Raw genomic sequence first — 55,138 nt, forward strand, 5'->3', positions numbered from 1 at the left:
TCCCACCGCCGATCCATCGCCGCGTTTTCTTGCATAACAAATGTTTAGAGCGGCACCGCCCGCGCCCGTCCGGCATATGGGCTAGGTTCAATGCAAGGTTCTACCAAGGGGAAACCATATGCTTCGCTGGGCTATCATCTTTCTGATTATTGCGCTGGTCGCCGCCGTTCTGGGCTTCGGGGGAATCGCGGGCGTATCGTCCAACATCGCCTGGATCCTGTTCGTCGTGTTCCTGGTGCTGGCGGTGATTGCGTTCCTGCGTAGGAACGTCTGACCCTGCCTTAATGCAAGACCAGCGGCGCGATCAGTCAGGCTGATCGCGCCGTTTGTCTTTCTGGACCAGCGATTGCGCATCGCGCTCGCTTTCCGGGTAATCCTCCGGCTTCGCGGAGCTCTGGTTCATCAGCGCGCGATGTTCGCGCGTGATTTCGCTGTCGTTCTTGCCATCGGGCTTGTCGCCGCGCGGCGGCGTGCTGCTCTTGTCCTGTTTGCTCATGCACTACCAACGGGCGAGAGGCCCGCAGGTTTCAGATGTGCAGCGCGCGCCCGTAGCTGGCCAGCACGCTCTCGTGCATCGACTCAGAGATCGTCGGGTGCGGGAAGACCGTCTGCATCAGTTCGGCTTCCGTGGTCTCCAGCGTCTTGCCGACCACGAAGCCCTGAATCATCTCGGTCACTTCCGCGCCGACCATGTGCGCGCCCAGCAGTTCGCCGGTCTTGGCGTCGAACACGGTCTTGGTAAAGCCTTCCGCCTCGCCCAGCGCGATCGCCTTGCCGTTGCCGATGAAGGGGAAAGTGCCCGCCTTCACGTCGTAGCCCGCTTCCTTCGCCTTGTCCTCGGTCAGGCCGACCGACGCGATCTGCGGGTGGCAATAGGTGCAGCCCGGAATGTTGCGACGGTCGAGCGGGTGCGGATGGACATCCTTGTTGCCCAGTTCCTGCGCGATCGCCTCTGCCGCGGTCACGCCCTCGTGACTCGCCTTGTGCGCCAGCCACGGGCCGGGTGTGCAGTCGCCGATGGCCCACAGGCCCTTGCTCTTGGTGCGGCCATAGGGGTCGATCTGGATGAAGCCCTTCTCCATCTCGGCCAGCTTTTCCAGGCCGATATTCTCGGTATTGGGGACGATCCCGATGGCGGTGATGCAGTGCGAGAATTCGCTCTCGCTCACCTTGCCGTCCTTGTCCTTGATCTTGGCCTTCACGCCCTTGCCGTCCGCCTTGATGTCTTCGACACCCGCGCCGGTCATGATCGTGATGCCCTGCTTGGTCAGGCTCTTGTGGAGGAAGGCGGAGACGTCCTTGTCTTCCACCGGCACGATCCGGTCGAGCATTTCGACCACGGTCACATCCACGCCCATGTCGTTGTAGAAGCTGGCGAATTCGATGCCGATCGCGCCCGAGCCGATGACCAGCAGTTTCTTCGGCATTTCCTTGGGCGTCATCGCGTGGCGATAGGTCCAGATCCGCTCTCCATCCGCCTTGGCGAAGGGCAAGTCGCGCGCGCGGGCGCCGGTCGCGACGATGACGTGCTTGGCTTCGAGCTTTTCCTCGCCCTTCTCGCCCTTCACGGTCAGGCTGGTGGGGCCGGTCAGCTTACCCTCGCCCATATGCACCGCGATCTTGTTCTTCTTCATCAGCCCGGTGACGCCCTTGTTGAGCTGGGCCGCAACGCCGCGGCTGCGCTTCACCACCGCGTCCAGATCGGCTTCGATCTCGCCCCCGATCCTCAGCCCGTAATCCTTGGCGTTCTGCGCGTAGTGCAGGATCTCTGCCGAGCGCAGCAGCGCCTTGGTGGGGATGCAGCCCCAGTTGAGGCAGATGCCGCCCAGCAGCTCACGTTCCACGATGGCGACCTTCAGCCCCAGCTGCGCGCCCCGGATCGCCGCGACATAGCCGCCCGGCCCGCTGCCCAGCACGATAAGGTCGTATTTCTCAGCCATCGAATCCTCTTTTCAGTTCACTGCCCTGACACACCTGACACACAGTCCAGGGACCAGAAAATCAGGGGCCGCACGGGCGGCCACGATCAGGCGCTTAAGGGAGAAGGTCATGGCGGTCACGCTCCCACCATGGCCAGTTGCACAGGTGTAGGACAGGCCCTCACCCATCATTGTCCGACGCATGACCTGGCGCGCGCTGCGCGGCTGCGCCCTGCATCCGCACCGGGCGCGGTTTGCCGTCGTCGTCCGCCAGCACGAAGACGAAGGTGCCCTTGCACACCAGCTTGGTCTCCTCGCCGTGGCGCGCGCGGGCAATGCCCTCTGCGGCGATGGTGATCGAGGTGTTTCCCTCTTTCAAAATCTCGCAATAGACATTGAGCTCGTCGCCCAGCGCCATCGCGCCGGGAAAGGCGAAGTCGGTGGCCGAGACTACCACAGCTTTGCCCTGCCCCTCGCGACTGGCGAGCGAGCCTGCGCCGAGCGCCATCTGGCTCATCAGCCACCCGCCGAACACGCCGCCATAGGGGTTCATGTCGGTCGGCATCGCGGTGACGCGGATCTGGGGTTGGCGGTCCATCAAAGTGCTGCTTCTCGTGTTCTTCCCACGCGTTGGTGCGCGCGGGCATGTTCCTCTCCCGCGAGGGGAGAGGAGAATTGGGCGCTGCCTGCTGTCACCCTGCGGTGACGTTCACGTACTTGGCTTCGACCCAGCCCTGCGCGCAGGGGCCGGTGTAGTTGCGCGGGGTGTCGAGCGTTTCGTCGACCTGGCAATCCTTGCCTTCGTCACCCTTGTCGTAGACCACGCCGAACCAGTCGCCATCTTCGGAGCAGATGTGCACGCCCTGGCCGGGATCGAGCCGGTCGCGTTCCTTGACCTGCGTGCTGGGCGCGTCGCGAACGGAGAGGTAGGTTTCGCCCCCGGACTCCAGATCGTAGACCTCGCCATAGCTCGCGCAGGAATCCAAGTTCGGGCCGCTCAGCCCCACGCGGATCGGCTTCGGGATAGGCCCGTCATAGGGCGCAGCCTCGGCTGGCGTCACGACTTCAGTGTTCGCTTCCGGAGCGGGCTCTTCCGCGCTTCCGTCGGCAGGCGCCCGCTCGCACGCGGCGAGCGAGAGACCCAGCGTGGCAATCGTGACGAGCGCAATCCTCATAGCATCATTCCCATCGGTTGTTCGCACATCTGCTTGAACGCTTCCATCAGCTGCGCGCCTTCCGCGCCGTCGATCGCGCGATGATCGAAGCTGCCGCTGGCGGTCATGATGGTGGCGGGCGCGATCTGGCCGTCGATCACCCACGGGCGCTGCTCGCCCGCGCCGACCGCCATGATCATGCCCTGCGGCGGGTTGATGACCGCGTCGAACTGCTTGATCCCGAACATGCCGAGGTTGGAGATGCTGGCGGTGCCGCCCTGATATTCGTGCGGCTGCAGCTTGCCCTCGCGCGCCTTGCCCGCGAGTTCCTTCATCTCGGTCGCGATTTCGGCGAGGCTCTTGCGATCCGCGCCGCGAATTATCGGCGTGATCAGCCCCTTGGGCGAGGCAACCGCGACGCTGATGTCGGCGCGGCTGTAGCGGTGCAGCGTGTCGCCCTGGAAGCTGACATGCGCCTGCGGGGTGCGCATCAGCGCCTTGGCCAGCGCCTTGATCAGCAGATCGTTGACCGAGAGCTTCACGCCCTCTGCCTCGAGCATCTTGTTGAGATCGGCACGCGCGGCGAGCAGCGCGTCGAGGCGGATGTCCACGCTGAGGTAGTAGTGCGGCACTTCCTGCTTGGCAGCGGTAAGCCGCTTGGCGACGACCTTGCGCACGCCGGAGACCTTCTCCTCCTCGAACGGCGCATCGCCATCCATCGAGGTATTGGCAGAGCCTGCAACCGCGCCGGGCTTCGCTTCGTTCGCTGGGCGACCGCCCTCGACACCTTCGACGTCCGCCTTCACGATCCGGCCGTGCGGGCCGCTGCCCTTGACGTCGCTGAGGTCGAGACCCTTCTGGTCGGCGATGCGGCGCGCGAGCGGCGAAGCGAAGATGCGTTCGCCGTCCTTCTCGGGCGCGGCGAGGTCTCTTGAGGGGGCCTTCTGCGGCTCGGCGCTCTCGCGCGGCTGTGCCTTGGCCGGTTCGGGCGGGGCCTCGCTCTTCTTCTTGTCGGAATCGTCGGCCTTGGTTTCTTCGGCCTTCTTCGCCTCGGGCTTATCGCCCGGCGCAGCCTTCGCCGCGTCTTCCACGCTTTCGCCATCGGCGGCGAGCATCGCGATCACGGTGCCGACGGCTACGCCTTCGGTCCCCTCGTCGATCTCGATCGAGGCGATGGTGCCTTCGTCGACCGCTTCGAACTCCATCGTCGCCTTGTCGGTCTCGATCTCGGCGAGCAGGTCGCCGGCGGCCACGCTGTCACCCACCTTGACCAGCCAGCGGGCAAGCGTGCCCTCCTCCATGGTCGGCGAAAGCGCGGGCATCTTGATCGGAGTGGGCATAAATGGCGTGTCCTGCGGTTGCGTCAGCTTTGCGTCGTGCGGGAGATTGGCCCCCGCCGTAGCGGCACGGTGTGCGTCTTGCGCCGCTTTGGCCAATTTGATTGGCGGGGGCAAGCACCTTGCCCTACCACACGATCTGTGCCCAATGCTGGCCTCAGGGAGATATCCGAATGGGCAAATATCTGGTCATTATCGACGAAACCGAAGAGGCGCGAAAAGCGCTGCGTTTCGCGATGCACTGGGCGCAGTCGAGCGGGGGATCGGTGCAGATCCTCGCGATCGTGCAGCCGCAGAACTTCAACGCCTTCGGCGGCGTGCAGGCGACCATCGAGGAAGAAGCGCGCGACCGGGCCGAAGCGATCGCGACCAGTGCGGCGGGCAATGTCTTTTCCGAAAGCGGGAAGATGCCCGCGATTGCGGTGAAGGTGGGCGAGGCGAGCCGGATCGTACGCGACTATCTGGCCGACCACCCGGACGTGCTCGCGCTGGTGCTGGGCGCAGGGGGCGACGGTGCGCCGGGGCCGCTGGTGACGCACTTCTCCGCCCATTCTGGCGGCCTGCCCTGCCCGCTGGTGATCCTGCCCGGCGCGATGCCGATGGAGGATATCGAGCGGATCGCGAGCGCGTAAGGGAGTGGCCAATGCCATCGCTGCCTAGCTCGCGGTGCCGCGCACCGGATAATCGTTCTCCAGCACGAACTGAATCGCGCTGATCATCTCGTCGAGCGGCGGGCGCGCGAAGGGCGCGCTCTGCACCTCTTCGAAATAGAGCGTGCCGTCGGGCTTGATCAGGAACAGGCCGGGTTCGGAAAACCGCTCCGGCTCGTCGCTTCCCTCGCGCTTTTCGGAGATGAACAGTCCCCACTCGCGCGCCTGCTCTTCCGGCAGGCCCAGCGCCAGCGGCAGATCGTGGGTGTTCCACTCCTCGTGCGTGACCATTGCGCGCTCACGGCTGTCCATCGAGATCGCGAAGGGCGAGACACCGAGCTTGGTGAACTTGTCCAGCTTGCCGCCCAGCTCCTCGAGATAGCGCTTGCAGATCGGGCAGTGCTTGCCGCGATAGAACACCAGCATGGTGAAGTTCTCGGGGGTCTGCTTCGATAACTGGAAGCGCGCGTCTATCGTCAGCTCCAGATCGAGGTCGGGCACGCTCTGGCCGGGGGTCAGCATGGGCAATCTACTCCTTTGCCCATGCGAACGGAGCGCGCGGCGGCGCGTTCCGCCTGAAGCTACTTCTTGCCGCGCCCCTGGTGGCGAATATTGCCCGGCCTGCCGCGCTTGCCGACCTGGTGCTTGCCCGCCTTGTCCTTCCGCACGCCGTTCTTGCGGGGGCCGCCCTTCTGCGGACCATCCTTGCGGGGCCCCTTCGGCCCGCTGCGCAGCGGACGCCCTTCGCGCGCCTTGGAGGCATCGCCGCCGGGCACTTCGAAGCGCAGCGCGCCGGTCAGCGCATTGGCCTCGACCAGCTTCATCTTGAGCCGCTGCCCGGTCTCGTAGCGCGTGCCGCTATCCGCGCCGATCAGTGCCTTGGCCGCTTCGTCATAGTGGAAATACTCGTCGCCGATGGTGGAGATCGGCACCAGCCCGTCGCCCCCCAGCCCCACGATGGTGGCGAAGAAGCCGAAGTTCTGCACGCCGGTGATGCGCGTCTCGAACGTTTCGCCCACCCGGCCGGAAAGCCACGCGGCGACGTAGCGGTCGATCGTGTCGCGCTCCGCTTCCATCGCGCGGCGCTCGGTCCGGCTGATCGCCTCGCTGATCTTGCCCAGATCGTCGCGATCGACATCGCTGAGCCCGCTGCTCTCGGGCAGCTTCGACGCCATCTTTCCTTGGGGCTTGGGCTGCTCCAGCTTGAACGCATCGACCAGCGCGCGGTGCACCAGCAGGTCCGAATAGCGGCGGATCGGCGAGGTGAAATGCGCGTAGCTGCCGAGCGAGAGGCCGAAATGCCCCTGATTGTCCGGCCCGTAATAGGCCTGGGTCTGCGTGCGCAGCACCGCCTCCATCAGCAGCGCCTTTTCCTGTTCGTCTGACACATCCTTGAGGAAGCGGTTGAACAAAGTCGGCGTGATCACCTGCCCCATCGCCAGCTTCTTGTCCTGGGTGGAGAGATATTCCTTGAGCGCGAGCAGCTTCTCCCGGCTCGGCTGTTCGTGGACGCGGTAGACGACGGGTGAGTTCTTGCTCTCCAGCGCCTTGGCCGCCGCGACATTGGCCGAGATCATGAACTCCTCGACCACGCGGTGCGCATCGAGCCGTTCGCGCACGACGATTTCGTCGATCCCGCCCTTGTCGTCCAGCACCACCTGCCGTTCGGGCAGATCGAGGTCCAGCGGGTCGCGCGCCTCGCGCGCTTTCCACAGCGCTCCCCAGGCTTTCCACAGGTTGTCCAGCCGTTCGTCCCCAGCCTTGTCATCGATCCGGCGCTGGGCTTCCTCGTAGGCCATGACCTCGGCGATCCGCACCACCGCGCGGGTGAAGCGCCACTTCAGCAGCTCGCCATCCGCCGAGATTGTCATGTGACACACCATCGCCGCGCGATCCTCGCCCGACTTGAGCGAGCAGACATCGGCGGAGAGGACTTCGGGCAGCATCGGGATGACGCGGTCGGGGAAATAGACCGAGTTGCCGCGCTTCCTTGCCTCGCGGTCGAGCGCGCTGCCGGGGCGCACGTAATGCGAGACATCGGCAATCGCGACGATCGCACGGAAGCCGCCCGCGTTGTCCTCGCTCTCGTCGGGCGCGGCCCAGATCGCATCATCGTGGTCGCGCGCGTCGGCGGGGTCGATCGCGACGATCGGCACATCCCGCAAATCCTCGCGCTTGTCCGTGGTCACCGGCAGCTTGGCCGCCAGCTGCGCCTCGTTCAGCACGGCCTCGGGGAAGACATGCGGGATTCCATGCTTGGCGATCGCGATCATGGAGAAGCTGTTGGGGGCCAGCGGATCGCCCAGAACTTCGGTCACGCGAACGCCCGAACGCGTGCCGCGCCCGACCGGTTCGGCGGAGACCAGCTGGCCTTCCTCTGCCGTGCCGACATCGGAAATGGGCGAGGAGTTGCGGACCTTCTTGTCCACCGGCGCGAGCCAGAACTTGCCGCGACCGTCCTTCTCGACCACGCCGATCAGGCCTTCGGTCTGCTGGGCGAGCTTCTTCATCGGATGCGCGCGCCAGCCGCGCGGCGTCTCTTCCGTCCGTGCAAGTACCCGGTCGCCGACCTTGAGCGCGGGCATGCCCCTGGAGCCTTTCCCGCGCGATTTCTCGATGATCGTCAGGCGTGGCGGCTTGGCGCCGTCGTCGGGCTCCCACTTCTCGGGCACCGCGATCGGGTCGCCATCGTCCAGCTCGACCACGCGCAGCACGGTCACCTTGGGCAGTCCGCCCATCCGGTGGAAGGCGGTCTTCTTTCCGTCGATCAGGCCTTCCTCGGCCATGTCCTTCAGCAGTTTCTTGAGCGCGATCTTCTCCTGCCCCTTGAGGCCGAAGGCGCGCGCGATCTCTCGCTTGCCGACCGTGCTGTCAGACGTTTCGATGAATTCGAGGACCTGCTTCTGGGTGGGCAGTCCTTTGGGGAGGTTTTTTGCGCGTTTGGCCATATCATGGCTCTAAACGCATGGGAGGGGCGGTGCTATCCCGCACGCGCCCCCTGCCCCCCGATCTGTGAGCCGCGCTATGCGGCTTCAGTTGACATTGCGGCTTGGGATCAGGCCGCACACGATCACCACCAGATAGCCGATATAGGCGACCAGTCCGAGGCCGGAGCTGGCAGCGGCAGTATCGCTCATCGTCTGCATGTTGTCGCTCATCATCGCGGCGCGGATATCGTCGACCGCCGCCACGCTGACATAGGACGCGAACAGCGTCGTCAGCACGGGGATGATCGCGATTCCCACCGGCAGGCGCGCATCGCGCAGCCGGCGCACGAAAGACGCGATCAGCAGCGCCAGCCCGATGAGCGAGATTGCCACCCCGATCCATGCCTGCGTTTCCACGCTGCCAGCCATGTTGCGCATCATCTCCATCTGGAGCTGATCCTGATCGACACCCGACATCGCGCCCTGAAACGCAGTGCCCATCGCCCCGGCGGTAAAGACGATGCCCGAGATGAAGCTGAGACCGAAGGTGATGACCACGATCAGCAGCACCCACCACCAGAACAGCGTGCGGCTGTCGCGGCCCGCAAAGTTCGTCAGGTTCGCAAATCCGTGCCTGATCGCATTGCCCATGAAATTCTCCCCCAAAAAAATCAGTATGCGCGTGCGACGTAAATCCGCTCTACCGCCGGTTCTCCGGTGAAGATGCAGGTGCCGTCGGCAGGCGCCGTGTCGCGCGGTACGTTGCGCACGGTCAGCTTCTGATCCTTCAGCTTCTCGACCACCTGCTCCAGCGCATCGCCGGTCGGCTTGGCCCACTGTACCTCGACCCAGCCGGGATACTTGCCGTTATTGGCGAAGAACTCGACAACGCCGTCCCAGCTGTCGATGCCGGTCGCGATATTCGCGTCGCGGCGTTCGGCGGCTTCGGTAAACAGCGCCTGCTGGATGTCGCCCAGCAGGCCCGGAATCGTCTCACCCGCACTCTCACGGGTCGGGGCCTGCGAGTTGAGCTTGCCCGTTTCCATGTCCCACAGATTGTCGCGCCGGATCAGCGTGACGACGCCGTTCTCCATGTCGCGCCCGCCGACCTCGACGATCACGGGCGCGCCCTTGCGCACCCAGTCCCACCGCTTCTGCGCGGGCTTGCCGGGCTTGGTGTCGAGCAGCACGCGGACCGGTTCGCCCAGCGCCTGCTGCCCGGCGAGCGTGGCGCGCAGGCCTTCGCAATATTCGATCAGCGCAGCGTCGTCGTCGTTACCGCGCAGCATCGGCAGGATCACGACTTGCCACGGCGCGAGCTTGGGCGGCACGCGCAGGCCGTCGTCGTCGCCGTGGGTCATGATGATGCCGCCGATCAGGCGGGTCGAGACGCCCCAGCTGGTGGTGTGCGCGAACTGCTCGCCGCCTTCCTGCGCCTGGTACTTGATGCCAGAGGCCTTGGCGAAATTGGTGCCGAGATAGTGGCTCGTGCCCGCCTGCAGCGCCTTGCCGTCCTGCATCATCGCTTCGATCGACCACGTCTCGACCGCGCCGGGAAAACGCTCATGCTCGGGCTTCTCGCCCGCGATCACCGGCAGCGCGAGATCGTCCTCGGCCATCGCGCGATAGACTTCGAGCATGGTCAGCGTGTGGTCCTTCGCCTCCTCGCGCGTGGCGTGGGCGGTGTGCCCTTCCTGCCAGAGGAATTCGCTGGTGCGCAGGAACATGCGGGTGCGCATTTCCCAGCGCACGACGTTGGCCCACTGGTTCAGCTTGAGCGGCAGGTCGCGCCAGCTCTGCACCCAGCGCGCCATCGCATCGCCGATGATCGTTTCCGACGTGGGCCGCACCACCAGCGGCTCTTCCAGCTTGGCCTCGGGATCGGGTATCAGCCCGCCCTTCCCGTCCGCGATCAGGCGGTGGTGGGTGACGACCGCCATTTCCTTGGCAAAGCCTTCGACATGGTCCGCTTCACGCTCGAAATTGGAGAGCGGGATGAACAGCGGGAAATAGGCGTTGTCGTGCCCCGTCGCCTTGATCCGGTCGTCGAGCAGGCGCTGGATCCGTTCCCAGATGCCATAGCCCCACGGCTTGATGACCATGCACCCGCGGACCCCCGATTCCTCGGCCATTTGCCCGTCGGCAATGGCGGCCTGATACCAGGCGGCGAAATCGTCTTCGCGTTTGACGGAAAGGGCGTGACGGATTGCGGGCACGGTGATGGCGTCCTGTTGGCTGGGTGATCGGTAGGGCAGGCTCGATAGGCGAGGCATCGGCCCGCGCCAAGCCTTCGACCGGCGTTATTCGGCGGCCGGGCAGTGGAGGAAGCCGGTCATGACTTCCTTGAAGGTGGCCTGCGGGTCGAAACCCTCCGGCGCGCTTCCCTCGTTGCCCGTGAATGCGCCGAGCCCATGGCGCGACATGTAGCGCGGCTGATAGGTCGGCGGGCCGAGCGCGGCGATCGCGCTGCACAGCGCGCCCAGTTCCTCCGGATCGTCGGCAATGCGGCCGACCGTTTCGGACAGCTTCGCCTGCTGCGCCTCTTCGAGATCGCCGAACGCGCTCATCTGCGCGACCAGCACTGCCTGATGTGCAGTCCGGTCGGACACGCGGCGCATGTCGTAGCGGCCATAGACCCCGCCCAGCGCAAACAGGCTGGCCGCGTCGTCCCATTCCTCGCGCGCGATACAGGCGGCGGCGCCACGGTAGAGATCGACTGGATTATAGGCGGGCCTTGCCTGATCGATCGGGATGCAGCCGATATCGTTCGGGCTCTCGAGGTCGCCCTCCATCTGGTAGTTGCGGATCACCGGCCCGTCGTTCTGCGCGCCGACTGGCCCGGCAGGCATTGCCACGATGAGCAGCGCGCCCATCGCCATCGATATTCCTCGCATCACGGATCCCTTCCCGTCCTGAGCGGGCAGGTGTCGCGCTACTTGCCCAGCTCGTCGAGCTTTTTCTGCATCGCGGCCATCTGGTCGCGCATCGAGGCGAGTTCCTGCGCGGTCTCGTCAGACGGGCTTTCGGCGCGCGGTGCTTTCTTGCCTGCGCCGGCCTGCCCGGTGAAGGCGTCGGTCGCGGCGCGCATCATCGCTAGGTTGGTCTCGGCCATCTTGGCGAAGGGGTTGCCGGCCATGCCGCTCTGCCACGCCTCGGCGATCTTCGCCTGGTTGGCGCGGAAATTGGCCATGCTCGCTTCGAGATAGCTGGGCATCATCGACTGCATCGAATTGCCGTACATCGAGATCAGATCGCGCAGGAAGCTGACCGGCAGGATATGCTCTCCGTTGGCCTCTTCCTCGACGATGATCTGGGTGAGGATGGAATGGGTGATGTCATCCCCGCTCTTCGCGTCGACCACAGTGAATTCCAGCCCCTCGCGCGTCATCTTCGCCAGGTCTTCGAGCGTGATGTAGCTTGAGGAATGGGTGTTGTAGAGTCGCCGGTTGGCGTATTTCTTGATGACGATCGTGTCGCCCTCGGTGTATTTCTTGTTAGGCATGAAGAGTGCCGGGCTCCAGTACTGAATGCTGCGCAGCATCAGGCCTTAGCATTTGCAGCATCGCTTGGGCAATGCGCCTTGACGCTACGTTCGAACCGGTGACCGAGCGTGGTCAGCAATTCATACTGCGACAGGCCGGAATGCTGCGCAGCATCGGGCAGGTGGTACGGCACGTCGAGCCAGTCGCCGACATCCAGTTCGGGTGTCGGCGCGAGGTCCACCACCACCATATCCATCGAGACCTTGCCCAGCAGCGGGAGCGTGCGGCCCTGGTGGCTCAGGAAGCCCTTCGCGCCCCAGCTTCGCAGGAACCCGTCGGCATAGCCGAGCGAGACGGTCCCTACGCGCATCGGGCCGCTGGCGGTGAATTCGCGGTTGTAGCCGACCGCATCGCCCGCTTCGAGACGGCGGACATTGATGATCGCGGCCTGCGGGAAGGCGACCTGGCGGATGTGATCGGCAAGATCGGGCGTCGGCACCCCGCCATAGAGCGCAAGGCCCGGGCGGGTGAGGTCGCAGCTATAATCGCGGCCCAGCGCAATCCCTGCGCTGTTGGCGATGCTCGTCTCGCGGTGCGGCAACAGCGCCTGTGCTGCGCGGAACGCGGCCAGCTGGTGGCCATTCGCCGCCGAGTGCTCTTCCGCTGAGGACAGGTGCGACATCAGCACCTGCACATCGAGCCGGGCGAGCAGCGGGTCGCTCAGCTCCGTGGGGGCGAGGCCCAGCCGGTTGATCCCGGTATCGACCATCAGGTTGCACGTGCCCCCTCCGGCATCGAGCCACACCTTCGCCTGATGGAGCGAGTTGATCACCGGGCGCACCCCGGTCGCGATGGCGTAGCGCGCTTCCTCGCCGGTCATCACGCCGTGCAGCACCGCCACCTGCTGCGGTGCGACATGGTCCAGCACGGGTGCGACCTCGCTCCAGTGCGCGACGAAGAAATCGCGCGCGCCGGCCTCGACCAGCGCAGGCACGCAATTCTGCGTACCCAGCCCGTAACAGTCCGCCTTGACCGCCGCGCCCGCCCGCGCACTGTCCGACAGCTTGTCGAGCGCGCGCCAGTTATGCGCCAGTGCGGCGGTGTCGATCGCGAGGCGGAGCGTCGGGGGCGGCGGAGTTTGCGGGTGCGTATTCACGCATCCCCGAAATCACGTGGCGGCCCGCTCGGCAAGCCCCACCATGCGACAAGCAGGCCGAAAGCGACCACGATCCACGTATACCACAGGCCTGCGTAGATATCCCCGCTGCGCGCGACGATGATCCCCGCGATCAGCGGCAGGAACCCGCCAAGGTATCCAGCGCCGATGTGATAGGGGATCGACATCGACGAATAGCGGATCTGCGGCGGAAACATCTCGGTCAGCAGCGCTGCGACGGAGCCATAGGTCAGCGCGGAGAGCATCCCCATCACCAGCAGCAGGCCGACAATGCCGAGTATATTCGCGACCGGCGGCACCTGCGTGCTGAAATCGAAGCCCTTGGCGCTCAAGGCGTCGCGCACGCCGTCGCGCAGCGCTGGCCCTTGCGCGAACAGCGCGGGATCGAGCGGCTGCGCCTCTCCGCCCACGGACAGCCCGAGCGCCCCGCCCTCACGCAACTCGTAGCGCACGCCGCTGGAGGTCAGCGCGTCGAGCAGCTTGCCGCAATCGGTCTGTTCGCGGCCGAACAGTTCGGCGAAGGGGTCGGGTGTGCAGTTCTGGCCCGTCACCACCACCGGCGTACGCTCGGCGGCGGCGGACAGGCCCGGATTTGCGAGATGGCCCATCCCCCAGAAGACCGGGAACAGCAGCGCCAGCGACAGCCCGGCGCCCAGAATGATCGGCAGCTTGCGCCCGATCCTGTCCGACCAGCGGCCGATGACGAGATAGAAGCTCATCGAAATCAGCCCGCCTGCCAGCAGCATCCATTCGACCACGCTCTCGTCCACCCGCATCGGCCCGCGCAGGAACGACAGGCTGCTGAAGAAGGCGGTGTACCAGATCGTGGTCAGCACGCCGGTGATGCCGAACAGCGCGACGAAGATACGCTTCTTGTTGCCGGGGTAGGTAAAGCTTTCGATGAAGGGATTGCCGCTGGTCTCGCCCGCCTCCTTCATCGCCTTGAACACCGGGCTTTCAGAGAGTTTGAGGCGCATCCACAGCGAAATGCCAAGCAGGATGATCGACAACAGGAAGGGAAGGCGCCAGCCCCAGGCGGCGAATTCCTCCGCCGGGATCAGCCAGCGGCAGGTCAGCACCACGATGATCGACAGCACGAAGCCGCCGACCACGCTCGCCTGAATGAAGCTGGTGTAGAACCCGCGCTTCTCGGGCGGGGCGTGTTCCGCGACATAGATCGCCGCGCCGCCATATTCGCCGCCCAGCGCGAGGCCCTGCAGGATGCGGAAGCCGATCACGATGATCGGTGCGGCAATCCCGATGGTCGCCGCGTCGGGGATCAGGCCGACCCCGGCGGTGGCGATGCCCATCAACGTGACGGTGACGAGGAAGGTGTATTTGCGTCCCAGTTTGTCGCCCAGAAAGCCGAACAGGATCGCACCCAGCGGTCGGAAGCCGAAGCCGACCGCAAAGCCTGCCCACACCAGCAGGATCTGCAGGGTCTCGTTACCACTGGGGAAGAATGCCGCGCCGATCAGCCCGGCGAGCGTGCCGTAGATGAAGAAATCGTACCATTCGAAGATCGTCCCCGCCGAACTGGCGGCGATGACGAGCCGGATTTCCTTGTCGGTCGGCTCACGGTTGGCCGATGCTGCGGCGGACGCGCTCATATTCCGATTTTCCCCCTCCGTTTTATGGAGTTGGTCTAACGCGGCTGCGCGGCCTTGCAAAGCGCGTCTGTCGCGGCCCTCCAGGGGAGCAGGATCGCGCCTTGCCGTCCGGGGAAGGCGCGTGCGGGTTCCAGCACGGCGAAGCCCGGCCAGTCTGGGAGCTGTGCGTTCTCATCCGCCAGCCATGCCTCGATTTCCTTGAGGCTGGCGCGCACCTTTTCCGCCGTGCGGCCCTGCGCCGCTTGCGCGAACACCGCCGCCGCCGCCTGCCCGATCGCGCAGGCGGATACGGCAAGGCCCAGCGCCTCCACGCGATCTTCGGCGTTAAGCACGAGGTCGAGCGTCAGCGTGCCGCCGCAGGTGCGCGAGCGTGCCTCTGCGCTGGCATCGGGCGCGGACAGGCGCGGATAATCGGCCAGCGAGACCGCGAGCGAGAGGATTTCGGGCGTATAGAGCTTGGTCACTGGCTGGCTGTGTCGCCGGTTACGGGGCCACCATCCTCCGACCGCGCCCGGCGCACTTCGGCACGGCGATCGTGGATATAGCCGACCAGCGCTTCGCTGCCCGCGTTGATCGAGGGGTACGTCCGCGCGGTGACGATCCAGTTCGGGCGGCCCTCTTCGCCCCACACCGTATCATAGCCGAGCACCAGCAGCGCGAAGCCGATCACCACGATGATCGCGCCCTTCACCGCGCCGAAACCGAAGCCGAGCACCCGGTCGAGCGGGCCGAGCAGCGAATCGCGCGCTCTGGTGCCGACCATCGATGCGATCAGCTTGACCGCGCTGAAGGGGATCAGCAGCAGCAGCGCGAAGGCGACGATCGCGGCGGTGGTCGCCGAGCCAACCTGCGGTTCGAGCAGCGCCTGCACCTGCGTGTGGAACTGCCGGATCGCGAGCAGCGCGAGAATCCACGCGGCGAGCGAGAGCATTTCCTGAACGAAGCCGCGCATGAAGCCGCCCGCAGCGGCCACCGCGACGATCAGCAGCACGATGATGTCGAACCCGGTCATAGAATTTCAGCCTAGCACGCCATTGCTATCGCATCACGCGATCCACCAGTTGCGATAGCTGCCTTATTCCGTCGAATTGAATGCCGCGTGAAGCCTTTTCTTCCATGAAAGGGCCCTGCGCGCTCGAAAAACCGAGCTTGGCCGCTTCGCGCAGCCGCAAGCCGCCATGGGCGACGGGGCGGATTTCGCCGGCGAGCGAGACTTCGCCGAACCAGACAGAGCGATCCTTCAGGGGCCGGTCGGCAAGCGCGGAGACCAGTGCTGCGGCCACCGCCAGATCCGCCGCAGGGTCCGCCAGCCGGTATCCGCCCGCGACGTTGAGATAGACCTCCGCCGCGCTGAAATTGAGGCCGCAGCGCGATTCGAGCACCGCCAGCAGCATCGCGAGGCGGCCATTATCCCACCCCACCACCGCGCGGCGCGGGGTCGCGCCCGATTGCAGCCGCACGATCAGCGCCTGAATCTCTACCAGCACTGGCCGCGTACCCTCCATCGCGGGGAATACCGCGCTGCCCGCCAGCGGCGCGTCGCGTCCGGAGAGGAACAGCATGGAGGGGTTCTCGACCTCTTCAAGCCCCTCGGTCGCCATCGCGAACACGCCGATCTCGTCGACCGCGCCGAAGCGGTTCTTGAGTGCGCGCAGGATGCGGTATTGGTGGCTGCGTTCGCCTTCGAAGCTCATCACCACATCGACCATGTGCTCCAGCACGCGGGGCCCCGCGATATTGCCGTCCTTGGTCACATGGCCCACCAGCACCAGCGCGGTGCCGCGTTCCTTGGCGTAGCGGATCAGTTCGAACGCGCAGCCGCGCACCTGGCTGACCGTGCCCGGCGCGCCCTCGATCGTGTCCGAATACATCGTCTGGATCGAATCGACGACGAGCAGGTCGGGCGCTTTGTCCTGCGCGCCCAGCGTGGTCAGGATGTCGCGCACATTGGTGCTGGAGGCGAGCCGGACCGGCGCATCGGCCAGCCCCAATCGCTCAGCCCGCAGGCGCACCTGCGCGGAGGCTTCCTCGCCGCTGACATAGACGACATCGCCGCCCTTGCGCGCGATTGCGCCTGCGGTTTGCAGCAGCAGGGTCGACTTGCCGATCCCCGGATCGCCGCCGATCAGGATCGCGGCGCCGGGCACCAGCCCGCCACCCAGCGCGCGGTCGAATTCCTTGAGGCCGGTGGTCGCCCGCTCGGGCGGCTTCACCGCATCGCTCAGCGAGACGAATTGCAGGCGTCGCCCGCCGCCGGAAAGATCGTGCTTGGCAGAAAACACCGTCGCGGGTGCATCCTCCACCAGCGTGTTCCATTCCGCGCAGTCCGGGCATTGTCCCTGCCAGCGCGGCGAGACACCGCCGCAGGCCTGACAGACATAGCGTTTCTTCGGCTTGGCCATGCCACCTCCTTAAGGCGGGGAGTTAGGTGGAACATTAGCGGAACGCAAGTTGCCATTCATACCCCTCCCCCTCTAGAATATGACCATGCGGCAAAAGGAATTGAGGATCGGTCTTGTCTGCTACGGCGGGGTCAGCCTCGCCGTTTACATGCATGGCGTGACCAAGGAGGTGTGGAACCTGGCGCGCGCCAGCCGCGACTTCCATACACCCGGCCATTCCAGCCACGGGGTCGCGGGCGAATACCGCCGCCTGCTCGACCTGCTTGCCGACCGCCACGATCTGCGCCTGCGCGTGCTGCCCGACATTTTCAGCGGCGCGAGCGCGGGCGGGATCAACGCGGTGTTTCTGGCGCAGGCGATCTTCTCCGGCCGGTCGCTGGAGCCGCTGACCAACCTGTGGCTCGACAATGCCGATATCGACCGACTGACCGCGGAGGACGCGCGGCCTGGCTGGCGCTTTGCCAAGGTGTGGGCGCAGCCGCTCGCCACCTTCGTGCTCAGGCGGCCGGGCAATCTGGTGTCCGAAAGTGTCGCGCCCGAGACACGCTCCGAAGTGCGCGAGAAAGTCTCCAAGCTGGTGCGTGGGCGCTGGTTCCAGCCGCCGTTCTCCGGCGAGACGATGTCGCGCATGCTGCTCGAAGCGCTGGAGGCGATGGATGGCTCACCCGCCGACGGGCCGCTGCTGCCGCCGGGCCACCCGGTCGATCTCTACGTGCCGACCACGGACTTCCACGGCTACCTCGCCCGGCTGCGGCTCAACAGTCCGCCGGTGGTGCTGGAGAGCGAGCATCGCATGCCGATCTCCTTCACCGGGCGCACGCCGGAGCTTGCCGGGGGCTGGCTTGCCGATCCGCTCGAACTGACCTTCGCCGCGCGCGCGACCGCCAGTTTCCCGGGCGCCTTCCCGCCGCTGCAGGTGGGCGAGATCGATACGATCGCGGCGGAGAAGAACCTGTCGTGGCATTCGCGCGACCGGTTCCTTCGCCGAGTCATGCCGGTGCATTGCGACGACGGGTCCGCGGAAGGCGTCTCGCTGATCGACGGGTCGGTGCTGGTCAATCGCCCGTTCGAAGGCGCGATCGACGCGCTGCGCGGGCGGCCTGCGGTGCGCGAGGTGGAGCGGCGCTTTGCCTATGTCGATCCGCGGCCCGAGCGATACATGCGCGACAGGGAGAAGATGCGCGCGCCGGTCGGCTTTTTCGAGAACATCTTCGGCTCGCTCTCCACCCTCCCCCGCGAACAGCCGATCCGCGACAACCTGGAGGTGATCGGCGAGCAATCGCGCCATGCCGCGCGGCTTCAGGCGATGATCGCCGAACTGCGCCCGCAGGTGGAGGGCGCGGTCGAAAAGCTGTTCGACCGCACGGTGTTCTTCGACCGGCCCACGCCGAAGCGGCTGTCCAACTGGCGCAGGAAGGCGCAGCAGGCGGCGGCGGAACAGGCGGGTTATACCTTCGCAGGCTATGCCGAGCTGAAATATGTCGGGATCGTCGAGCGGATCGCGGAGCTGGCGCGCAAGGCCGCGCCCAGGGATGCCGAGCCCGATCCGCAGGTGCTCGCGGTGGTGCTGCGCGCCTGTCTGCGCGAGCGGGGGCTGGAAACGCTCGGCGGGGCGACCGGCGGGGCGAGCCCGGGGGCGATCGACTTCTTCCGCACCTATGATCTGGCGTTCCGTATCCGCCGTCTGCGCCTGCTCGCCCGCCGCACCGCGCGCGACTGGGAGGCGGACCCGGAGATCCCCAACGAGGCGCTCGATAGCGCGCGCGAGGCGATCTACACGATCCTGTCCGCCTATTTCGAGCGGGATGGGCTGAGCCCAATGGGCCCGGAGTTCCGCGATCTGGCGCGCAATGCGGTGTCCGATCCGGGCGCGCTGCTCGATCATATTGCGCAGCGGCGCGGGCTGAAGGATCTGGATACGCAGGCCGAAGAGGCGCTGTCGCTCGCGCTGAGCGATATGCCCCGCAGCCTGCGCCGGCGCATGATGTATGCCTATCTCGGCTTCCCGTTCTACGATGTCGCCACGCTGCCGATCCTCGGCACGCAGGGGATGAACGAGTTCGAGCCGGTCAAGGTCGACCGGATCAGCCCCGAGGACGCCCAGGCGATCCGCGAAGGCGGTGCGGCGGAGACGCTGCGGGGAATCGAATTCTACGACTTCGGCGCCTTCTTCAGCCGCGCCTATCGCGAGAACGATTATCTGTGGGGCCGCCTGCATGGCTGCGAGCGGATGATCGACATCGTGCTGTCGACCAGCGACGAGGCGATTCCCTTCGAGGAACGCCGCGCGATCCTGCGCAGCGCCTTCCTCGCCATCATCGAGGAAGAGCGCGAGGCGAAGCGCTGCGCGGACGGAACGCTGAAGGCCTTGCGCGACGAGATCGAGGCGCGGCTAGGATAGCGCGGGGCTTCAGGCCCCGAACGCATCCTTGATCCGGTCGAAGAAGCCGCGGCTTTCGGGGCATTCCTCACCCGTCTCCGTCTCGCTGAATTCTTCGAGGATCTCGCGCTGGCGTTTGGTCAGCTTGGTCGGCGTTTCCACCGTGATCTCCGCGACCAGATCGCCCCGCCCGCGCCCTTGCAGCACGGGCATGCCCGCGCCGCGACGGCGCAGCTGCTTGCCCGACTGGATGCCGGCGGGAATCTCGATCGTGTTGGTCGACCCGTCGAGGTCGGGAATTTCGACCTTTCCACCCAGCGCGGCGGTGGTGAAGCTGATCGGGACGCGCGCAATCAGGTTCGATCCGTCGCGTGCGAACACGCTGTGCGCGCGGATGTGGATGAAGATGTAGAGATCGCCCGGAGGCGCGCCGCGCGGACCAGCCTCTCCCTTGCCGGACAGGCGGATGCGGGTGCCGGTATCGACGCCCGGCGGAATATCGACCGAGAGCGACTGCGGCGCATCGACGCGACCGTCCCCTCGACAATTGCGGCAGGGGGTCTCGATCACCTCGCCGCGACCGTGGCAATTGGGGCATGGCCGCTCGACCACGAACAGGCCCTGCTGCGCACGCACCTTGCCGTAGCCCGCGCACATGTTGCACGCCCGCGTGCCGGTGCCCGGCTCCGCGCCGGAGCCGGTACACACCTCGCATTGCTGCGAGACTTCGATCTCGATGGTGGTCGACTTGCCGTGGAAGGCTTCTTCCAGGGTGATTTCGAGGTCGTAGCGCAGGTCCGCCCCGCGCCGTGCGCCCTGGCGCATTCCGCCAAAGGCGCTGCCGAAGATCGTTTCGAAGATATCGCCGATATCGCCGAAGTCGGCCTGATGGCCGCCACGGCCGCCACCCCCGCCCTGCTGGAAGGCGGCATGGCCATACTGGTCGTAGGCGGCGCGTTTCTGAGGGTCTTTCAACACCTCATAGGCAGCGCCGATCGCCTTGAAGCGCGCCTCAGCCTCGGCATCGCCGGGGTTGCGATCGGGGTGATACTGCATCGCCATCTTGCGATAGGCAGCCTTGATCGCCGCCGCATCCGCATCGCGCGAGACGCCAAGCAATTCGTAAAGATCGGGTTCGGAAGCCATTATTCAGAGCACCGGTGCAACAAACATAGGCGGGCCCGCGCAGGCCGGGTGGTCTGCGCGGAGCCCGTTTCTCATGACCGTCCGGCTCAGGACCGGTCGGCGTTGTCGCTGTCGCCAGCGCTGTCGTCTACTTCGGAGAACTCAGCGTCGACGACGTCTTCGTCCTGCGAGGACGATGCGCCTGCATCGCCGGCCTGCCCGGCATCTGCGCCGCCGCTGGCCTGTTCCTTCTCGTAGATCTGCTGGCCCATCTTCATGGCCACTTCGGTCAGCGCCTGAGCCTTGGCATTGATCGCGTCGACATCGTCGCCTTCGAGCACGGTCTTCGTCTCGGCAATCGCTGCCTCGACATCGGCCTTGAGCGAAGCGTCGATCTTGTCGCCGTTTTCCTGAACCTGCTTCTCGGTCGCGTGGACCAGGTTATCGGCCTGGTTGCGCGCCTCGGCAGCTTCGCGACGCTTCTTGTCCTCTTCGGCGAAGCGTTCGGCGTCCTTGACCATCGATTCGATGTCGTTGTCGCTGAGACCGCCCGAGGCCTGGATGCGGATCTGCTGTTCCTTGCCCGTGCCCTTGTCCTTGGCGGACACGTTCACGATGCCGTTGGCGTCGATGTCGAAGGTGACTTCCACCTGCGGCACGCCGCGCGGTGCGGGCGGGATGCCGACCAGATCGAACTGGCCGAGCAGCTTGTTGTCGCCCGCCATCTCGCGCTCGCCCTGGAACACGCGGATCGTCACCGCCTGCTGGTTATCCTCGGCAGTCGAATAGACCTGCGTCTTCTTGGTCGGGATCGTCGTGTTGCGGTCGATCATCTTGGTCATGATCCCGCCCAGCGTCTCGATACCCAGCGACAGCGGCGTCACGTCGAGCAGCAGCACGTCCTTGACGTCGCCCTGCAGGACGCCGGCCTGAATCGCTGCACCCATGGCGACGACTTCGTCCGGGTTCACGCCGGTGTGCGGCTTCTTGCCGAAGAATTCTTCCACGACTTCGCGAACCTTGGGCATGCGGGTCATCCCGCCGACCAGGATCACTTCATCGACTTCACCGGTCTTCATGCCGGCATCTTCGAGCGCCTTCTTGCACGGTTCGAGCGTGCGCTTGACCAGATCGCCCACCAGCTGTTCCAGCTTCGAGCGGGTCAGGGTTTCGACGAGGTGCAGCGGCGTGGAGCTACCGCCTTCCATGCGCGCGGTGATGAAGGGCAGGTTCACTTCGGTCTGCTGCGCGCTCGAAAGCTCGATCTTCGCCTTTTCGGCGGCTTCCTTGAGGCGCTGCAGGGCCAGTTTGTCCTGCTTCAGATCCATGTTTTCCTTGGATTTGAACTGCTCGGCCAGATATTCGACGATCGCGCTGTCGAAGTCTTCACCGCCCAGGAACGTGTCGCCGTTGGTCGACTTCACCTCGAACACGCCGTCGCCGACTTCGAGGATCGAGATGTCGAACGTACCGCCGCCAAGGTCGTAGACCGCGATGGTCTTGTTCTCGTCCTTGTCGAGGCCGTAGGCGAGCGCGGCCGCAGTCGGCTCGTTGATGATGCGCAGGACTTCGAGGCCTGCGATCTGGCCGGCGTCCTTGGTCGCCTGGCGCTGCGCGTCGTTGAAGTAGGCAGGCACGGTGATGACCGCCTGGGTCACGTTCTCGCCGAGATAGCTCTCGGCGGTTTCCTTCATCTTCTGCAGGATGAAGGCGGAAATCTGGCTGGGCGAATACTTGTCGCCGCCCGCTTCGACCCATGCATCGCCATTGTTGCCCTTGACGATGTTGTAGGGGACCAGTTCCATGTCCTTCTTGGTCATGGGGTCTTCGAACCGGCGGCCGATCAGGCGCTTCACCGCGAAGACGGTGTTGTCCGGGTTGGTGACGGCCTGGCGCTTGGCCGGCTGGCCGATCAGGCGCTCGCCATCCTTGGTGAAGGCCACGATCGAGGGCGTGGTGCGTGCACCTTCCGCATTCTCGATGACCTTGGGTTTGCCCCCATCCATGACCGCGACACACGAGTTCGTCGTACCGAGGTCGATACCAATTACTTTTGCCATGATACCCCGCATCCGTTTGGCTATGTTGGACACTGCCCTTCGCGACACCCCCGTCAGTGGGCGATGCCGCTCGGCAGCTCTGGTTGAGCCGCGGATATAGGTGCGCTTGTTCTTGGCACAAGAGATGCCAGCGCCTAGTCGTCAGGCGGGACACAACCTTGGGAGGAGCCTGACATGAAATCGATTTACCTCGCCTGCGCACTTGGCCTTGGTGCCGTGACACTGGCCGGATGCGATCAGAAACCCGCCGAGGAAGAGGTTGCAGCCGCACCGCTGACCGCGAGCGAAGGCAAGCTGTTCCTGCCCGCCGTCTCAGGCAATCCGGGCGCGGTCTATTTCAAGCTGGAGAACCCGGGCGACAGGGCGATTTCGGTCCGCAAGGCCGACGTGGAAGGCGCGGGAAGCGCGGAATTGCACGACTATATGGAATATGACGATACCGAGATGGGATCGATCGGCGTGGTCACCGTGCAGCCGGGCGAAACGGTCTCCTTCGAACCGGGCGGCAAGCACGTGATGGCGTTCGACCTCTCGCCCGAGCTCAAGCCCGAAAGCGTCACCTCGGTCACCCTGACCATGGCCGGGGGCAAGACGATGTCGTTCGATGTCGACGTGCTGCCCGCCGACGCGGAACGCTGAAGCGCGGCCAATCGACGAGCGTCATGGATCACCCGATAGATGCCGAGACGCATGAAACCCGCGTCGCTCCCTGCCCTGCGGGTGGGGAGCGGCGGCTGACGCCGGGCGAGGTGGCGCTGGCGCAATCGGTGTTCGGCACCGCGATCGATTATCGCAAGGTCACCATCCGGCGGCGCAAGTGGGCGTTCTTCCAGCCCAAGAACACCACCATGGCCCCGCGCGGCCACCTGCATTTCCACCCGGATGCGGCAGGATATTGCGACGATTTTTCCGCCGGAAATCACCATTCGCAGGGCCATTTCATACATGAGATGACGCATGTGTGGCAGACCCAGACCAGGGGCGAGTGGTACCTGCCGCTCCACCGCCATCCCTGGTGCCGCTACGACTACAGCATCAAACCGGGCTGGGGCCTCGAAAAATACGGGATCGAGCAGCAGGCGGAGATCGTGAAGCACGCCTTCTGGCTGAGGAACGGCGTGCGCGTGGCAGGCATCGCCAGCCGCGAGACCTATGATCTGCTGGTGCGCTTTCCCGGGGCAAAGCCTTGACCGATTACGAGTTTATCTTCGCGCTCTACGCGCTGCTCCTCGGCCTCTCGCTGGTCGAGATTCTCTCCGGCCTCGGGCGCACGCTGGAATTGCGTTTCGCGAGCGATGCCGGGGGGGAGCGGTTCTCGATCGGCTGGCTGACGCCGCTGCTCGCCGTGTTCGTCATCCTCGACCTGCTGTCGTTCTGGATGTTCTCGTGGACGGTGCGCGATGTGATGGCGGTCAATCCCGCCACTCTGCTCGCCGTGGTCGGCTTCGCGAGCGCCTATTACCTCGCGGCAAGGCTCGTGTTCCCCGGCGACCCGGAGCGTTTCCGCGATCTCGACACGCATTATTTCCGCGTATGCCGCACGGTGATCGCGATGCTGATCTCGCTAGTTTTCGTGCAGTGGGCCTTTCTGCTCAGTCTGCCGCAGCTACGAGAGCATCTGCTAACCGCGACGAGCATCGGGATTACCGCGTTGTTCGTCGGATTGATGGGCGCCCTGCTGTTCGTTCGGAACCGCCGGATCCACGCGGTGCTGCTGGTCGCGCTGATCATCCGCTATCTGGTGATCTATCTGCGATGACGTAGCGTCATGGCTTGAGCGGCCCCGCGCCGCTTGTTAGTCGATGCGCCGTCCGGGCGGCCCAACCCGCGCCCGGCGAATGGTCCCAACAATGGAGCTGAGCAATTACGGCATGTCGCGGGAACGCGGCTACCTTTCGCATTACGAAATCGACACGATCACCCTCCCCACCCAGTTCGCCCCGATCGTGGAAGCGGCAGGCAATCTTTCCGCCCTGCTGACCACCGGCCGAGTACGCCACTGGCTGGACGCGCTGCCCGATCCGCAGATCGGCGAATGGGCGAAGGACGCGCCCGAGGAAGAAGTCCGCACCGCGATGGTGCACTATTCCTTCCTCGTGCAGGCCTATGTGTGGGGCGAGGACGATCCCCCCGCGCACCTTCCCGCCAATCTCGCCCGCCCGATGGTCGCGCTGGCCGACCGGCTCGGCCAGGCGCCGCTGCTGCCCTATTCGGGCTACGTGCTCGACAACTGGTACCGGCTCGACAAGTCCGGCCCGGTCACACTCGATAACATCGCGATGCACCAGAACTTCCTCGGCGGTGCGGACGAGAACTGGTTCGTGCTGGTCCATGTGGCGATCGAGGCGGAGGCAGGCGTCCTGCTCGACAATGCGGCGAAGCTGGTCACCGTGTGCCGCGATGGCGACGAAGATACCGCGCTCACCCTGCTGCGGGAGATGGATGAAGCGTGGGAGCGTATCTACGCCCACTTCGCGCGGATGCCCGAGCGGTGCGATCCGTACGTCTATTTCCACCGCGTGCGGCCCTACATCCACGGCTGGGCCAACAACCCCGCGCTGGATGGTGGGCTGGTGTACGAAGGGATCGAGAAGTTCGGCGGCAAGCCGCAGGCGTTTCGCGGGCAGACCGGGTCGCAGTCCTCCATCGTTCCGGCAATGGATGCGCTGTTTCAGGTCGGTCACAGCGACGACCCGCTCAAGAGCTTCCTCGACGAACTGCACGCCTACCGTCCGGTCGAGCATCGGCGCTTCATCGAAGACCTCGCCGCGCAATCGACGCTGCGCAGCTTCGTCGCCGACAGTCGCAATGCGGCGCTGAAGGAAGCGTTCAACGCCTGCCTCGAACAGGCGGCGCGGTTCCGCACGCGGCATCTCGAATATGCGGCGAGCTACATCAACAAGCAGGCGGGCAGCATCGCGGGGAACGACCCCGATGTCGGCACCGGCGGCACGCCGTTCATGAAGTATCTGAAGAAGCACCGCGACGAGAACCGCGCGCAGGTGGTCGACTGATACGAAAAGGGCCGCCCTTCGCGGGGCGGCCCTTCATTCAACGCATTGCGCGATCAGCGACGCGGATCGGCCGGGTAGCCACGCGTGCCGAAGCAATCCTCGTCCAGATAACCGTCGCGGTCGTAACCGTCGCAGCGGTCGTTCTTGTCGACGAAATAGCCTGCCAGCGCACCCGCGGCAGCACCGGCGAGTGCGTAGCGGGCAATATCGCCACCCGTCACCGCCGCGAGGCCGGCACCGGCTGCGGCGCCCGCAAGGCCGCCTTCAGCCGAGTAGTTTTCCGCACACGCGCTGAGCGAGAGGGCGGAAATCATCGCCACGGGGATGAGGGCGAAACGGGTCTTGCTTTTGTTGGCAATCATCGGGGGTCTCTCCTTGCACCTTGTGCTGGGTGAAAGCCCCGATAACGCTGTTTTGTTCCGCAGCTTTACGCTCAGTCCGGCTTCTTCGCGACACCGACCAGCGCAGGGCGCAGCAGACGATCGCGGATCAGATAGCCGGCCTGCATCTCTTGGACGACGGTGCCCGGCTCGGCCTCGTCGTTGGGGATTTCCATCATCGCCTGATGCACGTTGGGGTCGAGCGGCAGGCCCATCGCGGCAACCCGCGTCACGCCATGCTGGCCGAACACGCGGTCCAGCTCGCGCTGGGTCGCCTCGATCCCGGCGACCAGCCCCTTGAACTTGCCGTCTTCGCGCAGCTCTTCGGGGATGGAATCGATCGCGCGCGACAGGTTGTCCGAAACCGACAGGATGTCGCGGGCAAAGCCGGTCGCCGAATAGGCGCGCGTGTCGGCAATGTCCTTCTCCATCCGGCGGCGCACGTTCTGCGTCTCGGCGCGGGCATAGAGCACTTCCTGCCGCGCGGTCTCCAGCTCTTCGTTGAGCTTCGCGACCGTTTCGGCAAGCTTGGCTACGCCCTGCTCGCTCTCGTCGTCGCCATCGTCGCCCTGGTCGCGCAGGTGTTCGGGAACGCCTGCCAGTTCACGTTCGGCTTCCGCATCGAGCTTGCTGTCGTCGCGGACAGGCTCGTCCTTGGGATCATGTTCTTCTTGCATAGTCTTTACGTGAATTCTGCCCTGTTAGCCGGTCAATCGGCCCAGTGATTGTGCGGTGAAATCCACCATGGGAACGATGCGCGCGTAGTTCAAGCGCGTGGGGCCGATAACCCCCAGCACCCCCACGATGTTCCCCTCCCGATCGCGGAAGGGGGAGGCGATAACAGACGACCCGCTGAGCGCGAAGAGGCGATTTTCGCTGCCTATGTAGATCCGCGTAGCCTGCGCCGTGCGCGCGCGCTCCAGCACCTCGGCCACCGCCTGCTTGTTCTCCAGTTCGTCGAGCAGTTGCCGCACCCGCTCGACATCGCCGACCGCCTCGTCGTCGAGCAGCTTGGCCTGCCCGCGCACGATCAGCACCGGGTTGCGGTCTGGCGCCTCGCTCCACATCGCGATCCCGCGCCGCACCAGGTTGCTGCTTGCCGCGTCCAGCGCGCTGCGCCCGCCGTCGATCTCGTGCTCGATTTCCTTCAGCGCTTCGCCAAGGCTGCGATTGGCGAGGCGGGCGGAAAGATAGTTGGACGCCCTGTCCAGCGTGGCGCTGTCGACCCCCTCTAGTTCGATCAGCCGGTTCTCGATCTGCCCGTTCGCATCGACCAGCACCGCGAGCGCGCGCGCGGCGTCCAGCGGGACGAAACTCATCTGCGCCAGCCGCCGCTCCGCCGTGGGCACGAACACCATGCCCGCCGCGCCCGACAGGTCGGACAGCATAGCACTGGCCGCCTCCAGCCGCGCTTCCAGCGGGCCGGGATCGCCCAGCTTGGCCTCGATCGCGCGGCGCTCGTCCTCGCTCGGCTGGGTGATCTGCATCATCCCGTCGACGAACAGGCGTAGGCCCGTCTCGGTCGGCTTGCGCCCGGCGGACACATGCGGCGCGGCCAGCAGGCCCAGCTTTTCGAGATCTGCCAGCACGCTGCGGATAGAAGCGGGCGAGAGGTCGACCGCCCCACCCTCGGCCAGCGTCTTCGATCCGACCGGCTGCCCCGTCGCCAGATACTGCTCCACCACCACGCGAAAGATGTCGCGCGTCCGGGCGGTCAGTTCGGTTAGCGGCGGGGTGCTCATGCTCGGTGGTTCAGCCTTGTTCGCAGCTCATCTGTTCTGGTCGTAAATCTGGCGGTTCTCGGCGGTGCCGACAAGGTCGTCCACGGGCAGTTCCTGCCAGGCCTGGTAGAGCGCGTCGCGGTTCTCGGCGAGGCCGGGCTGGCGGCAGCCCATGTACCAGTTCAGCGTAACCGGCTGTTTGCCCGCTTCGTGCCAGGTGATTTTTACCGACGGGGAGTCGGTCGCCACGGGGCCGTCGCAATTCTCGTACCCGTACTCGACAGAACTTTCCGGGCGGAACGGGGTGATCCGCCGGGCGAAGGCCTCGACCTCATCCGGGCTGGCGGTGAAGGATGCTGCGCCCTTTTGCTGCACGAAACGCTCGCCGTGATAGGTCCCGGTGCCATCCTGCGACACGGACAGCGTGAAGGACGGGCAGAAGCCGAAGCACGGGGTCACGGCGTAGTCGATTTTCTCGACCGGCGCCGTGCTGCCGGGCCCGGCTGCGGGCGTGACGCAGCCTGCGATGGCGAGGGGCAGCGCGCAAATCGATAAAGTGCGGATCATCCGGGATGCCTTTCGTAACGGGGCGCTGGTGATGCAGCATGTCCACTGGCCACCCGATGAATAGGTCGCTAGGGCGCTCGCGACCATACAGACCAGAGGATTTCCCCCATGCGACCTTCAGGCCGCGCGCCCGACCAAATGCGCGCCATCTCCATCGAAACCGGTTTCACCAAGCACGCCGAAGGCAGCTGCCTGATCAGCTTCGGCGATACGCGCGTGCTGTGCACCGCCAGCGTCGAAAACTCCGTGCCGCCGTGGATGCGCGGCAAGGGCGCGGGCTGGGTCACCGGCGAATACTCGATGCTCCCGCGCGCGACGCACACCCGTGGCAGCCGCGAGGCTGCGCGCGGCAAGCAGTCGGGTCGGACGCAGGAAATTCAGCGGCTTATCGGGCGTTCCTTGCGCGCTGTCGTAGACATGAAGAAGCTTGGTGAGCGTCAGATCACGCTCGATTGCGATGTCATCCAGGCCGATGGCGGCACGCGCACGGCGGCGATTTCCGGCGCATGGGTCGCGCTGCGTCTGGCGATCGATGGGCTCAAGAAGTCGGGGGCGATTCTGGAAGACCCGATCACCGGCAAGATCGCCGCAATCTCCTGCGGCGTATACAAGGGCACCCCGGTTCTCGACCTCGATTACGACGAAGACAGCTCGGCCGATGCCGATGCCAACTTCGTGCTGATCGAAGGCGGCAAGATCGCCGAAGTGCAGGCCACCGCCGAAGGCGCGGCCTATGACGAAGAAGCGCTGCTGCGCCTCCTGCGCCTCGCCCAAATGGGCTGCGGCGAGATCTTCAAGGCACAGGATGCGGCGGTGAAATGACTCGCCGTATCGGCTCGGGCAAGCTCGTCATCGCGACGCATAATGCGGGCAAGCTGAAAGAGATTTCGGCGCTGCTCGCACCTTATGGGGTCGAGTGCATCTCCGCCGGTGCGCTCGGCCTGCCCGAGCCGGAGGAAACGGGCACCACCTTCGTCGAGAACGCGCTGCTAAAGGCCCGCGCTGCGGCGCAGGGGTCGGGCATCGTGTCGTTGGCCGATGACAGCGGGCTGTCGGTCGCCGCGCTCGATGGCCGGCCGGGCGTCTACACCGCCGACTGGGCCGAGCGGCAGTGGTTCGAAGGCGAGCCCGGGCGCGATTGGTACATGGCGATGGGCAAGGTCGAGGGCCTGCTCGCGCAGCAGGGGCCGGACGTGGATCGCAGCGCGGCGTTCCACTGCACGCTGGCGCTCGCCTGGCCCGATGGCGAATATGCGGTTTACGAAGGGATCGCGCCCGGATCGCTCACGTGGCCGCCGCGCGGGAAGCTCGGCTTCGGCTACGATCCGATGTTCGTGCCGAATGGGCGCGAGCAGACATTCGCCGAGATAGAGCCTGAGGAAAAGCACACGATCAGCCACCGCGCGGATGCCTTTGCAAAGCTGGTCGCCGAGCAGTTCGGCTAACTCGCTGGCCATCGCGGCCCGCGCCTCCTAGATTCGCTCCATGCCCGCCGCAGACGATCTTGCGCTTTATATCCACTGGCCCTTCTGCCTGAAGAAGTGCCCCTATTGCGACTTCAACAGTCATGTTCGCGATGATGTGGATGCCGACGCGTGGCAGGCCGCGCTGCTGGCCGACCTGGCGCACGAGCACGCGCTGACGGAAGGCCGCCGCGTAGGCTCGATCTTCTTCGGCGGGGGCACGCCTTCGCTGATGCCGCCCGCGCTGGCGGGTGCGCTGATCGGGCAGGCACAGCGCCTGTGGGGCCTCGCGCCCGATGCCGAGATCACGCTCGAAGCCAATCCCACCTCTTACGAGGCGGGCAAGTTTGCGGATTTCCGCGCCGCCGGGGTCAACCGCGTCTCGCTTGGCGTGCAGTCGCTGCATAACGAGGCGCTCGCCTTCCTCGGGCGCGAGCATAGCGCTGCCGAGGCGATGGCAGCGGTCGAGAGCGCGCAGGGGCTGTTCGGGCGCGTGACCTTCGATCTGATCTATGCCCTCCCCGGGCAGAGCGCCGCGGCTTGGGAAGCGCAACTGGCGCGGGCGCTGGCCTTCGGGACCGAGCACCTCTCGCTCTACCAGCTCACCATCGAGCCGGGCACGGGGTTCGCCGGAGCGGTGGCGCGCGGCCGTTTCGAGCCGATGGATGCGGACGAAGCCGCCGATCTCTTCGTGCAGACGCAGGCGCAGACGGCGGCTGCGGGGCTGCCCGCCTACGAGATCAGCAACCATGCGCACAAAGGCGCGCAAAGCCATCACAACCTCACCTACTGGCGGTACCGCGACTATGTCGGCATCGGTCCGGGTGCACACGGGAGGCGCGGCGGGATCGCGACGGTCCGCCACAAGAAGCCCGAGGCGTTTCTGCGCCGCGTCGGCGAGAACGGGCACGGCATTTCGGAAGAGCGTGCGCTCGCGCGTGACGAACAGTTGAGCGAGGCGCTGCTGATGGGCCTGCGGCTGGCCGAGGGGCTCGATCTGGCGGTGCTTGCCACTCGGTTCGGGACGACGCCTGATGCGCTTGTCGATGCAGACCGCGCCGCGTTCTACGCCGATCTCGGCTTCGTCGAGCGCGAGGGCGACCGGCTGACGATCACCCCGCAGGGCATGCCGCTGCTCGATGCGCTGCTGGCCGAGCTGGTCCCGGCGCATCTCGTCGCCGCATGAGCGGTCTGCTCGCCCGCTGGGAGAGCCACCTTGCGAGCGAGCGCCGCCTGTCGCCGCATACGGTCCGCGCTTACGTCCGCGCCGCCGACCGGCTGCTCGAGGAGACCGATGCGACCGACTGGCAGGCGGTTGCGAAGCTTGAAGCCCCTGCCCTGCGCGCCCAGCTCGCCCGCCGCCGCGCCGATGGCCTGTCCAACCGCTCCGCCGCGCGCGAGCTGTCTGCCCTTCGTGCCTTCCTTGCCTTCGCACGCGCCGAGGCAGGCTTCGACGACGCGCAGGCCCCGCGCCTTCGCGGGCCTCGGATCAAGCGCACCCTGCCCCGCCCGGTGACACCCGACGAGGCGGTCCATCTCGCCGAGAGGATCGGCGAGGAGCGGCGCGAGGAGTGGACCGGCCTGCGCGACCGCGCGGTCCTCCTGCTGCTCTACGGTGCGGGAATGCGGCTTGGCGAGGCTCTGTCGCTGACCGGCGAACACGCGCAGATCGCCGAAACGATCCGCGTCACCGGCAAGGGCGGCAAGACCCGCGTGGTCCCGATCCTGCCCGCGATCCGCGTCGCCATCGCCGCCTATGTCGCCGCGTGCCCGCATGATCTCGCACCCGACAAACCCCTGTTCCGGGGCCAACGCGGTGGCCCGCTCTCTCCCGGCCTCGTGCAGAAGGCGATGGCGCAGGTGCGCGGCGAAATCGGCCTGCCCGCCAATGCCACGCCGCACGCGCTGCGCCATTCCTTCGCCACGCACCTGCTCGGCGCAGGCGCAGACCTCAGGAGCCTGCAGGAACTGCTCGGCCATGCGAGCCTGGGCTCGACGCAGATCTATACCGAGGTGGATGCGGCAAGCCTGCTCGACACCTATCGCAACGCGCATCCCAGAGAGAAGACGGTGCCCGAACGGGGCGACTAACGCTCGGCGCGCGGCTTCCATGTGTAGAGCCGCCATCCGTACCCTGCCACCGCGAGCAGCAGCGAGCCGATTACGATCCACCCGACCAGATCCTGGATCTGCGAGAAGGTGCCGACCAGCCAGCGCGTGCCGTAGATCAGGATCGCATTCCAGATCGCCGCGCCCGCGGTGGTGAAGACCAGGAATTTCCAGAGCTTCATGTGAGCGAGACCCGCCGGGAGCGAGATCATCGTACGCATCACCGGGAAGAACCGGAGGAAGAACACCGCCCATTCGCCGCGCTGCTTGAAGAAGCGCGATGTGCGCTCGATGTCTTCCCATTCCAGCGTCAGCCACCGGCCCCAGCGCTCGATAAACGGCCCCAGCTTTTCGTAGCCGACCCGGTCGCCGAACCAGAACCAGCCGTAATTGCCTGCCACGGTCCCGATGGTCGCGAAGATCAGCAGCGGCCAGAAGCTCATGCTGCCATTCTCGATCGCGAGCGCGCCCGCGCCCATGATCGCTTCCGACGGGAGCGGCGGGAAGATGTTTTCGAGGGCCATGAGAACGGCGATGCCGAAATAGCCGAGCCGCTCGACGATGGAGACTATGATCTCGTCCATGGGGCACCAATGCACGGGACGGCGGAAAGTTACGGCGCGGCTTGGGAGATTTTTCGCTAGTGCGCTCAAACGGTTCGCCGATGAATTGGCACGTTTCATCGCCCATTCATCTCGTTTCATCGATATGATTGCACGGTTTATCGCAGGGCAAGCCAGCCAATCGGGGCTTCGCCGCTGCGAACCTGTCGAGGAGAATGAGGTATGGCCGTGTTTATCGAGGACAATCGTTTCGTGGTGCTGGGTTCGGTTGCGATCGTGATGGTCGGGCTGATGGGCAGCGGCTTCCTGCTCGGCGATGGATTGCGCCGCGCGAAAGAGGCCGACCGCGAAGTGACCGTGAAGGGCGTGTCCGAACGCGACGTAACCGCCGATATCGCCACCTGGTCGATCCGCTTCTCCGACACCGGCAATGATCTGGCGAGCGTGCAGGGTTCGGTCGACCGGCAGGCGCAGGCGGTGCGCAGGTTCTTCACCGAAGCGGGCTTCAAGCCGAGCGATTTCACCGACAGCGACATCTCGCTGATGCGCGATCAGCAGCGCGATGCCTATGGCAACCCGCTCCCCGAAAGCCTCACCGTCTCACGCACGATCCAGCTGCGTACCAATGACGTCATGAAGGCGCGGGCGGCCTACGCGAAACAGGCCGACCTGCTGCGTGCCGGGGTCGAGATGGGTGGCGGGTCGGTCAACTACACCTTCACCGGCCTCAACGAGTTGAAGCCCGACATGATCGCCGAGGCCAACCGCAGCGCGCGCGAAAGTGCGCAGCAATTCGCCAATGACAGCGGCGCGTCGGTCGGCAAGATCAAGACCGCCAGCCAGGGCTATTTCTCGATCAGCGCGCGCGACGGGGTCGACTGCGAATATTGCGACTCGAGCGGCGCGAACACGCCGTTCCAGAAGGTGCGGGTGGTGACGACCGTGGCGTATGAGTTGAACTAAACGCGCCGGGACGCGACTTCCAACCAACCTACCAGCGCAATCCGTTCGTACTGAGCTTGTCGAAGTGCGGACGGATTGCTCAGCGCCCCTTCTCTCGCCCTTCGACAGGCTCAGGACGAACGGCGGTCCATCTCACATCTCGCGATGCCGCCGCTCGGTCGCGTCCCACAGCGCGCCTGCGGTATCGGTGCCGTTGAAGCGATCGATCGCGACGATGCCGGTGGGCGAGGTCACATTGATCTCGGTCAGCCATTCGCCGCCGATCACGTCGATCCCCACGAACACGAGGCCGCGTTTCTTCAGCTCCGGCCCCATTGCGGCGCAGATTTCCTCCTCGCGCGCGGTCAGTCCTGCCGCTTCGGCCGAGCCGCCCTGCGCGAGGTTGGACCGGAACTCGCCCTCGCCCGGCTTGCGGTTGATCGCGCCTGCAACCTCGCCGTCGACCAGCACGATCCGCTTGTCGCCCTCGCTCACCGTGGGGAGGAAGGCCTGCACCATGTGCGCCTCGGGCCACTGGTTGTCGAAGACTTCGGACAATGCGGAAAGGTTCGTTCCGCTCTCGTCGATTTTGAAGATCGCCTTGCCGCCATTGCCGTGCAGGGGCTTCACCACCACCGCGCCGTGCTTCTTCTGGAACGTCTGAATGTCCGCCAGCCTGCGCGCGATCAGCGTCGGCGGCATGAAGCGCGCGTAATCGAGCACGAACATCTTTTCGGGCGCGTTCACGACCTCGCGCGGGTCGTTGACCACCAGCGTGGTGCCCTTCAGCCGGTCGAGTAGGAAGGCGGCTGTGATGTAGCCCAGATCGAAGGGCGGGTCCTGCCGCAGCCAGACGACGTCGATGTCCTTCGCGAGGTCGATCACGCGCCGCTCGCCCAGCCATTCGTAGTGATCACCCTCGACGCGCTTCACGCGCACAGGGCGCGCGAAGGCGGTGATCTTTCCGGCGGGCGAGCCGTCGCTTTCCCACGCGAGGCTCTTCACGTCGTAGTGCCATACCTCATGCCCGCGCTCCTGCGCCGAGAGCATAAGCGCGAAGCTGGAATCGCCCGCGATCTTGACGTTCTCGATCGGGTCCATCTGGAAGGCGGTTTTGAGTGGCATATTCGGCTTTCTCCGTTCGTCCTGAGCCTGTCGAAGGGCGAACAGGCCTCGCGCTGGAAGTTCGCGGTTCGACAGGCTCACCACGAACGGTGATGTTTCACGGCATCCAGGCGTTCGCGATGTGGCGAGGGTGCGCGCCGGGTGCAAGCAGGATCACGTCGATCCGTATGTCCTCTCCATCGCTCGCATATTCATGAGCCACCGCGCCCACCGCCGCCGCGACCCGCGCCAGCCGCCGCTCGTCGATCGCAAGGTCGAGGTCGGGCACGCTGCGCCGCCATTTCACCTCGACGAAGGCGATCAGGTTTTCGCGCCGCGCAACGAGGTCGATTTCACCGAGCTTCGTCTTGCGGCGGCGGGCGAGAATCTCCCACCCCTCGCCCTCGAGCCAGCGGGCAGCCTCTTCCTCTCCGCCGCGACCAGCCTTTTCGGCACGTTCGCGCTTGGCGGTCATCCGCGCAGTTCCATCGCGCGGGCATAGAGCGCCTTCCTATCCGCGCCGGTCGCCTTTGCGACCTTGGCCGCGGCCTGCGAAGCCTTTTCGGTCTTCAGAGCCTCGCGCAGCAAGGCATCGACATCCTCCGCGCTCGCCTCGGTCTCTTGCGGCGGCTCGACCAGCAGCACGATCTCACCCCTGGGCGGCTTGGCTTGGTAATGCGCGGTAAGGTTAGCCGGAGTATCCACCCGGCATTCCTCGTGCAGCTTGGTCAGCTCGCGCGCCACACCCACCCGGCGGCCGGGCAGCGCGGTGTCGATCGCGGCGAGCGATTTCGCCAGCCGCCCGGCGCTTTCGTAGAACAGCAGCGTCGCATCGATCCCGCCCAGTTCGGTCAGCATGTCGCCGCGCGCCTTGTCCTTCACCGGCAGGAAGCCTGCGAACAGGAAGCGGTCGCTCGGCAATCCCGCCAGCGTGATCGCGGCGATCGCGGCGCAGGGGCCGGGGATCGTCTGCACCTCGACCCCCGCCTCGCGCGCGGCGTTGACCAGGCGGTATCCGGGATCGGAGATCAGCGGTGTGCCCGCATCGCTGACCAGCGCCACCGCGCGGGTCTGCATGCTCTCGATCAGCCGCGCCCGGTCGCGCTCCTCGGCATGATCGTTGTATCGCCACAGCGGTTTGGACAGGCCGAGGTGCTTCATCAGCTTGCCGGTCACGCGCGTATCCTCGCACGCAACACCGTCGCACCGCGAAAGCACGTCGACTGCCCGCAAGGTTATGTCGCTCAGATTGCCAATCGGGGTCGCGACGATATACAGGCCCGGCGCAAGCGCGGCGTTCGGATGGGCGTCGCTGGTATCGTTCACGAATCCAGCCATGGACCAACGCAGGGGATATTCGCAAGCATGATGGGCTCCACCAAGACCGGCTTGATCCACTGCCGCCGCCTGATCCTTACCCTCGGCATGGGCCTGCTGCTCGCCGGGTGCCAGATCATCCCGCAGGTCGATCCGCCCTATTCCCCGCCGCCGCCCTCGCAGCCGACAGGCCAGCAGGGCACGACCGACGACCGGCGGACCCCGCCCCCGATCGACCGCAGCAGCCCCACCCCTCTGCCGCAGGAACCGGGCGACAGCACCCGCCACCGGGTCGCGCTGCTGGTGCCGACCACGGGGGATAACGGGCGCGTCGGCCAGTCGATCGCCAATGCGACGACGATGGCCCTGCTCGACACCAATGCCGACAGCCTGCGGATCACCACCTACGACACCGCCGACAATGCCCGCGAGGCCGCGCGCCGCGCGGTGGCGGACGGCAACCAGCTGATCCTGGGCCCGCTGCTGGGCAGCAACGTCGCCGACGTGCTGGCGGAGGCGCGCCCGCGCAATATTCCGCTGATCGCTTTCTCCAACGATGTCAGCGTGGCTTCGCCCGATGTCTACCTGATGGGCCTGTCGCCCTCGCAGTCGGTCGCGCGTACGGTCCGCTTCGCGCAGAGCCAGGGCGCGCGCACTTATGGCGCGCTGGTGCCCGAGGGCGAGTATGGCCGCCAGGCCGAGCTCGCACTGCTCGAAGCGCTGCGCGGCGTCGGCGGTAGCCTGGTCGCGACCGAACGCTATGCGCGCAACGACGGGTCCGCCGCGAGCGCCGCGCGCCGCCTGCGTGCACGTGGCGGGTTCGACACGGTGATGATCGCCGACAGCCCCCGGCTCGCAATCATCGCTGCGGCCGAGCTGCGCGACGAGACCGGCGCCGGCCCGCGCCTGCTCGGCACCGAATTGTGGAGCGGCGAAAGCGCCATTCCCGCCGCCGGAGTGATGCAGGGCGCGTTGTTCTCAGCCCTGTCCGATGCGCGCTATCGCCGCTTTTCGGAAAGCTACCGCAGCCGCTTCGGCGATTCCCCCTACCGGATCGCGACGCTGGGCTATGACGGCGTGCTGCTCGCGCTGCGGGTGGCGGGCAATGGCTGGCAGCCGGGGCGCCCCTTCCCCACCGGTCAGCTGACCGATGCGGGCGGCTTCCTCGGCCTCGACGGCGCGTTCCGCTTCAGCAGCGACGGCACTGCCCAGCGCGCGCTCGAAGTGCGCGAGGTGCGTGACGGGCAGGTCGTGGTGGTCTCCCCCGCGCCCGAGAGCTTCTAGCACGCGGAAATTGCGGACATCGCGCCCCTCCCGGCTTGTTATAGTCGGGTGGGGCGCTCACATTCACGACCATGTCCGATGATCTGTTCGAAGGTACGCCGACCTCCAGCGGCGATTACGATTCCTCCTCGATCGAGGTGCTCGAAGGGCTGGAGCCCGTGCGCCGCCGCCCCGGCATGTATATCGGCGGGACGGACGACCGCGCGCTGCACCACCTCGCCGCCGAAGTGCTCGACAACTCGATGGACGAGGCGGTGGCGGGCCACGCGAGCCGGATCGAGGTCAAGCTGGAGGAAGGCAACCGCCTGACCATCGCCGATAACGGGCGCGGCATGCCGATCGACGAGCATCCCAAGTTCCCCGGCAAGTCCACGCTGGAGGTGATCCTCTCCACTCTCCACTCGGGCGGCAAGTTCTCAGGGAAAGCCTATGCGACTTCGGGCGGCCTGCACGGCGTCGGCGTCAGCGTGGTCAACGCGCTGTCCGAACACACCCGGGTCGAGGTCGCGCGCGACAAGACGCTTTATGCGCAGGAATTCTCCAAGGGGCAGACGCTGGGCCCGATCGAGACGGTCGGCGCGGCGCCCAACCGACGTGGCACCACGGTCAGCTTCACCCCCGACCCGGAAATCTTCGGCCCGCGCCAGTTCAGCGCCAAGCGGCTGTTCAAGCTCGCGCGCTCGAAAGCCTACCTTTTCGCCGGTGTCGAGATCCGGTGGAAATGCGCCCCCAGCCTCGCGACCGACGATGTGCCCGAGGAGGAAACTTTCAAGTTCCCCGGCGGGCTTGCCGACCACCTGACCCAGCGGGTCGCCGGGCGTGAATGCGTCACCGCGCAGCCCTTCGCCGGCAGCCAGGATTTCCCGAGCGTCGATGGCGTGTCCAACGGGCGGGTCGAATGGGCGATCGCCTGGCCGCTGTTCTCCGATGCCGCGACCAGCTGGTACTGCAACACCGTGCCCACGCCCGATGGCGGGACGCATGAACAGGGGCTACGCAACGCGCTGACCAAGGGCTTGCGCGCATTCGGCGAACTGGTCGGCCAGAAGAAGGCGAAGGACATTTCCGCCGACGACGTGATGGCGGGCGCCGAGGTGCTGCTGAGCGTCTTCATCCGCGATCCCCAGTTCCAGAGTCAGACCAAGGACCGGCTGACCAGCCCGGAAGCGACCAAGCTGGTCGAGAACGCGGTGCGCGACCATTTCGACCACTTCCTCGCCGACAATATGGAGCGCGGCAAGGCGCTGCTGGGCGAGGTGATGGAGCGGATGGACGAACGCCTGCGCCGCCGCGCCGAGCGTGAGGTCAAGCGCAAGACGGCCACGAATGCCAAGAAGCTGCGCCTGCCGGGCAAGCTGACCGACTGTTCGGGCGAAGGCGACAAGGAAACCGAGCTCTTCATCGTCGAGGGCGATTCCGCGGGCGGCAGCGCCAAGCAGGCGCGCGACCGCAAGACGCAGGCGATCCTGCCGATCCGCGGCAAGATCCTCAACGTCGCCAGCGCCTCCGCCGACAAGATCCGCGCCAACAGCGAAATCGCGGACCTCATCCTCGCGCTCGGCTGCGGGGTGCGCAAGGACTGCGATGCCGATCAGCTGCGCTACGACCGCGTGGTCATCATGACCGATGCCGATGTCGACGGCGCGCATATTGCGACGCTGCTGATGACGTTCTTCTTCCAGGAAATGCCCGACCTGGTGCGCAAGGGGCACCTGTTCCTCGCCCAGCCGCCGCTCTACCGCCTGACCGCGGGCAAGGAGAGCCGCTATGCCCGCGACGAGGAGCACCGGCGCGAGCTGGAAGAGACGGTGTTCAAGGGCAAGAAGATCGAGATCAGCCGCTTCAAGGGCCTCGGCGAAATGAACCCCGCGCAATTGCGCGAGACCACCATGCACCCTGACAGCCGCAGCCTGATCCGCATCACCCTGCCCCCTGAGTTCGAGGACCGCGCGGCGGTGAAAGAGCTCGTCGGGCAGCTGATGGGCCGCAATCCGGAGCACCGCTTCCAGTTCATCCAGAACAAGGCGGGCGATCTGGATCGGGAGTTGATCGATGCTTGAGGGTTGTTGCCCCTCATCCAGGCGTCGCTAGTCACTTGCGTGACAAGCTCTGCCATCCTTCTCCCAACGGGAGAAGGATGGCAGGTGTGGCGCGAAGCGCTTAGCCGGAGTTGGATGAGGGGCCTACCTGCCGCTCCAGTTCCGCCAGCACGCCCTCAGTATTGTCCATCACCTCGTGGTTCCAGAATCGCACGACGCGGTAGCCCTCGCTTTCCAGCCATTGCGTGCGGGGCCGGTCGCTCTCTTCAGAATGCTGCCCGCCGTCGAGTTCGATGACGAGCAGCAATTCGTGGCAGTAGAAGTCGACGATGTAGCGCCCCAGCGGCACTTGCCTGCGAAACTTGAGGTTGCAGAAGCGTCGGTTGCGAAGGTGCGACCAGAGCAGTGCTTCGGCGTCGGTTAAAGCTTTGCGTAATTCCCGGGCGCGCTTGATCTCTCTCATTTGCTTACCCCCTCATCCAACTCCGACTAGGCTCCTTCGTCGCCAAGTCTTCATATCCTTCTCCCCTGGGAGAAGGATAGCTGAGCTTGTCGCGACAGCGACTAGCGATGCTTGGATGAGGGGGCTTGCCGACAAAAAAATCCCTTGCCCCCTGTAAGAAATCCGCTCCTTGGCCGACTAAAGGCGCATGACCGGGCAACAGGCCACTCTTTACCACCAGGCGGGCGAGCAGTTCGCGCCGGCCATCGCGCGGCTTGCCCGGGCGATGGAGCGCGATGCGGACAAGGCGCGCGATCTGGAGCAGGATATCCATCTGGAGCTGTGGCGCAGCTTCGAACGCTTCGATGGCAAGTGCGCGCTCAAGACCTGGGTGTTTCGCGTCGCCCACAACGTTGCGGCGGACCATGTCGGGCGCGATGCGCGTAAGCCTGCCACCGTCGATATCGATGAGCTCGACAGCCTGACCGCGACCGGTGAAGGCGAGGTTGCGCGGGCCGAGACCCACGCGCTCCAGCGCCTCCACGCCATAATCCGCACCCTCCCCCTGCTCGACGCGCAGGTGATCCTGCTGTGGCTCGAAGGCCATTCGGGCGCGGAGATCGCGGAGGTGACGGGCCTGTCCAGCGGCGCGGTCGCCACCCGCCTCTCGCGGTTGAGGGAGAAACTCGCCGCGCAATTCGAACTTCCGGAGATCGACCATGACCGATGATCTCAAGCAGATCTGGCAGGCCGAGGGCGCTGCCGAAACCTTCACCAAGCCGGAGAATCTCATGGACCGCAGCAGTACATTCGAACGCAAGATCCGTCGGCGCAATATCCTGGAATATGCGGCGGGCGTGCTCGTCCTGCTCGCCAGCGTGCCGACATGCCTGATGTTCGCAGGGATGGGCGAATGGTTGCTGGCCGGATCGATGGGGCTGATGGTCCCGGCGACGCTGTTCGTCCTGTGGAACCTGCACCGCCGCGCATCGAACCTCGCGCGTCGTCCGGAAGAGGACTGCCGCAGCCATCTGAGCGCGCAGTACCGGCGGCAGGCGGAGGCGCTGCGCAAGGTTCCGCTGTGGTACGTCGCGCCGTTCGTGCCCAGTGTTCTGGGCGTCTACGGCACGGTCGCGATCAAGGCGATGGGGGTACGCCCGGCAGCCGAGATCATCGAGAGGATCGGCTTACCGATGGGCGCGACCCTCGCCTTCTTCGGCTTCGTCATCTGGCTCAACCTGCGTGCCGCGAAGGCGCTGCAGCGGCAGGCCGAGGAGTTGGAGCAGGCGTGACCAGCTTGCCTGCCCTATTCGCTCCGCGTGGTATGGATGTGCAGGGTGCCTTCGAGCGTACGATGGACCGGGCACTTGTCCGCGATCTCGATCAGCCGGTCGCGCTGCTCGGCGGTCAGATCGTCGCCCAGCAGCGTGATCTCGCGGTGGAGCGCCTGGACCTTCGCCTCGTCCTCCTCGCAATGGTCGCAGTCGCGCCCGTGATCCCGCTCGTGCGTCACCGCCACCCGCGCGCCCTCGAAGGGCAGCCCCTTGCGATCCGCGTACATCTTCATCGTCATCGCGGTACAGGTGCCCAGCGCTGCGTTCAGCAGGTCGTAGGGCGTGGGTCCGGTATCGTCGCCGCCATGGCCGCGCGGCTCGTCGGAGACGAAGCGGTGCGAGGGGGTGTGAACCTCGGTGCCGAACTTGCCGTGGCCGGTGCACACGACAACGCCGGTCTCCGGATGCGGCCAGTCGGCCTTCATCGGCAGGTAGCGTGCGCCCCACGCGGCGATGATGTCCGCGATGAAATGCGCGTCGTCCGCCTTGGTCAGCAGATGATCCGCCTCGCCAAGACTGATGAAGCTCTTCGGGTGACGCGCTGCCTCGTAGAGCGCAGAGGCATTCTCGATCCCCACGATCTGGTCGGTCGGCGAATGCGCGATCAGGATCGGCAGGCGCAGGCGGCCGACCAACTCGGGCAGGTCGATCGCGCGCGTCTTGTCGAGGAATTCGCGGCTGAGGTGGAAGGCGCGCCCGCCGATGGTCACCTCACCCTGCCCGTCCCGCTCGATCGCGGCGAGATCACCGTTGATATTGCCGAGCACGTGGGGAACGTCGGACGGCACGCCGATCGTGGCCACGCCCGCGATCCGGTCGTGTCCGATCATATCCGCCGCGGCGAGCACCGCCGCCCCGCCCAGGCTGTGCCCGATCATCAGGATCGGCCCGCCGAACCGGGTGCACAAATGGTCGGCCGAGGCGACCAGATCCTCGATATCGCTGGCAAAGCCCGCGCGGCCGAAATCGCCGCCGCTGCCGCCCAGCCCGGTGAAGTCGAACCGCAGCGTCGCGATCCCCTGCCGGGCGAGCGCGCGCGTCACCTCGACCGCCGCCTTGCTCTGCTTCGTGCAGGTAAAGCAATGCGCGAACACCGCCGCCCCGCGCACCAGCCCGGTCGGCATTTCGAGCGCACCCGCCAGTTCGTAGCCGCGCGTGGTCGCGATGGTGATCTGTTCGGTGGGCATATCGGGAATCCTGAGAAATCTGAGCGATGGCGTGTAGCCATTTCGCCCAGTCGTGCAAATTTTGTCACGCAAATCGTTAGGCAACCGCAAGGGGAGAACCAGCATGCAAATGCAGACACTTCGCGCAATGATGCTCGGCACCGCGCTGGCCGTGGCCAGCGTCGCCACAACCGCCAGCCCGGCCTATGCCCAGGCAGGCACCGAGGCGAGCGAGGAGGCTGCGCTGCAGGCCCGCCTCGAAGCGCGCGCGGACGATGTGATCGCGGTCATCAATGGCGAGAAGCCGGCCGACGAGGTGTTCGCCCCGGCGTTCCTCGCGCAGGTTTCGCCAGAACAGTTCACGCAGATCAGCCAGCAGATGACCTCGCAGTTCGGTGCGGCGATGGGCGTCGAAACGGTCGAGCCGGTCAATGCCAGCACGGCCAAAATCACGCTGCGCTTCGAAAAGGCGCTGGCGAGCGGGCCGCTGGGCCTGCAGGCGCAGGCGCCCTTCCTGATCGAGACGCTGTTGCTGCAGGATTTCCAGCAGCTGGATGACGGGCCGGACAAGATCGACGCGGACATCGCGGCGCTTTCGGGCAGCACGGCGGCGTGGTTCGGTCCGCTCGATGGTGAGGCGATCTACAGCTATGGCGATCCGGCAAAGCCCTACGCACTGGGCTCCGCGTTCAAGCTTTACGTCCTCGCCGCGCTGTCGCGCGCGGTGAGCGAGGGGCGGCTCGCGTGGGACGATGTCGTGCCACTCGACGCCAAGAGCTTTCCCAGCGGCATCATGCAGACCTGGCCTGACGGCACGCCGGTGACGCTCCAGACCGCGGCGATCCTGATGATCTCGATCAGCGACAACACCGCGACCGATCTGGTGATGCGCACGGTCGGGCGCGATGCGGTGGAGGCGGAGATGCGCGCCAGCGGCCACGCGGGCGGCGGCAAGACGCTGCCCTTCCTCACCACGCGCGAGATGTTCTCGCTCAAGGCGGGCGATATGGGCGAAGCCTATGCTGCGGCGGACGTGGCGGAGCGGCGCGCGATGCTCGAAACGCTCGACAGCGACGAACTGACCCGCAAGCGGGTAATGGAGGTGTTCACCTCGGGCACGCCGGTGCTGATCGAGGATATCGAATGGTTCGCCAGCATGCGCGACGAGCTGGGCCTGATGCGCCTGCTCGCCGATCTGCCAGAGGATACCGCGCGCCGGATCATGAGCGTCAACACCGCGCTGAGCGAGGCGGAGCGCGAGGGTTGGAGCTATGTCGGCTACAAGGGCGGGTCCGAGGCCGGGGTGCGCAACCTCTCGTGGCTGCTGCGCGATGGCGACGGGCGCTGGTACATGCTGGCAATCAGCCAGATGGACCCCGCGAGCGAGATCGACACCACCGCACTGCTGATGATCGCCAAGCGCATCCTGACGCTCAAGGAATAGGCGCGGCCCCTTGCAGCGCGCCGCGCAGGCCCCTAGCAAGTTTCGAAACAGGACTTGATAGGGCTCGGTAGATGGAACGTTTCGAAGGCACAAAAGACTATATTGCGACCGACGATCTGAAGGTGGCGGTCAACGCGGCGGTGACGCTGCGCCGCCCCCTGCTGGTCAAGGGCGAGCCGGGCACCGGCAAGACCGTGCTGGCGCACGAGATCGCCAAGGCGGTGAATGCCCCGCTGATCGAGTGGAACGTGAAGTCCACCACCAAGGCGCATCAGGGCCTGTACGAATACGACGCGGTCGCCCGCCTGCGCGACGGCCAGCTGGGCGATGAACGCGTCCACGACATTTCCAACTACATCAAGAAGGGCAAGCTGTGGGAGGCTTTCGAAGCGCCCGAGCTGCCCGTGCTGCTGATCGACGAGATCGACAAGGCCGATATCGAGTTCCCCAACGACCTGTTGCAGGAACTCGACCGGATGAGCTTCGATGTCTACGAAACGCAGCAGCGGATCGAGGCGAAGGAACGCCCGATCGTGGTCATCACCTCGAACAACGAGAAGGAGCTGCCCGACGCCTTCCTGCGCCGCTGCTTTTTCCACTACATCTCCTTCCCCGACCGCGAGACGATGCGCGAGATCATCGAGGTGCACTTCCCCGGCATCCAGAAGAACCTCGTCACCAAGGCGATGGAAATCTTCTACGACATCCGCGAAGTGCCGGGTCTCAAGAAGAAGCCCAGCACCAGCGAACTGCTCGACTGGCTCAAGCTGCTGCTGAACGAGGACATGCCGGTCGAGGTTCTGCAGGACGCCAACCCGAACAAGGCGATCCCCCCGCTGCACGGCGCGCTGCTGAAGAACGAGCAGGACGTGATGCTGTTCGAACGGCTCGCCTTCATGAGCCGGCGGCAGAGCTGAGGCTGCTTCGGGCAGCATATTCCAGCTAGGTCGAGCGCGATTCTTCCCATATGCTTCCCCGCGAGGGGGAGCATATGTCACGCCTGTCACTTCTGATTTTCATCACGCTCGGTTGCGCGACGCCGGTTGCAGCCGAGCCTCAGCCGCTCGACGTCGATCCGCAGGCGGACTGGGTTCACGAACCGACCGGGCTGAACTTTCCCGCGCGGATCAGGGACCTCGCGCGCGATCGGATCGTCAGCTATCTGGCGGACGAGAACAATGTCGGCGCGACCTATTTTACCGCCGACGACAGCGAGATCCTGTCGGTTTATGTCTACCGGGCCGCAAGCTACGACGTCTCCATGATGGCCGACGCCGCGATGGCCGCGGTATCCTCTAACGACCGGTTGGGCACCATCGATACGGAAGGCGCGCTTTTTTCGACTTTCGGTGATGAGGCGATTGGCAAGGATAGCGGCGTCCTGGCGAGCTTTCCGGTGGACGGCCCCTATCGATCGACCGCGCTGGCCCTGTTCCGCTCCGGCAACTGGCTTATCAAGCTGCGCCTGTCGTCGAAGCAGGTCGATGCGCAGACGCTGGACAAGCGACTGGCGCTGCTCGCATCCGGACTTCCGCTGACACCCCCGCCCTACTCCGCACCGCCCGCATACCGTCTCGCAGATTGCGGAAACGTGCCCGCGCGCGGGCAGGTCGGCCGGCGAGAGCTGTCGACGACCGACTGGATCATTGCGACCACGGTGATTTCGATTTCCTATGACGAGAGTGTTCAGGACCAGATCGCGGAGAAAACGGGTCAGCGCGACACCCGGCGCCTGTGCCGGGACGCTCGCTCGAAGCCGGTGCGCATGTTCTACCGCGAGGCGGAGAGCGGCGAACCTTCGGCGATCGTGTTCGGCGATTCCGGGACGGTAGCCAGTGTCGGAACCGCCGATATCACGCTGGACAAGAAGACGCCGCCTCCGGTGATCCTCGCGATCGGCAACGGCATGAAAACCGAATTTTTCCAAGGCTTCGGGAGCATTCCCGGGTTCGATCAGATGATGCAGGTGCTCGAGAAGGGCCGCGTCATGGCGAGCGTCGAGCGTACCCCCGAAGGGTCCGCAATCACGCTTCCCCCGCCTGATTAGGTGTTTGGCAGGAGGGCCTTGCCCCCCCCCTTACTGCACCGGGAAGCAGTCCGTACCCGCGCGCTTGAGCGAGCTGCATGCGGCAAAGGCACCGGGGCCGGTCACGCGCAGGCGGTAATATTGCCGCCGGTCGACCACCGCGGGGATGATCGCCTTCTCGTATTCGCCGAGTTCGGGATAGCGCGCGCTGATGCGCGACCAGTAGGCTTCCGCCTCGCCGGGGCTGCTCTTGGCTGCCAGCTGGATCGTCTGTCCGCGAGCGCGCGGGCGGGCCTGGTCGAGCAGGTCGACCGGCTGCGGAGCCGGGCGTGCGGCCTCGGCCAGCGCGGGGCGACGGCGCTCGGATCGGGGTGTTTGGGGCTGGGGCTGTTCAGCCCGCGCCAGTCTCGGTTCGCTCTCCTGTAGCGGCGTCATCTCTTTCAGCGGCGGCTCGGGCCGCTGGACCAGATGGCCCCGGGCACCCGGCAGTGGATTGGGCATGTTGAGCGCGACCCGCCTTGCCGTCTCGTCCGAGCCGACGCGCTGGTCGGTCACGACCACGGTGGTGGTCTCCGGCCGGGTCAGCGCAAACAGCGCGCGCGCGAAATCGGCGGGCAGGCGGATGCAGCCATGCGATGCGGGATAGCCGGGCAGCTTGCCCGCGTGTATCGCGATCCCGCCCCAGGTCAGCCGCTGCATGTGCGGCATCGGCGCGTTGGAATAGATGTTGGATCGGTGGAAGGTCCGCTTCTGCAGAATCGGGAACATGCCCGATGGCGTGGTGTGGCCGCGCTTGCCGGTCGATACGGGCGAGCTGTTCCACAGCGCACCGTCCTTGAACACGTACATCGTCTGCGACGGCTTGCTGATCACGATCAGCACGCCCGACTTGAGCACCGCGTTCACCGCCGGGGGCAATGTCGCGCCGTCCACCTTCGTCGCAGTGGCGGCGGGCACCGGCTCCGGCGGCCGCGGCGGCACTTTCTGGACCACGGGGTTGGAGACGAATTCGATATTCTCCGCCGCATTGGCCGAAGTCTGAATCTCCAGCACACGCCCTGCCGACGTGACAAGCAGCAGCGCCGCACACAGCGCGGTCGCCAAGCTGATTATGGTAAAGCCCGCTTTAACCATATTTTCATTGATGGGGCTGCGGGCGATTCGGTTCAATGCGATTTACGCAGCCGAGCGCGATTGAGCGCGGGACTGTTGCCCCATTCCCTCCATCATTCTACGCATGCAGGCTGCTGAAGGAGCGGTTGCCAGTGTTTTTGAATTTCGTCGACGAGCTGCGCGCAGCGGGCATTTCCGCCAGCCTCAAGGAGCATCTCACGCTGCTCGAGGCGCTCGACAAGGATGTGATCGAGCAGACGCCCGAGGCGTTCTACTACCTCGCGCGCGCCACCTTCGTGAAGGACGAAGGGCTACTCGACCGGTTCGACCAGGTCTTCGCCAAGGTCTTCAAGGGCATCATGTCCGACTATGGGCAGAACCCGGTCGAGATTCCCGAGGACTGGCTGAAGGCGGTGGCCGAGAAATTCCTCACCGAGGAGGAAATGGCCGAGATCGAGAAGATGGGTTCGTGGGACGAGCTCATGGACACGCTCAAGAAGCGGCTCGAAGAGCAGAAGGAGCGGCACGAGGGCGGCAACAAGTGGATCGGCACGGGCGGCACCTCGCCCTTCGGCCACTCCGGCTACCACCCCGAAGGCGTGCGGATCGGCGGCGAGAGCAAGAACAAGCGCGCCGTCAAAGTCTGGGAAAAGCGCGAGTTCAAGAACCTCGACAACACCAAGGAACTGGGCACCCGCAACATCAAGATGGCGCTGCGCCGTCTGCGCCGTTTCGCGCGCGAGGGCGCGGCGGATGAGCTGGATATCGACCAGACGATCCGCGGCACCGCCAAGCAGGGCTGGCTCGACATCCACATGCGGCCCGAACGCCGCAATGCGGTGAAGCTGCTGCTGTTCCTCGATGTCGGCGGATCGATGGACCCGTTCATCAAGGTGACAGAAGAGCTGTTCAGCGCGGCCACCAGCGAGTTCAAGAACCTCGAATTCTTCTACTTCCACAACTGCCTCTATGAAGGCGTGTGGAAGGACAACCGCCGCCGCTGGCAGGAGCGGACCAAGACCTGGGACATCCTCCACAAGTTCGGCCACGACTACAAGATCGTGTTCGTCGGCGATGCGGCGATGAGCCCCTACGAGATTTCGCATCCCGGCGGCTCGGTCGAGCACATGAACGAGGAAGCGGGCGCCACCTGGATGCAGCGTATGACCAACACCTATCCCGCGACCGTATGGCTCAACCCGATCCCCGAGCGGCAGTGGAGCTATTCGCAGTCCACCAGCATGATGAAGAAGCTGGTCAACGATCGCATGTACCCGCTGACGCTCGAGGGGCTGGACGATGCGATGCGCGAGTTGAGCCGCAAGCAGGGTTAGGATATACTGCGCGGCGGAGGACAGCCCCCAATGCGTATCGCCATCATCCTTGCCGCGCCTCTGGTCCTGGGCTTCGCACCGGCCGAGCAGGCACCGGGTTCGCCTGAGGCGCTGCCCTTCGACATGCCCGGCTATTCGAAGCCTGCCCCGCTCGCCACGGGCGACCTCAAGGATTTCGTGAACCGCGCCACCTGCCGCGACACAATGGAGCAGGCGCGCGAGGAAAGCGGCCAGCCCAAGCTGGAAACGCAGCCTGCCGAGGCAGCCGAGCCGCTGCTCTACAAAGCGGTCGACCGCGATGTGGACGGGTGCGACGTGCTGGTGATGGCCGACGATACGGACGATATCCGCCCGGTGCCGGAAGGTGGGCCGGTCGTGATCCAGCGCGCCGAAGGCAACTGAGCACATTCTCGGTGAGCGAAATCGAATTGCCGCCGGGCATCGCGCTTAACGATCCCCGACCGATCGCCGCGTCCGCTCGCTATACTTACGAAATGCCTTTTGCCGAGGAGATCGAGGCGCTCGAACCCGAAGATGGTGTGAAGGCGATCTTTCGCGAAACCGCCGGTGGGCGCGAGTTCGATGCCGAGCGCATGTGGGTCACAATAGAGCGCATCGAGGACGGCTTCGTGTTCGGAAAACTGGATAACGACCCGTTCGACATGCCTTCAATGAAGGCGGGCGATCCAGTCCGCCTTCCTCTCACTCACGTTATCGCGGTAACCTTCAAAGCCGGCAAAGCCTGGCCCGACACACCGTATCGCCGAACCTACTGGGAGCGATGCCTCGTCGATGCGTGCGTCGTCGAGGGCCGATCTTACGCCGATTACATCTATCGCGAAGTGCCGGAAATGGCAGAGGACGGCGACAAATATCCCGATAGCGGATGGCGCATCCGAGGGTCCGAGGAGATGATCGAGGAAGACAAGCGCTTGGACAAAGGACCTTTGTATATCGCCGTCGGAAAGGTGCTGAATGCGGACGATCGCTGGCTGCACCTGATCGATGAAGGGGTCGGAACAGCATTCCAATGGGACGCGGCACGCAGCGATTACGTGAAATTGGAGTGATCTCCCCTCCCCACTCCCGCTTCCAGCAGATCCGCGCCCGGCTCGAAGCCTTCGACCCCGGCGAAGGCTGGCGGCTGTGGCTGTACGAGTTCCTGCTGTTCGGCTTCAAACAGGGCTGGGCCTGCCTGTTCGGCGGCCTGCTGCTCGCGCTGCTGCTGGCGACGCATTTCCTCTATCCCGACGATTCTGCCCTCGCCCGCTACGATTTCCTCACCCTCGCCGCGCTGGCGATCCAGATCGGCATGCTCGCCTTCCGGCTCGAGACCTGGGACGAGGCGAAGGTCATCCTGATCTTCCACGTGGTCGGCACCGCGATGGAGGTGTTCAAGACCTACGCCGGATCATGGGTCTATCCCGAGGCGTCGCTGCTCAGGATCGCGGGCGTGCCGCTGTTCTCCGGCTTCATGTATGCCAGCGTCGGCAGCTATATCGCGCGGGTGTGGCGGATCTTCGATTTTCGCTACACGCACTATCCGCCCGCCTGGACCACGTGGCTGCTGGCGGGCGCGATCTACGCCAATTTCTTCCTCCACCATTTCTGGATTGATCTGCGCTGGCTCCTGTTCGGCGCGACCGCGCTGATCTTCTGGCGCACGCGCATCTACTTCCGCAATTTCCGCGAACACCGCTGGATGCCGTTGCTGCTGGGCTTCGGGCTGGTCGCGCTGTTCATCTGGCTGGCGGAGAACATCGCGACCTTCGCCAATGCGTGGAACTATCCCGGGCAGGAGGCAGGATGGCAGCCGGTCGGGCCGGAGAAGCTGGGCAGCTGGTTCCTGCTCATGCTGATCAGCTTCGTGCTGGTCGCGCTGGTGCAGCCGGTCCGGCGTCCCGGCAAATCGTCAGCCCCGGATGCGAAACCGATAGCGGAGCAGCCGGCACGCGCCTAAAGCAGCGCGCAATGGACGCCCAACTGCTGGTCATCTGCCTGCTGACCTTCGTCATTCATCTGATCGGCACGCTGGCCTACGCAGCCCGCATCGCGGGGGTGCGCACGCGGCGCATCGCGATGAGCTTCGCGCTGTTCAACGTGCTGGTGCTGGTCTCGCGCACCGCAAACGGCTTCCTGGGGCCGTTCCTTGCCAAGAGGGTGGAGAACCGCCTGCAATTCGGCGGGGGCGACGATCTCGCATGGGATTTCCGGCTCGTGCTGCTCTCCGCGAGTCTGGCCGTGCTGGTGGGCATCGTGCTGGTGCCGACCGCGCAGCGGCTGTTCGCGGTCGCGATCGGGCATTTCCAGCGCCATCGTTCGACCGGGCGGATGCTGCTGCGCAGCGCCTCGCCCACCGGCCTGCGGATCATTCGCGAATCGATCGCCGCGCCCTCGCGCGCGACCTTCACCGGCCTCGGCAAGCCGCGCGGGGTGAGCTGGACCGTGCTCGCGGCCAATGCGCTGGCGCAGGCGCTGCTGGTGGTGGGGGTGCTCGCCTCGATCTACGCCGGCTATCTCAACCCCGAATTCCGGGTCACCGCCTCGCAGCTCTCCGCCGTCATCAACGGGGTCGCGACGATCCTGCTGTTCGCGCTGATCGACCCGCAGATTTCGGTGATGACCGACGACGTGGTCGACGGGAAGACCAGCGAGGCGGAGTTCCGCCGCACGATCGTGTGGATCAGCTTCAGCAGGCTGGCGGGCACCGTGCTGGCGCAGGCGGTGTTCATCCCCGGCGCGCTGGCGGTTGCGTGGATCGCCGGGGCGTTCTGACCGGCGGCTTCAGCGCGACCGATCAGTAGGCGTCGACCGTTGCGAACAGCGCCTGGATCTGTTCGCGTTCCACCTCTTCCAGCTCCGGCCGCCAGATATCGAAGATCAGCACCAGCCGATCCTTCGCCGCGTTGTTCCACGCTTCATGCTCGACACTATCGTCGAACATCATCAGCTTGCCGACTTCCCAGCTTTTCTGAAGCGGGCCGACACGCAGCGCGCCCTCGCCCGGCACGATCAGCGGCAGATGGCAGATGAATCGGGTGTTGATCATGCCGTGATGCGGCGGGATACGCTTGCCCGCTGCGAGCAGCGAGAACATGGGCGTTGGCGCGCGCGACACAATCCGGCACAGCGGGGCGCGCTCGTTCAGCGTTGCAGTCGTGATCGGACATAGGTCGGTGCGTTCATCGACGAACACGCCCTTCTCGGTCAGTTCGAAACTGGTCCAGTCCCGATTTTCGAGCATTCCATGAACATCGCCCTGAGGGCGGTCATGGATCTTCTTCACATAGGTATCGAAACCGCCGGTCGCGCCCAGCAGGGCCTCTGCTTCGGTACGGATGGCGTCGGTCTGCGCCTCGACCGCTTCGGCCCAGGCGAACTCTTCGCGATCGGCAAAATGGACCAGCGGCAAGCCGTCGTAAAAGAAGGTCTGCGGATTTTGCGGATAGCGGACCGGCACCGGGGCACGGCTTGCCTTACCCTGCATGATTGCGATCGAGTTGGCAAAGCGCGGGTGCCAGTCCTTGCGCGGGAAACCCATCGCAGCAAGGCCCTGCTCCAGGTGGTTGGCGAATTGCCGGTCGAGCCAGCCCATCATCTCGCTCACGTGGCCCGCAATCGGCTCCCCTGCCCGGCCGAGCCGGTGGAGATGTTGAAGGCCGACATTGTAATAGCCCGATGCCGCGCGGTTGTCGCCCGCGATGAGGTGGTGATCGGCCATCGCGATCATCGCGTCGACATCGCTGCCATTGGCGATAAGCCGCCGCTTTGCCTCGTCCTGAGACATAGCGGGTTGGGGGCTGGGGGTGCTGTTCATCAGTAAAGTAGGACCCGTTCGATCTGGTCGCGCCATTCGGTCTCATCGTTCGCTGCCATCCGGTCGAGGTCTACCGGAGAGGCGGAGGGATTATCGACCCATTCGCGCAAGGCCGGGCCACCGTTGATCACGTCGATCGCCAGCCGGTCCAGCTCGTATTCGTAGGGAAAATCGCGCCAGATCTCGTAATCCGGATAGAGCGCGCGGATCGCCTTGAAGGCGAGCGCCTGCAGTCGCCACGGGCGGAAATGCTTGTGGTCGTAGAACGGCCCTTCTGCGTGGATCATCAGCCCGTTGCACAGCTGGCCCGCATGCTTGTGGAAGGTCGGTTCGAACCAGCATTCGCGCAATGCGCAGCCTTTCAGCCAGCTTGGCGCGATCCGGCGCATTTCGGCGTGGACCGCCTTGGCGTCGATATCCGGCGCGCCGAACAGCACCTCGAGCGGGCGGGTCGTGCCCCGCCCCTCGCTCAGCGTGGCGCCCTCGATCATCACCGTGCCCGCATAGGCGCGGGCCATGTTGACGTTGGCGGCGTTCGGCGAAGGATTGATCCAGACGCGGCTTTCGGGCCAGCCATGGTCGGGGCCGTCAGGCTCCCAGCCCTCCATAGCGATCACCCGGTAATCGACGTCGAGCCCGAAATGCTTGATGAACCAGTGGCCCATCTCGCCCATGGTCAGGCCGTGGCGCATCGGCATCGGCCCGGCCCCGACGAAACTTTCCTGCCCCGGCATCAGCATCGTGCCTTCCACCGGGCGACCGGCGGGATTGGGGCGATCGAGCACCCATACGCTCTTGCCCGTCTTCGCCGCCTCTTCCAGCAGGTAGAGCAGCGTGGTGACGAAGGTGTAGATGCGGCAGCCCAGGTCCTGCAGGTCGAACAGGAACACATCCGCGCTCGACATCATCTGACCCGTGGGGCGGCGCACCTCGCCATAGAGGCTGAACACGGGGATGCCGTAGGTGGGATCGGTCTCGTCCGCCGTCTCCACCATATTGTCCTGCTTGTCGCCCTTCAGCCCGTGCTGCGGGCCGAACGCGGAGGTGACGTTCACCCCCGCGGCGACCAGCGCGTCGAGACTGTGCTCCAGATCCCTCGTGACCGATGCCGGGTGGGCAACAAGCGCGACCCGCTTGCCTTCGAGTGGTTTGCGCAGGTCCGGCTCTGAAAGAAGCCGGTCGATCCCGAATTTCATGCGTGCTGAAGTGCCTCTTTGGGTTTGGCCGGTGCGCTGCTGCCGAAACGGATGGCAAAGCTCATCGGATCATGGAAGTCGGGCTCGTCCCGGCGGTGGGCCATCGACCATAGCGAATGGTGCCCGCCTTCTTCCTCGATCACCGCGCATAGCGAAGCCGAGCTGACCCCGTCCAGTACGCGCGCGGGCAGCCGCACGGTTACCGTGATGACCTGAGGGCCACGCTGGAAATCGATCTGCGGCGGCACCTCGGGCACATAATCGCCGGCGCGCTTCCGGTAGGATGCGAATTTGAACGCGGCCCAGTCACCCGCAGGCGCGAAGTTGAATTCGCGATAGCGCCCGTTCTGGTCGTAGACGAAGAATTCGAGGCAGGTCCGCCGCCACAGATCTTCCTCGCTACGATGCGCGAAGCCGCGCGGCACCACCACCTTGGCCGCCTGGTTGATGCGATAGCGCAGCAGCAGCTCGCCGCCCATCAGGCGCATCATGGTGACCGAGATCCCGCTCACGTCGAGCGGCGGCGTGGTTGGATGTGGCTTCAACCTGTACGTTTGCATTTTCGACCCCCCATGCTAGCGGGCCCGGTCATTCCCCCCGGAGGAACCAGTGCCCACCTATCGATCCGAACTTCTGAACGTGCTCGACCAGCGGCACTATACGCATCAAATCACCGATGCGGAAAGACTTGATTTGCTTGCTTCCGAGCAGATTGTCCCAGGATATGTCGGTTTCGATCCGACCGCGTCGAGCCTGCATGTCGGATCGCTGGTCCAGATCATGCTGCTGCGCCGGTTGCAGCAGACAGGGCACAAGCCGATCGTCGTGATGGGTGGCGGCACCGGCAAGATCGGTGATCCTTCGGGCCGCGACGAGAGCCGCCAGCTGATGACCGAAGAGGTGATCGCGGCCAATATTGCGAGCATTCGCAAGGTCTTCGAACGCATCCTGACCTTCGGCGACGGTCCTACCGACGCGGTGATGGTCAACAACGACGAATGGCTCAGCGGCCTCGGCTATCTCGATCTGCTGCGCGATGTCGGCCCGCACTTCACGGTCAACCGCATGCTGACCTTCGATTCGGTCAAGATGCGGCTCGACCGCGAGCAGCCGCTGACCTTCCTCGAATTCAACTACATGATCCTGCAGGCCTACGATTTCCGCGAACTGGCGGAGCGCTATGGCTGCCGTTTGCAGATGGGCGGCAGCGATCAGTGGGGCAATATCGTCAACGGAATCGAGCTGACGCGGCGTACCGGCGGAGGCGAACTCTTCGGCTTCACCACCCCGCTGCTGACGACCGCGGACGGCAAAAAGATGGGCAAGACCGCGAGCGGTGCGGTCTGGCTCAACGAAGACATGCTGCCCGCCTACGATTTCTGGCAATTCTGGCGCAATACCGACGACCGCGACGTGGGCCGCTTCCTGCGCCTGTTCACCGACATTCCGCTGGACGAGATCGAACGGCTCGAACGGCTCGAGGGGGCGGAGATCAACGACGCCAAGGTCGCGCTCGCCAATGCGGTGACCGCGCTGGTGCGCGGCGAGGATGCAGCGGCAGCGGCGGAGGCGACTGCGCGCGAAACCTTCGCCGGGGGCGCGGGCGGCGACCTGCCCACGCTTTCGGTCGGCGACGGCATGGGCCTGCCCGCTGCACTCAGCGCGCTGGGCTTCACCGCTTCCAACAAGGAAGCCAAGCGCAAGATCGCGGAGGGCGCGGTGCGGCTCGACGACGAGGTTTTGAGCGACCCCGCCATGGTGCTGAACGTGGCGGAAGGCGAACAGCGGCGGCTGTCGCTGGGGCGCAAGAAGCACGCGATCCTGCTGCGCTAGGCGCTGCGTAAGTCTCTCGGAACGCATCCTTTTGTCCCGAATTAGGACAAGGGGGCTTAACCCAAAATCAGCCTTTGGGCCGCATAAGTCGGGGCCTTGGAAGTCCCCGTCAGAGCCGTGAGAGGAATACGCAAGTGGCATCGCATCTGAGTGTACCTGACCAGCGGGCGGCGATCCGTCATCCGGTCGATTACGATGTGATCGCGGATTATTTCGGTCGTGGCGATGTGCCGTTCCACATCAGCAACGTGTCCGCCACCGGCTTCATGATCGACAACGCCAGCGATGGCGCGCGCGGCGACCGCGTGATCGTGAGCTTCCCGGTGATCGGCCGGATCGAGGCCTATCTGATCTGGACCAAGGAGAATCGCGCCGGGTTCCAGTTCGAACGGCTGATCCGGGTGGACGATTTCCTGCTGCTAATCGACGAGTTGCAGCCCAACCCGCGCCTGCGCCGCCGCCGCTAGGCCGATCTGGCGGAAAGCCAGGCTTCAAGGCCCGATCCCAGAATTTGCTTTTGTAGCACCCGCGCGCCTGCCATGGCGCCTGTGTGACGGCTACCGAAAAACCAGATTCCACCCCGCTGCGGATCCATAATTTCCGCGCCTACCTGCTCGCCCGATTCTCGATGATCGTGGGCCAGTACGCGATGATGCTGATCATCGGTTGGCAGACATACACGATCGCGCGCGGCAACGGCCTCAACG

The 55,138-nt window shown here is 65.4% G+C and carries 59 protein-coding genes (1 of these 59 running past the window's edge); 27 read left to right on the forward strand and 32 right to left on the reverse strand.

All coding sequences use genetic code 11. From position 1 onward, the window contains the following. Positions 1-118: 118 nt before the first annotated feature. The gene (locus K7H93_RS14400; RefSeq protein ID WP_010238118.1) at positions 119-274 is read left to right on the forward strand and encodes a DUF1328 domain-containing protein; all 156 of its coding nucleotides are present in this window, start codon (positions 119-121) and stop codon (positions 272-274) included. A gap of 30 nt (positions 275-304) precedes the next feature. Here the strand turns inward: K7H93_RS14400 and K7H93_RS14405 are convergent, their stop codons facing one another. From K7H93_RS14405 to K7H93_RS14425, 5 genes are all read right to left on the reverse strand, one after another. Then, positions 305-496 (reverse strand): hypothetical protein, encoded by a 192-nt coding sequence (locus tag K7H93_RS14405; protein WP_230784209.1) that lies wholly within the window; start codon positions 494-496, stop codon positions 305-307. A 31-nt stretch (positions 497-527) separates the two neighbouring features. Beyond that, on the reverse strand, positions 528-1,940 hold the full coding sequence (lpdA, locus tag K7H93_RS14410; protein WP_230784210.1) for a dihydrolipoyl dehydrogenase: 1,413 nt from the start codon (positions 1,938-1,940) through the stop codon (positions 528-530). Positions 1,941-2,100: 160 nt separating this feature from the next. Beyond that, the gene (locus K7H93_RS14415) at positions 2,101-2,517 is read right to left on the reverse strand and encodes an acyl-CoA thioesterase (protein WP_010238115.1); all 417 of its coding nucleotides are present in this window, start codon (positions 2,515-2,517) and stop codon (positions 2,101-2,103) included. A 94-nt stretch (positions 2,518-2,611) separates the two neighbouring features. Then, complete coding sequence (locus K7H93_RS14420) at positions 2,612-3,094, reverse strand: SH3 domain-containing protein (RefSeq protein ID WP_230784211.1); 483 nt, start codon at positions 3,092-3,094, stop codon at positions 2,612-2,614. Next, complete coding sequence (locus K7H93_RS14425) at positions 3,091-4,413, reverse strand: pyruvate dehydrogenase complex dihydrolipoamide acetyltransferase (RefSeq protein WP_230784212.1); 1,323 nt, start codon at positions 4,411-4,413, stop codon at positions 3,091-3,093. The genes K7H93_RS14420 and K7H93_RS14425 overlap by 4 nt, the downstream gene beginning before the upstream one ends. A 170-nt stretch (positions 4,414-4,583) precedes the next feature. Between K7H93_RS14425 and K7H93_RS14430 the strand changes: the two genes are divergently transcribed. Beyond that, positions 4,584-5,042, forward strand: coding sequence for a universal stress protein (locus K7H93_RS14430; RefSeq protein WP_230784213.1), 459 nt, complete (start codon positions 4,584-4,586; stop codon positions 5,040-5,042). A 24-nt stretch (positions 5,043-5,066) separates the two neighbouring features. On the opposite strand, the gene K7H93_RS14435 is transcribed toward K7H93_RS14430, so the two are convergent. The 11 genes from K7H93_RS14435 to radA all read right to left on the reverse strand — a co-directional run bounded on the left by K7H93_RS14435 (position 5,067) and on the right by radA (position 16,658). Beyond that, the gene (locus K7H93_RS14435; protein WP_230784214.1) at positions 5,067-5,582 is read right to left on the reverse strand and encodes a peroxiredoxin-like family protein; all 516 of its coding nucleotides are present in this window, start codon (positions 5,580-5,582) and stop codon (positions 5,067-5,069) included. Between the two features lie 59 nt (positions 5,583-5,641). Next, positions 5,642-8,008 carry a ribonuclease R gene (gene rnr / locus K7H93_RS14440; protein WP_230784215.1) on the reverse strand — a complete coding sequence of 789 codons (2,367 nt, stop codon included), beginning with the start codon at positions 8,006-8,008 and terminating at the stop codon, positions 5,642-5,644. A gap of 84 nt (positions 8,009-8,092) precedes the next feature. Beyond that, complete coding sequence (locus tag K7H93_RS14445) at positions 8,093-8,638, reverse strand: DUF805 domain-containing protein (protein ID WP_230784216.1); 546 nt, start codon at positions 8,636-8,638, stop codon at positions 8,093-8,095. A gap of 20 nt (positions 8,639-8,658) precedes the next feature. Beyond that, positions 8,659-10,260 carry a proline--tRNA ligase gene (proS, locus tag K7H93_RS14450; protein WP_230784217.1) on the reverse strand — a complete coding sequence of 534 codons (1,602 nt, stop codon included), beginning with the start codon at positions 10,258-10,260 and terminating at the stop codon, positions 8,659-8,661. Positions 10,261-10,287: 27 nt separating this feature from the next. Further along, positions 10,288-10,881 (reverse strand): hypothetical protein, encoded by a 594-nt coding sequence (locus tag K7H93_RS14455; RefSeq protein ID WP_230784218.1) that lies wholly within the window; start codon positions 10,879-10,881, stop codon positions 10,288-10,290. Between the two features lie 38 nt (positions 10,882-10,919). Next, positions 10,920-11,528, reverse strand: a complete 609-nt coding sequence (gene phaR / locus K7H93_RS14460; RefSeq protein WP_082400385.1) for a polyhydroxyalkanoate synthesis repressor PhaR — start codon at positions 11,526-11,528, stop codon at positions 10,920-10,922. Continuing rightward, positions 11,528-12,625 (reverse strand): alanine racemase, encoded by a 1,098-nt coding sequence (gene alr, locus K7H93_RS14465; protein WP_230784219.1) that lies wholly within the window; start codon positions 12,623-12,625, stop codon positions 11,528-11,530. The genes phaR and alr overlap by 1 nt, the downstream gene beginning before the upstream one ends. Further along, positions 12,622-14,256, reverse strand: a complete 1,635-nt coding sequence (locus K7H93_RS14470) for an MFS transporter (protein WP_230784220.1) — start codon at positions 14,254-14,256, stop codon at positions 12,622-12,624. The genes alr and K7H93_RS14470 overlap by 4 nt, the downstream gene beginning before the upstream one ends. A gap of 35 nt (positions 14,257-14,291) precedes the next feature. Further along, on the reverse strand, positions 14,292-14,720 hold the full coding sequence (locus K7H93_RS14475; protein WP_230784221.1) for an iron-sulfur cluster assembly scaffold protein: 429 nt from the start codon (positions 14,718-14,720) through the stop codon (positions 14,292-14,294). Further along, positions 14,717-15,268: a CvpA family protein gene (locus K7H93_RS14480; protein WP_230784222.1), complete on the reverse strand. Its 552-nt coding sequence runs from the start codon at positions 15,266-15,268 to the stop codon at positions 14,717-14,719. The genes K7H93_RS14475 and K7H93_RS14480 overlap by 4 nt, the downstream gene beginning before the upstream one ends. 25 nt (positions 15,269-15,293) lie before the next feature. Then, positions 15,294-16,658: a DNA repair protein RadA gene (radA, locus tag K7H93_RS14485; RefSeq protein ID WP_230784223.1), complete on the reverse strand. Its 1,365-nt coding sequence runs from the start codon at positions 16,656-16,658 to the stop codon at positions 15,294-15,296. A gap of 85 nt (positions 16,659-16,743) precedes the next feature. On the opposite strand from radA, the gene K7H93_RS14490 reads away from it, so the two are divergent. After that, positions 16,744-19,059 carry a patatin-like protein gene (locus K7H93_RS14490; RefSeq protein WP_230784419.1) on the forward strand — a complete coding sequence of 772 codons (2,316 nt, stop codon included), beginning with the start codon at positions 16,744-16,746 and terminating at the stop codon, positions 19,057-19,059. Positions 19,060-19,068: 9 nt separating this feature from the next. Here the strand turns inward: K7H93_RS14490 and dnaJ are convergent, their stop codons facing one another. Together dnaJ and dnaK are read right to left on the reverse strand one after the other, a co-directional pair. Continuing rightward, positions 19,069-20,184, reverse strand: a complete 1,116-nt coding sequence (gene dnaJ / locus K7H93_RS14495; RefSeq protein ID WP_010238081.1) for a molecular chaperone DnaJ — start codon at positions 20,182-20,184, stop codon at positions 19,069-19,071. Between the two features lie 86 nt (positions 20,185-20,270). Then, the gene (gene dnaK, locus K7H93_RS14500) at positions 20,271-22,223 is read right to left on the reverse strand and encodes a molecular chaperone DnaK (RefSeq protein ID WP_230784224.1); all 1,953 of its coding nucleotides are present in this window, start codon (positions 22,221-22,223) and stop codon (positions 20,271-20,273) included. A gap of 174 nt (positions 22,224-22,397) precedes the next feature. Between dnaK and K7H93_RS14505 the strand changes: the two genes are divergently transcribed. The 4 genes from K7H93_RS14505 (at position 22,398) to K7H93_RS14520 (ending at position 25,237) form a co-directional block, all read left to right on the forward strand. Further along, the gene (locus K7H93_RS14505; RefSeq protein WP_230784225.1) at positions 22,398-22,862 is read left to right on the forward strand and encodes a copper chaperone PCu(A)C; all 465 of its coding nucleotides are present in this window, start codon (positions 22,398-22,400) and stop codon (positions 22,860-22,862) included. A gap of 23 nt (positions 22,863-22,885) precedes the next feature. Continuing rightward, entirely contained in the window at positions 22,886-23,413 is a 528-nt protein-coding gene (locus tag K7H93_RS14510) for a vgr related protein (RefSeq protein ID WP_082385063.1), read from the forward strand. Next, the gene (locus K7H93_RS14515; protein WP_230784226.1) at positions 23,410-23,982 is read left to right on the forward strand and encodes a hypothetical protein; all 573 of its coding nucleotides are present in this window, start codon (positions 23,410-23,412) and stop codon (positions 23,980-23,982) included. The genes K7H93_RS14510 and K7H93_RS14515 overlap by 4 nt, the downstream gene beginning before the upstream one ends. A gap of 91 nt (positions 23,983-24,073) precedes the next feature. Beyond that, positions 24,074-25,237: an indoleamine 2,3-dioxygenase gene (locus tag K7H93_RS14520; protein WP_230784227.1), complete on the forward strand. Its 1,164-nt coding sequence runs from the start codon at positions 24,074-24,076 to the stop codon at positions 25,235-25,237. A gap of 53 nt (positions 25,238-25,290) precedes the next feature. On the opposite strand, the gene K7H93_RS14525 is transcribed toward K7H93_RS14520, so the two are convergent. The 4 genes from K7H93_RS14525 to K7H93_RS14540 all read right to left on the reverse strand — a co-directional run bounded on the left by K7H93_RS14525 (position 25,291) and on the right by K7H93_RS14540 (position 27,905). Continuing rightward, positions 25,291-25,599 (reverse strand): glycine zipper domain-containing protein, encoded by a 309-nt coding sequence (locus tag K7H93_RS14525; RefSeq protein ID WP_010238069.1) that lies wholly within the window; start codon positions 25,597-25,599, stop codon positions 25,291-25,293. Between the two features lie 71 nt (positions 25,600-25,670). Continuing rightward, entirely contained in the window at positions 25,671-26,294 is a 624-nt protein-coding gene (locus tag K7H93_RS14530; protein WP_054524355.1) for a nucleotide exchange factor GrpE, read from the reverse strand. A gap of 24 nt (positions 26,295-26,318) precedes the next feature. After that, positions 26,319-27,359: a heat-inducible transcriptional repressor HrcA gene (hrcA, locus tag K7H93_RS14535; RefSeq protein WP_230784228.1), complete on the reverse strand. Its 1,041-nt coding sequence runs from the start codon at positions 27,357-27,359 to the stop codon at positions 26,319-26,321. Between the two features lie 27 nt (positions 27,360-27,386). Further along, entirely contained in the window at positions 27,387-27,905 is a 519-nt protein-coding gene (locus tag K7H93_RS14540; RefSeq protein WP_230784229.1) for a DUF6438 domain-containing protein, read from the reverse strand. Positions 27,906-28,013: 108 nt separating this feature from the next. Here K7H93_RS14540 and rph point away from each other — a divergent pair, with 108 nt between their 5' ends. Genes rph through K7H93_RS14560 form a run of 4 tightly spaced genes read left to right on the forward strand, consistent with a single transcriptional unit; the run spans position 28,014 to position 31,459 of the window. Then, the gene (gene rph / locus K7H93_RS14545) at positions 28,014-28,727 is read left to right on the forward strand and encodes a ribonuclease PH (RefSeq protein ID WP_010238061.1); all 714 of its coding nucleotides are present in this window, start codon (positions 28,014-28,016) and stop codon (positions 28,725-28,727) included. Beyond that, positions 28,724-29,350: an RdgB/HAM1 family non-canonical purine NTP pyrophosphatase gene (rdgB, locus tag K7H93_RS14550; protein WP_230784230.1), complete on the forward strand. Its 627-nt coding sequence runs from the start codon at positions 28,724-28,726 to the stop codon at positions 29,348-29,350. The genes rph and rdgB overlap by 4 nt, the downstream gene beginning before the upstream one ends. 40 nt (positions 29,351-29,390) lie before the next feature. Then, positions 29,391-30,554: a radical SAM family heme chaperone HemW gene (hemW, locus tag K7H93_RS14555; RefSeq protein ID WP_230784231.1), complete on the forward strand. Its 1,164-nt coding sequence runs from the start codon at positions 29,391-29,393 to the stop codon at positions 30,552-30,554. Next, a complete protein-coding gene (locus K7H93_RS14560) occupies positions 30,551-31,459 on the forward strand; it encodes a tyrosine recombinase XerC (RefSeq protein ID WP_230784232.1) in 909 nt (302 codons plus the stop codon). The genes hemW and K7H93_RS14560 overlap by 4 nt, the downstream gene beginning before the upstream one ends. On the opposite strand, the gene K7H93_RS14565 is transcribed toward K7H93_RS14560, so the two are convergent. Then, positions 31,456-32,061: a DedA family protein gene (locus tag K7H93_RS14565; protein WP_226663667.1), complete on the reverse strand. Its 606-nt coding sequence runs from the start codon at positions 32,059-32,061 to the stop codon at positions 31,456-31,458. The genes K7H93_RS14560 and K7H93_RS14565 overlap by 4 nt on opposite strands. 201 nt (positions 32,062-32,262) lie before the next feature. Between K7H93_RS14565 and K7H93_RS14570 the strand changes: the two genes are divergently transcribed. Beyond that, positions 32,263-33,003 (forward strand): SIMPL domain-containing protein, encoded by a 741-nt coding sequence (locus tag K7H93_RS14570; RefSeq protein ID WP_230784233.1) that lies wholly within the window; start codon positions 32,263-32,265, stop codon positions 33,001-33,003. A gap of 132 nt (positions 33,004-33,135) precedes the next feature. On the opposite strand, the gene gshB is transcribed toward K7H93_RS14570, so the two are convergent. The 3 genes from gshB to rsmI form a co-directional block, all read right to left on the reverse strand. Beyond that, positions 33,136-34,107, reverse strand: a complete 972-nt coding sequence (gshB, locus tag K7H93_RS14575) for a glutathione synthase (protein WP_230784234.1) — start codon at positions 34,105-34,107, stop codon at positions 33,136-33,138. A gap of 97 nt (positions 34,108-34,204) precedes the next feature. After that, positions 34,205-34,561, reverse strand: coding sequence for a YraN family protein (locus K7H93_RS14580; RefSeq protein ID WP_230784235.1), 357 nt, complete (start codon positions 34,559-34,561; stop codon positions 34,205-34,207). Then, entirely contained in the window at positions 34,558-35,424 is an 867-nt protein-coding gene (rsmI, locus tag K7H93_RS14585; protein WP_230784236.1) for a 16S rRNA (cytidine(1402)-2'-O)-methyltransferase, read from the reverse strand. Before rsmI ends, K7H93_RS14580 begins: the two co-directional genes overlap by 4 nt. 27 nt (positions 35,425-35,451) lie before the next feature. Here rsmI and K7H93_RS14590 point away from each other — a divergent pair, with 27 nt between their 5' ends. Both K7H93_RS14590 and parE read left to right on the forward strand, forming a co-directional pair. Then, entirely contained in the window at positions 35,452-36,687 is a 1,236-nt protein-coding gene (locus K7H93_RS14590; protein WP_230784237.1) for a penicillin-binding protein activator, read from the forward strand. Positions 36,688-36,758: 71 nt separating this feature from the next. After that, positions 36,759-38,747 carry a DNA topoisomerase IV subunit B gene (parE, locus tag K7H93_RS14595; protein WP_230784238.1) on the forward strand — a complete coding sequence of 663 codons (1,989 nt, stop codon included), beginning with the start codon at positions 36,759-36,761 and terminating at the stop codon, positions 38,745-38,747. A gap of 100 nt (positions 38,748-38,847) precedes the next feature. On the opposite strand, the gene K7H93_RS14600 is transcribed toward parE, so the two are convergent. Then, a complete protein-coding gene (locus tag K7H93_RS14600) occupies positions 38,848-39,189 on the reverse strand; it encodes an endonuclease domain-containing protein (protein WP_230784239.1) in 342 nt (113 codons plus the stop codon). 187 nt (positions 39,190-39,376) lie between these two features. Here K7H93_RS14600 and K7H93_RS14605 point away from each other — a divergent pair, with 187 nt between their 5' ends. Further along, entirely contained in the window at positions 39,377-39,898 is a 522-nt protein-coding gene (locus K7H93_RS14605; protein ID WP_222823794.1) for an RNA polymerase sigma factor, read from the forward strand. After that, a complete protein-coding gene (locus K7H93_RS14610; RefSeq protein ID WP_230784240.1) occupies positions 39,888-40,460 on the forward strand; it encodes a hypothetical protein in 573 nt (190 codons plus the stop codon). Before K7H93_RS14605 ends, K7H93_RS14610 begins: the two co-directional genes overlap by 11 nt. 14 nt (positions 40,461-40,474) lie before the next feature. On the opposite strand, the gene K7H93_RS14615 is transcribed toward K7H93_RS14610, so the two are convergent. Further along, positions 40,475-41,689: a bifunctional alpha/beta hydrolase/OsmC family protein gene (locus tag K7H93_RS14615; RefSeq protein WP_230784241.1), complete on the reverse strand. Its 1,215-nt coding sequence runs from the start codon at positions 41,687-41,689 to the stop codon at positions 40,475-40,477. Between the two features lie 103 nt (positions 41,690-41,792). On the opposite strand from K7H93_RS14615, the gene K7H93_RS14620 reads away from it, so the two are divergent. The 3 genes from K7H93_RS14620 (at position 41,793) to K7H93_RS14630 (ending at position 45,159) form a co-directional block, all read left to right on the forward strand. Further along, complete coding sequence (locus K7H93_RS14620) at positions 41,793-43,112, forward strand: serine hydrolase (RefSeq protein ID WP_230784242.1); 1,320 nt, start codon at positions 41,793-41,795, stop codon at positions 43,110-43,112. A 71-nt stretch (positions 43,113-43,183) separates the two neighbouring features. Further along, entirely contained in the window at positions 43,184-44,029 is an 846-nt protein-coding gene (locus K7H93_RS14625) for an AAA family ATPase (protein ID WP_226663648.1), read from the forward strand. 74 nt (positions 44,030-44,103) lie between these two features. Beyond that, positions 44,104-45,159, forward strand: a complete 1,056-nt coding sequence (locus tag K7H93_RS14630) for a hypothetical protein (protein ID WP_230784243.1) — start codon at positions 44,104-44,106, stop codon at positions 45,157-45,159. A gap of 30 nt (positions 45,160-45,189) precedes the next feature. Here the strand turns inward: K7H93_RS14630 and K7H93_RS14635 are convergent, their stop codons facing one another. Next, positions 45,190-46,242 (reverse strand): L,D-transpeptidase family protein, encoded by a 1,053-nt coding sequence (locus tag K7H93_RS14635; protein ID WP_230784244.1) that lies wholly within the window; start codon positions 46,240-46,242, stop codon positions 45,190-45,192. Between the two features lie 161 nt (positions 46,243-46,403). On the opposite strand from K7H93_RS14635, the gene K7H93_RS14640 reads away from it, so the two are divergent. From K7H93_RS14640 to K7H93_RS14660, 5 genes are read left to right on the forward strand one after another with little or no spacing between them, the layout of a single operon-like run. Further along, positions 46,404-47,585 carry a vWA domain-containing protein gene (locus tag K7H93_RS14640; protein WP_230784245.1) on the forward strand — a complete coding sequence of 394 codons (1,182 nt, stop codon included), beginning with the start codon at positions 46,404-46,406 and terminating at the stop codon, positions 47,583-47,585. Between the two features lie 30 nt (positions 47,586-47,615). Next, positions 47,616-47,987, forward strand: a complete 372-nt coding sequence (locus K7H93_RS14645; protein WP_230784246.1) for a hypothetical protein — start codon at positions 47,616-47,618, stop codon at positions 47,985-47,987. Positions 47,988-47,998: 11 nt separating this feature from the next. Beyond that, positions 47,999-48,655, forward strand: a complete 657-nt coding sequence (locus K7H93_RS14650) for an immunity protein Imm33 domain-containing protein (RefSeq protein WP_230784247.1) — start codon at positions 47,999-48,001, stop codon at positions 48,653-48,655. Further along, on the forward strand, positions 48,616-49,545 hold the full coding sequence (locus K7H93_RS14655; protein ID WP_420840389.1) for a DUF817 domain-containing protein: 930 nt from the start codon (positions 48,616-48,618) through the stop codon (positions 49,543-49,545). Before K7H93_RS14650 ends, K7H93_RS14655 begins: the two co-directional genes overlap by 40 nt. An 11-nt stretch (positions 49,546-49,556) precedes the next feature. Continuing rightward, positions 49,557-50,360: a lipid II flippase Amj family protein gene (locus tag K7H93_RS14660; protein ID WP_230784249.1), complete on the forward strand. Its 804-nt coding sequence runs from the start codon at positions 49,557-49,559 to the stop codon at positions 50,358-50,360. Positions 50,361-50,382: 22 nt separating this feature from the next. Here K7H93_RS14660 and K7H93_RS14665 read toward each other — a convergent pair whose 3' ends face one another. The 3 genes from K7H93_RS14665 to K7H93_RS14675 are packed head-to-tail and all read right to left on the reverse strand — an operon-like array spanning position 50,383 to position 53,143. Continuing rightward, the gene (locus tag K7H93_RS14665; protein ID WP_230784250.1) at positions 50,383-51,402 is read right to left on the reverse strand and encodes an aspartyl/asparaginyl beta-hydroxylase domain-containing protein; all 1,020 of its coding nucleotides are present in this window, start codon (positions 51,400-51,402) and stop codon (positions 50,383-50,385) included. Next, complete coding sequence (locus K7H93_RS14670; RefSeq protein WP_230784251.1) at positions 51,402-52,598, reverse strand: exo-beta-N-acetylmuramidase NamZ family protein; 1,197 nt, start codon at positions 52,596-52,598, stop codon at positions 51,402-51,404. Before K7H93_RS14670 ends, K7H93_RS14665 begins: the two co-directional genes overlap by 1 nt. After that, the gene (locus tag K7H93_RS14675; protein ID WP_010238010.1) at positions 52,595-53,143 is read right to left on the reverse strand and encodes a DOMON-like domain-containing protein; all 549 of its coding nucleotides are present in this window, start codon (positions 53,141-53,143) and stop codon (positions 52,595-52,597) included. Before K7H93_RS14675 ends, K7H93_RS14670 begins: the two co-directional genes overlap by 4 nt. A 64-nt stretch (positions 53,144-53,207) precedes the next feature. Between K7H93_RS14675 and tyrS the strand changes: the two genes are divergently transcribed. From tyrS to K7H93_RS14690, 3 genes are all read left to right on the forward strand, one after another. Beyond that, a complete protein-coding gene (gene tyrS, locus K7H93_RS14680) occupies positions 53,208-54,431 on the forward strand; it encodes a tyrosine--tRNA ligase (RefSeq protein ID WP_230784252.1) in 1,224 nt (407 codons plus the stop codon). A gap of 134 nt (positions 54,432-54,565) precedes the next feature. Then, positions 54,566-54,898, forward strand: a complete 333-nt coding sequence (locus tag K7H93_RS14685) for a PilZ domain-containing protein (protein WP_010238005.1) — start codon at positions 54,566-54,568, stop codon at positions 54,896-54,898. A gap of 83 nt (positions 54,899-54,981) precedes the next feature. Next, positions 54,982-55,138, forward strand: the start of a protein-coding gene (locus tag K7H93_RS14690; RefSeq protein ID WP_338080332.1) for an MFS transporter. Its footprint extends 1,148 nt past the window's final position; the window shows 157 of its 1,305 coding nt (coding positions 1-157); the start codon lies at positions 54,982-54,984; the stop codon falls past the right edge of the window.

Source organism: Citromicrobium bathyomarinum (assembly GCF_021021475.1).
GTDB lineage: Bacteria > Pseudomonadota > Alphaproteobacteria > Sphingomonadales > Sphingomonadaceae > Alteriqipengyuania > Alteriqipengyuania bathyomarina.

Coding starts and splice junctions, on each gene's coding strand:
- K7H93_RS14400 (WP_010238118.1), top strand. CDS start 119: ATGCTTCGCTGGGCTATCATCTTTCTGATTATTGCGCTGGTCGCCGCC.
- K7H93_RS14405 (WP_230784209.1), bottom strand. CDS start 496: ATGAGCAAACAGGACAAGAGCAGCACGCCGCCGCGCGGCGACAAGCCC.
- lpdA (WP_230784210.1), bottom strand. CDS start 1,940: ATGGCTGAGAAATACGACCTTATCGTGCTGGGCAGCGGGCCGGGCGGC.
- K7H93_RS14415 (WP_010238115.1), bottom strand. CDS start 2,517: ATGGACCGCCAACCCCAGATCCGCGTCACCGCGATGCCGACCGACATG.
- K7H93_RS14420 (WP_230784211.1), bottom strand. CDS start 3,094: ATGAGGATTGCGCTCGTCACGATTGCCACGCTGGGTCTCTCGCTCGCC.
- K7H93_RS14425 (WP_230784212.1), bottom strand. CDS start 4,413: ATGCCCACTCCGATCAAGATGCCCGCGCTTTCGCCGACCATGGAGGAG.
- K7H93_RS14430 (WP_230784213.1), top strand. CDS start 4,584: ATGGGCAAATATCTGGTCATTATCGACGAAACCGAAGAGGCGCGAAAA.
- K7H93_RS14435 (WP_230784214.1), bottom strand. CDS start 5,582: ATGCTGACCCCCGGCCAGAGCGTGCCCGACCTCGATCTGGAGCTGACG.
- rnr (WP_230784215.1), bottom strand. CDS start 8,008: ATGGCCAAACGCGCAAAAAACCTCCCCAAAGGACTGCCCACCCAGAAG.
- K7H93_RS14445 (WP_230784216.1), bottom strand. CDS start 8,638: ATGGGCAATGCGATCAGGCACGGATTTGCGAACCTGACGAACTTTGCG.
- proS (WP_230784217.1), bottom strand. CDS start 10,260: ATGCCTCGCCTATCGAGCCTGCCCTACCGATCACCCAGCCAACAGGAC.
- K7H93_RS14455 (WP_230784218.1), bottom strand. CDS start 10,881: ATGCGAGGAATATCGATGGCGATGGGCGCGCTGCTCATCGTGGCAATG.
- phaR (WP_082400385.1), bottom strand. CDS start 11,528: ATGCTGCGCAGCATTCAGTACTGGAGCCCGGCACTCTTCATGCCTAAC.
- K7H93_RS14470 (WP_230784220.1), bottom strand. CDS start 14,256: ATGAGCGCGTCCGCCGCAGCATCGGCCAACCGTGAGCCGACCGACAAG.
- K7H93_RS14480 (WP_230784222.1), bottom strand. CDS start 15,268: ATGACCGGGTTCGACATCATCGTGCTGCTGATCGTCGCGGTGGCCGCT.
- radA (WP_230784223.1), bottom strand. CDS start 16,658: ATGGCCAAGCCGAAGAAACGCTATGTCTGTCAGGCCTGCGGCGGTGTC.
- K7H93_RS14490 (WP_230784419.1), top strand. CDS start 16,744: ATGCGGCAAAAGGAATTGAGGATCGGTCTTGTCTGCTACGGCGGGGTC.
- dnaJ (WP_010238081.1), bottom strand. CDS start 20,184: ATGGCTTCCGAACCCGATCTTTACGAATTGCTTGGCGTCTCGCGCGAT.
- dnaK (WP_230784224.1), bottom strand. CDS start 22,223: ATGGCAAAAGTAATTGGTATCGACCTCGGTACGACGAACTCGTGTGTC.
- K7H93_RS14505 (WP_230784225.1), top strand. CDS start 22,398: ATGAAATCGATTTACCTCGCCTGCGCACTTGGCCTTGGTGCCGTGACA.
- K7H93_RS14510 (WP_082385063.1), top strand. CDS start 22,886: ATGGATCACCCGATAGATGCCGAGACGCATGAAACCCGCGTCGCTCCC.
- K7H93_RS14520 (WP_230784227.1), top strand. CDS start 24,074: ATGGAGCTGAGCAATTACGGCATGTCGCGGGAACGCGGCTACCTTTCG.
- K7H93_RS14525 (WP_010238069.1), bottom strand. CDS start 25,599: ATGATTGCCAACAAAAGCAAGACCCGTTTCGCCCTCATCCCCGTGGCG.
- K7H93_RS14530 (WP_054524355.1), bottom strand. CDS start 26,294: ATGCAAGAAGAACATGATCCCAAGGACGAGCCTGTCCGCGACGACAGC.
- hrcA (WP_230784228.1), bottom strand. CDS start 27,359: ATGAGCACCCCGCCGCTAACCGAACTGACCGCCCGGACGCGCGACATC.
- K7H93_RS14540 (WP_230784229.1), bottom strand. CDS start 27,905: ATGATCCGCACTTTATCGATTTGCGCGCTGCCCCTCGCCATCGCAGGC.
- rph (WP_010238061.1), top strand. CDS start 28,014: ATGCGACCTTCAGGCCGCGCGCCCGACCAAATGCGCGCCATCTCCATC.
- rdgB (WP_230784230.1), top strand. CDS start 28,724: ATGACTCGCCGTATCGGCTCGGGCAAGCTCGTCATCGCGACGCATAAT.
- hemW (WP_230784231.1), top strand. CDS start 29,391: ATGCCCGCCGCAGACGATCTTGCGCTTTATATCCACTGGCCCTTCTGC.
- K7H93_RS14560 (WP_230784232.1), top strand. CDS start 30,551: ATGAGCGGTCTGCTCGCCCGCTGGGAGAGCCACCTTGCGAGCGAGCGC.
- K7H93_RS14565 (WP_226663667.1), bottom strand. CDS start 32,061: ATGGACGAGATCATAGTCTCCATCGTCGAGCGGCTCGGCTATTTCGGC.
- K7H93_RS14570 (WP_230784233.1), top strand. CDS start 32,263: ATGGCCGTGTTTATCGAGGACAATCGTTTCGTGGTGCTGGGTTCGGTT.
- gshB (WP_230784234.1), bottom strand. CDS start 34,107: ATGCCACTCAAAACCGCCTTCCAGATGGACCCGATCGAGAACGTCAAG.
- K7H93_RS14580 (WP_230784235.1), bottom strand. CDS start 34,561: ATGACCGCCAAGCGCGAACGTGCCGAAAAGGCTGGTCGCGGCGGAGAG.
- rsmI (WP_230784236.1), bottom strand. CDS start 35,424: ATGGCTGGATTCGTGAACGATACCAGCGACGCCCATCCGAACGCCGCG.
- K7H93_RS14590 (WP_230784237.1), top strand. CDS start 35,452: ATGATGGGCTCCACCAAGACCGGCTTGATCCACTGCCGCCGCCTGATC.
- parE (WP_230784238.1), top strand. CDS start 36,759: ATGTCCGATGATCTGTTCGAAGGTACGCCGACCTCCAGCGGCGATTAC.
- K7H93_RS14600 (WP_230784239.1), bottom strand. CDS start 39,189: ATGAGAGAGATCAAGCGCGCCCGGGAATTACGCAAAGCTTTAACCGAC.
- K7H93_RS14605 (WP_222823794.1), top strand. CDS start 39,377: ATGACCGGGCAACAGGCCACTCTTTACCACCAGGCGGGCGAGCAGTTC.
- K7H93_RS14610 (WP_230784240.1), top strand. CDS start 39,888: ATGACCGATGATCTCAAGCAGATCTGGCAGGCCGAGGGCGCTGCCGAA.
- K7H93_RS14615 (WP_230784241.1), bottom strand. CDS start 41,689: ATGCCCACCGAACAGATCACCATCGCGACCACGCGCGGCTACGAACTG.
- K7H93_RS14620 (WP_230784242.1), top strand. CDS start 41,793: ATGCAAATGCAGACACTTCGCGCAATGATGCTCGGCACCGCGCTGGCC.
- K7H93_RS14625 (WP_226663648.1), top strand. CDS start 43,184: ATGGAACGTTTCGAAGGCACAAAAGACTATATTGCGACCGACGATCTG.
- K7H93_RS14630 (WP_230784243.1), top strand. CDS start 44,104: ATGTCACGCCTGTCACTTCTGATTTTCATCACGCTCGGTTGCGCGACG.
- K7H93_RS14645 (WP_230784246.1), top strand. CDS start 47,616: ATGCGTATCGCCATCATCCTTGCCGCGCCTCTGGTCCTGGGCTTCGCA.
- K7H93_RS14655 (WP_420840389.1), top strand. CDS start 48,616: ATGGGACGCGGCACGCAGCGATTACGTGAAATTGGAGTGATCTCCCCT.
- K7H93_RS14660 (WP_230784249.1), top strand. CDS start 49,557: ATGGACGCCCAACTGCTGGTCATCTGCCTGCTGACCTTCGTCATTCAT.
- K7H93_RS14665 (WP_230784250.1), bottom strand. CDS start 51,402: ATGAACAGCACCCCCAGCCCCCAACCCGCTATGTCTCAGGACGAGGCA.
- K7H93_RS14670 (WP_230784251.1), bottom strand. CDS start 52,598: ATGAAATTCGGGATCGACCGGCTTCTTTCAGAGCCGGACCTGCGCAAA.